The organism is Paraburkholderia sp. EB58 (assembly GCF_050436665.1).
In the GTDB taxonomy this organism is placed as follows: Bacteria; Pseudomonadota; Gammaproteobacteria; order Burkholderiales; family Burkholderiaceae; genus Paraburkholderia.
Genome location: NZ_JBNDMQ010000004.1, coordinates 342,502 through 384,125 on the forward strand (window position 1 = coordinate 342,502; position 41,624 = coordinate 384,125).

Consider the following 41,624-nt stretch of genomic DNA (forward strand, 5'->3'; position numbering starts at 1 on the left):
CCAACAGTCGATTCTGTTCCCCCGTCCTCTCAGCTCGCGCGCCGCAATTCCGGCCACGAGGCGCGGACGTCCGCAAAGATCCGGTCGATCGTTTCAGCATTCACGCCTTCCGTTTCGACGTGCGCGTCCAGTGCATCGAAGATCCGGTGCTTGATGAAATAGCGCCATTGCACCGGCACGTCGGCCAGAATGCGCGTGAGGGCGGCGTAACGTTCGCGGGTCCATTTCGCTTCGAAGGCCTCACGGTACGGCCCAAACTCGAACGGTGGCACTTCAGTATCGCCCGCCAGCGCCTGAGCCTGCTCGCGTAGCGCCGCCGTTTCGCGCGAGTCGATTTCGCCGTCGATGATCGATACCGCGTAGACCTCGCTCGCTTCCCGCTCAGTGACATAACCTCGCCGCACGTCATCGCATACCCGCTGAACATCGCGGTCGATGGGTCTGCCGTATCCCCCTGCCCCTGCCCCAACCAGGCGGATCACGTCGCCTGGATTGCAGATCACCAGGTCCGTGTTGCCCAGTTGCTCCGCGTACGGGGTATCCGGGTTTTTAGTGAAACGCGCGTTCGCGCCAGCGTGGCCGCCGCGTACGCCCCATGAGGCGAAATGCGTGCGGTCGCGATTGCGCGCCGTGACGAGTGTGTTCGGCGCGAATACTTTGAACTCCATCACCAGACCCTGGCCGCCGCGAAACTGACCCGCGCCTCCCGATCCGGGCGCCACGCCGTAGCGTGTAATGCGAATCGGCACCTCGGCCTCATTGATCTCCACCGGTGTATTGCGCAAGAACGCGTTGTTCGCGCCCGAACCGTCCTCGCCGTCGTCGAAGGACATACCGCCCGCGCCGCCGCCAATCGGCCCGATCGACGCCATCACGGTGCTGCCATGCCGGTCCATCGTTTTGACGCTGAGGATAGACAGGCCACCTGCGGGGCAAGCCGCGAGTCGTTCTGGAATCGCCTGCGAAAATGCGCCGAAGGTCAGCAGATGCAGCAGCTTGCAGGTGAGACTGCGCATACCGACCGCCGCCGGTCGCTGTGCATTGACAACCGTACCTTCGGGCAGCACGCAACGCGCCACCCGCAACATGCCGCTGTTGAGCAGGATCTCGGGGTTCAGCGTGTACAGCACGTAGACGAAGCCGACTAGCGCAAGCGCGTGCCGTTCACGTCCACCTGTGGGGATATTCAGCGACGACTGCAACTGCGGGTCGCTGCCGGTGTAGTCGAACTCAACACTGCCATCGCGGATGCGCAGCGTCAGCGCGACACGCATCGGCTTGCCGCGCACCGAGTCTTCATCCGCGTATTCCGCGAAGAAATACTCGCCGTCGGGAATGCCGCGCATGATGGTGCGTGCCTGCTCCTCCGAGTAATCGAGCAAGGCCTGCATGCCGGCCTTGAAGCCGTCGATGCCAAAACGCTCGATGATCTCCAGCACCCGCCGCTCGCCGGTATGCAGCGACGCCAGTTGCGCATGCAGATCGCCGACATTCTGATCAGGTACGCGGACATTGGCAGCCATGATGCGCAGCAGTTCTTCATCGAGCACGCCGCGCCGCACGATCTTGGTAGGAGGAAAGCGGATGCCTTCCTGCTCGATTTCGGTCAGCGTGCGCGACAGCGACGCGGGTACGGCGCCGCCCATGTCCGTGTTGTGAATGTGGCCGCCAACAAAGCAAACAATCTCACCTTCGTAAAACACCGGCTTCCACAACACGATATCCGGTGTATGCGTGGCGACGAAGCCGCTGTACGCGTCATTCGTCATGCCGATATCACCCGGCTCGTAGTGGTCGATCATGCCGATCACCGGACCGTAGTCGAGGCCGACGTACCACGTCGCACCCAGCGTCTTTGGCGAGGCAAATGTGAGTCCGTCCGGCGTCGTGATCGCGCACGAGAAGTCCTCGGTCTCTTTCACAAAGGTCGAGTGTGCGGTGCGCACCAGCGTGTACGCCATGCTTTCCGCTGCCGCGACGCAATAGTTGGCGAAGATCTGCAGCACTGCCTTGTCGAATTGCATGCCCTGCTCCGTATCAGTTCGCGCCAACATAGGTAAGAATCAGATTGCCGTAGGTATCAACGCGTCCCGAGAAACCCGGTAGCACACAGGTGGTGCAATCGTCCTGCGCAATCACGGCCGGTCCGGCAATCTGCTGGCCAGCCAACAGCTTCGCGCGATGGAATAGCGCTGCATCGCGAAATGCGCCGTCCATCCAGACCTTGATCGAGGCATCCGGAATAGGGGACTGCTCGCTCGTTTCGATGGGTCGCAACGCCGGCTTGGGCGTCACCGACGCAATCACGAGACGCAACGCCACCACCTGGATCTTCGCTTTCAGATCGCTGTGGCCATAGAGCCGTGCATGCTCGCGATGGAACGCGTCGCTCAGCGCGGCGATGTCCCGCTCCTGCAGCCATGCCAGCTCAAGAGGAGTATCGATTTCGAACGATTGGCCCTTGTAGCGCATGTCCGCCGAGACGGTGATGCGCGCTGTGCGGTCGCCGCCGGCGTGACCGGGTGCGGCGGTTTCAGCGGCCATCCATGTCCGCGCGGCCGTTTCGAGTGAGCGCACATCGTCGCGCAGCGCGTTGAGCGCTGCGGCGTCGAGGTCGTAGTAAGTGGTCTTGACGAAATCGTTCGTCGTATCGGCAATCAGCCCGCCGAGCGCGCTCAGCACGCCCGGCGTAGTGGGCACAACGACCTGCTCCATGCCGAGCGCCCGCGCGAAATAGCACGCGAGCATCGGCCCTGCACCGCCGAACGGCAGCAGCGAGAACGTGCGCGGATCGATCCCAAAGCGCGACACGATACGGCTCACACCGGCATACATGCCGGACACCGACACGTTTACGATCGCTTCCGCCGTCTTGTAGATATCCGAGCCGAGCCGCTGGGCAAGCGCATCGATCGCGCGGCAGGCGGCGTCGTGATCGACTTTCACCGAGTCATAGCCAAGGCTGGCGTTGCCGATCACGCCCATCACGGCAAAGGCATCGGTGATGGTGGCGCGCGTGCCGCCGCGGCCGTAGCACACGGGACCTGGATTTGAGCCGGCGCTCTCCGGTCCGACTTTAAGTACGCCGAAATCGTCCACCCACGCAATCGAGCCGCCGCCGTCGCCGATGGACGACACCGAGACCGACGGAATATGTATCTGGAAATCTCCGATGTATTCGCCGGTGGCGTATTGCGGTTCGCCGTCGATGATAAGCGCAACGTCCGCTGTCGTGCCGCCGATGTCGAGACTCATGCAGTGCTGCAAGCCGCAGAGTTGCGCGACATAAGCGGCGCCAATCACACCAGACGCTGTGCCTGACAAGATCATCTGCACGCAGTTAGTCTTGCCGGTTTCGGCGCTCATTACGCCACCATTGGACTTGGTGACCTTCATGTCCACTGCGATCCCCGTCTCGCGTAGCGCGCGTTGCAGCGACGACAGATAGTGCGACACCTTCGGCTGCACATACGCACCTATCACGGCCGTCGAGGTACGTTCATACTCGCGAATAATCGGCCACACATCAGATGAACATGAGACGAAAAGATCCGGCATTGCACGCTCTAGTATCGCCTTCACCTCGTGCTCATGCGCAGGATTGCGATACGAGTGCAGCAGCGACACCACGACGCCTTGGCAGCCGGCGCGTTGCAGCTTGTCGAGCGCATCTAGCACGCTCGCCTCGTCCACCGGTGTCTCCACCGTACCATCCGCGGTGAGCCGCCCCACGATGCCGAACACCCGCTCACGCGGCACCAGCGGCGCGGGTCGCTTCGACATCAGGTTATACATATCGGGGCCTTTCAGGCGCGCGATATCGAGCACATCTTCGAAATGTTGCGTCGTGATCAGGCCAAGCTTCAGGCCCTTGCGTTGCACGACCGCGTTGACGCCGACGGTGGTCCCATGCGTGAAATAGCTGACCTCGTGTGGATCGACGCCGTAGCGCTCGGCAAGACCTTCCATGCCGCGCAACACTTCGGCGCCCGGACTGTCGGGCCGGGAAAACACTTTCAGCGTTTTCAGCTCACCAGTTTCATCATTCAGTACTGCGAAATCGGCAAACGACCCGCCAATGTCCACACCGATTCTCAAGCCCATGAAGTTGTTCCTTTAGTTCGGCCCTGAACGCTGCACTTCGCAACCCGATGCACTACGCAAATCCGCTCCGTGCGTCCACCCCAAGGGTGAACGCACGGCCTCTCTGCTTACACTACCGAGCCTTCCCGCAACGCCGGGGTTTGCTGGAGAGTGGTCAAATCAAGCTCTGTGCGATGGCACAGTACCTCAGCTCCATTCGACAGTTGCCGGCGCGCAGGCGCCGTGGTGTTGCACAAGCCATCGACGCGCAATGGGCAGCGTCCGAGGAAAGTACACAGTTCCGAGTGCTCCGCACGCGCCCCGATTGGCGGCAACTCGCCATGACAGCGCACTGAGGCTTCATCGAGCCAGCCCGTGCGCAACTCTGGTGCGGACGAGATCAGCAGGTCCGCATACGGATGGAACGGCGGCGCGCACAGCGCCGCGCGATCACCGGCCTCGACGCGATGACCGGAATACAGCACGACAATGTCGTGACTGATTGCGCGCATCTTGCCGATGTCGTGGGTAATGAACAGGTACGACAGCCCGAGCTTGCGTTGCAGATCAGCAAGCAGATCGAGGATCGCTGCGCCGACCACGGTATCGAGCGCGGACGTCACCTCGTCGCACAAAATCAGATCGGGCTCGGCGGCGAGCGCACGCGCCAGGTTGATCCGCTGCTTCTGACCGCCCGACAGTTCGCCGGAGCGACGTGTTGCAAGGGCAGCGGGCAGTCGCACCAGATCGAGCAGTTCGGCGACCCGCTGGCGGGCGCGCTCTCCCTTCATACCGTGATAGAACGCGAGCGGCCGGGACAAAATCCGCTCTACCGTATGCACCGGGTTCAACGCCGTATCCGCGTTCTGGAACACGATCTGGATGCGCCGGAATTGCTCCTTGGTGCGCCGGTTCAGACGCGAGGGCATCGGCTCGCCATCGAGCAGCAACGCACCACTCGCTACCGGCATCAGACCCGCAATCACCTTCGCAAGCGTGGTCTTGCCGGATCCCGACTCGCCGATCACGCCCACGGTTTTGCCGCGGTGGATCACGAGATCCACGTCATCCAGAACGCGTGCTGCCGGAAAGCCCTTGGCATCGACCTTGCCATAACCGGCGACGAGACGCTTGACCTCCAGCAACGGAGGTTCCTCCGCTTTAGCGGCGGCGCGTGCTTCGGGACGTGCGCCGCGCGGCGTCGGCATGACCGCCGCAATCAGGGCCTGCGTATAGGCATGCGCTGGCGCATGGAGAATCTGCGCCGTGCTGCCGACCTCGCGGATCGCACCGTCGCTCAGCACTACGATGCGATCGGCCATCTGCGCGACCACCGCCAGATCATGCGACACGTACACTGCGGTCGTGCCGAGTTCCTTCACGACCCGCTTGAACGCCTGCAGCACGTCGATCTGCGTGGTGACGTCGAGCGCGGTGGTCGGCTCGTCGAGAATCACCAACTCAGGGTCCGTGATCAGCGCCATCGCCGCCAGCAGTCGCTGCAACTGGCCACCCGAAACCTGGTGCGGATAACGCTTGCCGATCTGCTCGGGCTCAGGCAACGCCAGTGCACGGAACAGTTCGATGGCTTTTGCCTGTGCAGCGTCCTTGCCCATGGTGCGATGGATCAGCGCGCTTTCGATTACCTGATCAAGAATCGTGCGTGCCGGATTAAAGGCCGCTGCGGCGCTTTGCGCGATATACGCAACCTTGCGGCCGCGTAGCGAAGCCAGCGCGTCGGGCGACAGCGCACGCACGTCGCACTCACCGACCCGGATCGAACCGCCGGCAATCCGGCAACCCGTGCGGGCATGTCCCATCAGCGAAAGCGCAATCGTCGTTTTGCCCGAGCCGGATTCGCCGATCAGTGCGAGCACTTCGCCGCGTGCGACCGTAAAGTCGATATCGTGCACGATGGTGGTTTCGGGCCGGCCTTCGCTGCTGCCGACCACTCGCAGACCGCGCACTTCAACGAGGTTGGTGGAAGTCGTATTCATCTTAGCGAGCCTCCGCGGCACGGCGCAAACGCAGGCGCTTGCCACGCCCAGGCAGCCCGTCGATCAGCAGGTTGACGCCAACCGTCAGGATCGCAATGGCGATGGCGGGCATCAGCACCACCGGTGCACCGTCGCCCAGGCCGGCGATGTTTTCCCGCACTAGCGAGCCAAGGTCGGCGTACGGCGGCTGCACACCAAGCCCGAGGAAACTCAGACTGCTCAGCAGCAACACCACGAATACAAAGCGCAAGCCGAGATCGGCGAGCATCGGATGAATCATGTTCGGCAGGATCTCCACGCAGCAGATATAGATCGCGTTCTCGCCGCGCACTTTGGCAACCTGCACGTATTCGAGCGCGCTGATGTTCACTGCGAGCGAACGCGCAATCCGATAAGCGCCTGGCGTATAGCTGATTCCTGCGGTCAGCACCAGCAAGGTCAGCGACGAGCCGAACGCCGCGACAATCATCAACGCGAACATCTTGGTGGGAATCGAGCTCACTGCGTCAAGCACGCGGCTCATGGTCTCGTCGACCGCGCGGCCCGCGACGGCAGCCAGCAAGCCAAGTCCGGTTCCGCACACGGCAGCGAACAGCGCCGCGGCCAACGCGAGCAGCACGGTGAGGCGCGTGCCATACATGATGCGGCTCAGCATGTCGCGCCCCAGGTAGTCAGAGCCGAGCGGCAGGTGGGCGCTGAACGGCGCGAACACATCCTGCGTCACGATCGCGCCCTCCGGATGCGGCGCGACCCACGGCCCAAAAATCGCCACCAGCAAGGCAAGCACGACCATGGCCGCGCCGATCCAGCCACTCAAGGACAGCGAAGGCATGCGGCGTGCAGCGCGTTTGCCCAGTGGCGGTGGGACGGAGCCACCACCGCCGGAAGGCGCAGGTGAATAAGGGGCGGGCATGTCAGGACTCCTTCTGAGCGCCGTATCGGCATGCGTCGGCACGCGGGGGTCAACAGGGGATGAATGATCGAGGTTCATGTCCGCAGCCTCGGGTTGGAAACGATCGCGCACAGATCCGCGAGCAGCACCAGAATCAGGTAACCGAGGCAGAAAATCAGTGTGCAGGCCTGCACCAGCGGCATATCGCGATTGCTGACCGCGTCCACCATCAGACGGGCCAGGCCCGGGTAGTTGTAGATCGTCTCAACGATAATCACCCCGCCCAGCAGATATGACAGGCTCAACGCAACCGCATTGGCAATCGGGCCGATCGCATTGGGCAGCGCATGCAGCAGCACCACACGTGCCGGGCGCGCACCCTTCAGGATCGCCATCTCCACATATGAAGAGCCGAGCTGTTCGATCACCGCTGCCCGCGTCATGCGTGCCATCTGCGCAATGATCACGCAGCACAGCGTAATGACCGGCATCGCATAGGCACGCATGAAGTGATCGAAACTGTCTATCTCGCCGCCATACGACAAAGCCGACAGCCAATGCAGCTTGACCGCGAACACCAGCACCGCGAATGTCGCGATCAAAAATTCCGGCGTCGCGACCAGCGCGAGCGTGCCGAGACTGATGATGCGGTCGAGCAGCGAGCCGCGCTTCACTGCGGCGAGGATACCCATCGAAATGGCAATCGGCACCGAGACAAGCGTGGTAATCGCAGCCAGCTGCAACGACTTGGGCAGGCGGTCGGCAATCATCTCGCTGACCGGTAGATTGCTCGACAGCGACAGCCCGAAATCGCCGCGCACGAGACCCGCAAGCCAGTGCAGGTAGCGCAGATAGGCAGGCTGGTCGAGGCCGAACTGCAGCCGCAATGCCGCGATCGTCTCCGGCGTCGCCGCCTGGCCGAGCGCCTGTTGCGCGGCATCGCCTGGCAACAGATTGGTAATCGTGAAGATGATCATCGACACGATCAGCAGAATCAGCAGCGTCAGTGCAATGCGCTTCACAATCAGCGCTGCAATGGTCTGGTTCATCGCACGGGCCTCCTACGAGGATTGCAGGGACCGGTGGCGGACCTTGGGGTTCGCCACCGGCAAGCCGGATAACCGGGTGACCGTTCTAGCAGATCAAAAGATGCAAACGGATCAAGCTTCCCACCACACGTTCTCGGCGAACGAGAAGCCCATCATCCCGCCGGTCGGGATCGAACCCAGACCCTTGACACGCTTGTCGTAGCCGTCGAGCAAACTGATGAACGACGGGATGCCGATGCCGCCCTGGTTGCTGACGATGGTTTGCATGTCAGCGTACATCTGCTTGCGCTTGGCGTCGTCGGTTTCCGAGCGTGCCGCGACCAGCAACTGGTCGAACTGTGGATTCTTCCAGCCAGATTCGTTCCACGGCGCGTCCGACTTGAAGAACTGCGTGAACAGCACGTCGGCACTCGGACGCGGATTGATGCTGCCGAAGCCGAGCGGATGTTTCATCCAGTGGTTCGACCAGTAGCCGTCGGGCGGTACGCGGTTCACCGTCAGGTTGACGCCGATCTTTTGCGCCGACAGTTGCATCATCTCGGCCATTTCGACCGAGCCGTTGGCGTCCGACGTTGCGTAGATCGGTGGCAGCGTCAAACCCACGGCGCCAGCTTTCTGCAGATGAAACTTGGCCTTGTCGGGGTCGTACGGGCGCTGCGGCAAGCCGGCGAAATAGTAACGATGGCCAGGAGGAATCGGCTGATCGTTGCCGATCACCGCATAGCCGCGGAACACCGCCGTACGGATCTGCTCGCGGTCGAACAGATACTTCATGCCCTGCACGAAGTCCGGGTTGCCAGTTAGCGTGTTATCGCGCCGCATGATGAGGTCAGTATAGAGACCCGACTTGGTCTCCTTGATCGCGTAGCCGGGCGTGGCCGCAATGCGTTGCGTCGCACGCGGATCGACCGCGCTGATCAGATGGACGTCGCCGGAGAGCAGCGCATTCACGCGTGCCGAATCGTCGCCGATGCCGATCAACTCCACCTCGTCGAGGTAGGGCTTACCCGGGCGCCAGTAATTGTCGTTGCGCGTGCCGACCGTGCTGACACCCGGCTTGAACGTCTTTACCTTGTATGGTCCGGTGCCCACGGCCGTCGAAAAGTCCCTGGTGCCGTCCTTGATGATGACAAGCTGCGGCGTGGCGAGAATCGCCGGCAGGTCTGCGTTAGGCGAGCTCAAGGTGATCTGCACTTCGTCCGGCCCGCTTGCCTTCACCTCATCGAACTGGTCTGCCACCGACTTCACTTTCGATGCGGTCGCCGGATTCTTGTGACGCATCAGCGAATACACGACGTCAGCCGGCGCCAGCGCCTTGCCGTCATGGAACGTCACGCCCTTGCGAAGCTTGAGCGTCCAGACCTTTGCATCGCTGGTGGTGAACGACTCGGCCAGCGCCGGCTGCGGCGTCAGGCTGGCATCGAACTGGGCGAGCCCGCTATAGAACATGAAGAAGCGGATGTAGTCGGCGCCGGTCGAACCCTTCGCCGGGTCCAGCGTGTCAGCCGTCGAACTGGATTCATAGGCAGCCCGAATCTTGCCGCCCTTCTTCGGCGTATCGGCAAAGGCGGTCGTTGCGCCTGCGAGCATACCGGTGGTCCCCATGGCAAGCATGCCGCCCGCAGCTAAAACACGCATCATGTCGCGGCGGCTGAAACCGGCTCGTTTGATTTCGTCGTCGTTCATGGAATCTACTCCTGGGACCAAGGGAAGAATGAATACGGTTTGTGTAGGCCGCTTACCCGCCAAGAGAGAAACGTCGCGGGCTGATTGAATTTAAGCACCGCAAAATTAATGGAATGTCCTGATTCGGCATCGCGCGCAAGCGAAACGAATCGTTTTGAGGGCGCTTCACAGCATGAATTGCTGTGCGCGTAATGGCATGCGGCTGTCAGGCCCGTGGGGCGGGCTTCGCAGCGGCCTCGCAGGGCGGCTGGACAGGCTACGGGGCGTCGGCGGCCCGTTTTGGGCGTGCGCCACACCGTTCAGGACGGCGGCCACCAGGCGCGCGCGCAGCTCAATTAAGCGCTTGCCGGGGTGATAGACAGCGTTTTGTGCCGCGCAAAAAAAAGCTCATCGAGTATCTCGCGATACAGGATGAGCCAATGAAAGACATCACGTCACACGCATCGCGTCACGTAATGCCGCGTGGTCGAGCAAAGAAACTTAGAACTGGTGACGCAGGGCAATCCGGACCACGGTCTGGTTCGAGGTCGACGACGGTGCGTCGGTACCGAGTACGAAGCCATCGTCCAGAACCGAGTTGGTCCTGTCGCCGGAGACGTTCTGGTAAACACCCTGGATATAGACGTCCGTACGCTTCGAGAGGTTGTAGTCAGCCATCAGGCCGACCGTCTGGATCTTCGGCTTCAGGTTGCCCGTCGACGCTTCGAAGTTCTCGATGGTGTAGACGTACTCGGCGCCCACATAGAACGTCGGCGTGATCTGGTACTTGCCGTTCACCTCAATGTTCTGGAACTTCAGGGCATTGAGCGTCGAACCCGTCACGAGGGGAGCAGTCGTGCTGATGTAGCCGTTAGCAGTAGGATTCTTGTAATTCGAGTTGCTGTACGAAAGACCCACAGTGGCGGGACCAAACGTGTAGTTGATACCAGCGCCCCACACGCGCATGCGTTCGGCGATGAAGCTTGCGTCGTTGGTGGTGATCGCACCGCCCGTGGTGCCGCCCGGATTGTCCGCTTGCATATAGGCAGCGGCCACGAGCAGGCCGCCGTTCGCGTACTGACCGCCGAAGCTATAGGCGCGGTCGTTGGCGAAGCCCGTGTCGTTGCTGAACGCATACGCACCGCCAAACTGGAAGCCGCCGATATTCGGGCTCGCGTACTTGACGGCATTGTCCAGGCGGAACGAGTTGTCGGTGTTGTCGTTATCGTACGGGTGAGCAAACAGGTAGCCCGCCCAGTTGCCGTTAGCCGTAGTTTGCGCAAAGTAGTCGACCACGGAGTCGTACTGGCGGCCTAGCGTGACCGTACCGTACGTGTTGTCCGCCAGACCGACGTAGGCCTGACGACCGAACAGACGGCCGCCTTCGGCGAGCGTGCCGCTATTTGCGTTGAAGCCGTTTTCCAACTGGAAGACCGCCTTCATGCCGCCACCCAGATCTTCCGAACCCTTGAGACCCCAACGGCTGCCCTGTGCATACCCGCTCACCATCTCGAACTCATGATTGCCACCGACGTTGCTCGTGTAGTTAATGCCTTCATCGATCACGCCATACAAGGTGACGCTGCTTTGAGCGAATACAGGGGCGGCAAATGCTGCGGATACAGCGAGTGCAATGACTTGCTTTTTCATTACGATCTCCAGGCTTTGGAATATTCAAACGACGCGCTTTTTCGAACTGCTATTGAGAGTTCAATGGCGAACTTGATTGGCAGTTACGGGTTCGGAAACACACAACGGGACGGATGCTTGCACGCCGATCACGGGTCGTCCATTGGGAGTGGGCGCGAAGTTGAAAAAGCGTTGTGAAATGCCAACCTGGAGCGATGCAATACTCAGGATTGACGCTGCGGAAAGGCCTTAAATGCAGTCATTTCTCCGCTTTGCCACCCTTGTTGAAAGCGCAACGTTTTGCACGACGGAGCGTAGTTTATCCGTTGGCGCAGTGCACAAAGTCAAACAAAACAAAAACCATGTCGATGTGAAAGATGGCTTGATTATTTGATTAGGAAAACATATCAAATACTCATTCGAATTTAAGAACTTTCACTTTTGCGATTCGCATTCGTGAATGCGACGAATCACCATCTGATAGCCGCGCTTGAGTTCGCGTTTCGTGAGTCCTTTCGTGAGTCGCTTTGTGCCTCTTTCGTGCCTCATTACGCCGCCTCAAATCCAGCCCCAAGTCCGAGCCCGGGCCGCTACCGCTTTCAATATCCCTACATGAAATACGGCGAATTTGGCCCGCTTTGCTGGACACAGCGAATTTTGACCAGATATCATCCGGGAAAACCCGAACATGCCGCCGCTCCGCAGGAGCCTTTCGCTGCGGCCGATGCGGTCATGCGCGGGTGATGTCGTTCGTCGTCGAACGGGCTTTTAGCCGGTGATCCCGGTTAAAAGCCCATTTCGGCGATCTGAAGCAGGCGGTCTTACGTCCGCCCTGTCGCAGTCGGCCACAAGCCGGTCCCGACTTACTAGCCTGGATATCATCGATCATGATTGCTGTCGCGTTTTCACGCGTCGCCGGCCGCCTATTGGTTGCGGACCCGGGACTTGTGCGCCTCCACACCGCCTTGCGCGTCACGCTTGCCTGCCTGTTGAGCGGCGTCGTTTGCGTCGCGTGGACGGCCGGTCACCACCAGCCGCTCACCCTTGCCGCCCTCGGCGTCCTGTTCAGCATGATCGCGCCACTGTTCGTGCGCGACGCACGCCGCAGCGAATGGTTCATCACCCTGTTCTACCTTTATCTGTGCGCCTGCGCGAACTTCGCCGCGGCTGCCGCGTTGAGCCGCTATCCGCTCGCGGGCGATGCTGGCTTTCTGCTCGTCATGTTCACCGGCATGCTGTGCCAGGCCTGCGGGCCGCGTGCGCTTGGCTGCGCGATGATCGGCGTGGTGACGTTTTATCTCGGGCTGTATCTGCACCCGACGGCCGTCGAGGCCGCGCAGTCCATTGCGTTGTCGGCGGTTGGTCCCTTGATGGTGGCGCTCGTCGGCCGCCTGATCGTCCCCGTGCGGGCGGCGCGGACCTTGCAACTGGCGGTCCACACAGTCACGCTGCGGGCCGAGCGTGTGCTGGCCACTACGCGAACTGCGAAGGCGCCGAGCATGGTCACTGCGGCCCGCGTCTCCGAACTGAACGAAGCAGCGCTCGCGCTCGAAGAGCAACTCGCGCTGCTGAACCCGCCTGACGCATGCGCGCTTCGCGAACGGCTCGTCGAACTGGAAGTGGCCGCTGGCCAGACCACGTTCGGCTCGGCCTTGGAAGTAGCGGGGGTGGGCCCGCTACGCCAAGCTATCGAACGGCTCAAGCAAGCTGCCAAGCCGCGGCGCGTATTGCAGACGTTGCCTGCCGCGCGCAGCAGGAAGCGCCGCGCCGCCAAGTGGTTCGCCGACATCCGCGCGAGACTCGCCTGGCTGCCGGCGGCACGCGCTACCACGGCAGCATTGCTCGCCATGGTGATCGGCCACTCGCTCTCGCCAGAGCGCTGGTTCTGGGCGGTCATCACGACCTTCGTCGTGTTTCTCGGCACCCGCTCGCGTGCCGACACCGTCTATCGAGGCGCGCAACGGCTTGCCGGAACACTCGCCGGCGCGCTTGCCAGCATGCTGCTGGCAACCTCGTTGCACGATGCGCCGCTGCTGATGATCGCAGCAATGGTGGTCTGCGTGTTCGGCTGGGCCTACTACATCCTGAATGCGTATGCGCCCGGGGTGTTCTTTATCACGGTGCTGGTCGGCCTCGTCTACGGACAACTGGGCTTTGCGATGGGGCCGCTCGTCCAGTTGCGCATCGAGGAGGTGATGGTGGGTTGCAGCGTGTCGTTTGCTGTGGCGATCCTGATGATGCCGCTTGCGGCCACGCGCCATGTCGAAGCGCGGATCGCCGCCGTGCTCGCGGCGCTCAGACAAGTGGTGCGGCTCGCCACGCAGGCCCGTGTCCAACCCGACGCCGCCACGACAAGCGCGGCGATGCGCTCGCTGGATCGAAGCTGGCATGACCTGCGCATTGCCTTGCGGCCGTTGCAAACCCAACGGGTGTTCGTGTGGAATCCGGGTGTCGAACTCGCGACCGGCTCTTTGCTGAGTTGTCTGCACTGGGCCCGCGTGCTGAGCCACCAGGATGATACTGATGCTGCGGCGAGCCTGGTGGATCACGACACCGCTTCGCAGAATGCCGGCGCCGCACATGCCGCGTCGATTCTCGCGCGGCTCGATGCCATGATTGCCCGCTACGACGGAGCCACGGCATCTTCTGTCGCCGGCCAGCGGCTTGAAAGCGCGCGCGTTGAGTCTGACGCGACCGCTTATCACCGCGATGCCCAAACACTGGCGCAACTGGACGGCGCCGTGGCGCAACTCGCCGATCGCCTCGCCCATCCGAACGCCAGCATGCAAAAGCGCCTGAACTGGGCGTTAAGAACCAGAAGCGCGTAGGACCAGGCTGACCTCAACGCGCGGGGACAAAGCCAGATCTGCAATCGAGGCCCCCGCAGCGCATCCATATCACAACAGGCACCAAACACCGCCTGCAAGCTCTCCCGAAGACCCGCCCGGCTTCAGCGTCCTGGATCTGTCACGCATTAAATCCCACTCCCTGCTACCCTTGGCGTTCTCAGGCGGCTCGGGTGATATATGCTGTTGCCGGAGCACGTTCTTTGCCACTTCTCCTTGACCTATCAGCCCTGAAAGGCCGAAGCGATGTCCGATACTCCAATCCCCGCTGCTGTCACCCACGAACCGCAAGCCGTGTCCGTGCAGGTAACGCCCAGTGCCATCTTCATTGTTGCGACCATCAACCCGGACCCTGCCAGTCGTGAAACCGTGCGCGCGTGGTGCGCCGATATCGCCGCGCTGGTGCGCGCAGTCGGCAAGCGCGTACCGGCCGGCGGCCTGTCCTGTGTATGCGGGTTCGGCTCAGAGGCATGGGACGCGCTGTTCGGCGCGCCGCGCCCCGCCGGTCTGCACCCGTTCCGCGAATTCGGCTCAGGCGAGCGGCTCGCGATGGCGACGCCTGGCGATATCCTGCTGCACATCCGCGCCAATCAGATGGACCTGTGCTTTGAACTGGCCTCGCAACTGATGGGCCGGCTCAGCGGCGCCGTGACCACGGTCGATGAAGTCCACGGCTTTCGTAACTTCGATCAGCGCGCCATGATCGGCTTCGTGGACGGCACCGAGAATCCGACCGGCAACGAGGCTGTCGTGTTCACCGTGGTCGGAGAGGAAGACCCCGAGTTTGCCGGCGGTAGCTATGTACTGACGCAGAAGTATCTGCACGACATGACTGGCTGGAATGCGCTGTCGGTGGAAACGCAGGAGCGCATTATCGGCCGCACCAAACTCGCCGATATCGAACTCGACGAGGCAGTGAAGCCCACCAACTCACACAGTTCGCTCACGACGCTCGATGAGAACGGCGAAGAGGTCAAAATCCTGCGCGACAACATGCCGTTCGGCCGGCCAGGCTTCGGCGAGTTCGGCACGTATTTCATTGGCTATGCGCGCTCGCCTGCGCCGATCGAACAGATGCTGGAAAACATGTTTGTTGGCCGACCGCCAGGCAACTACGACCGGCTCCTCGATTACAGCCGCGCGGTCACGGGCGGTCTGTTTTTTGTGCCTTCGGCGCCGCTGCTTGAAGCGCTGGCTGACCGCAACCCCTCCGCGGTTGCTAGCGAAGCCGGCGCCCCCGAATCCCTACCGTCTGCCGAGCCCGTCAGCAATGGTTCGCTGAACATCGGCTCTCTCAAAGGAGCACCTCAATATGAATAACCTGCATCGCGAACTCGCCCCCATATCCGCGGCCGCCTGGACGCAGATCGAGGAAGAAGTTGCGCGGACCTTCAAGCGTTCAGTGGCTGGCCGTCGCGTGGTGGATGTGCAAGGCCCGGGCGGCGTGAGCCTGTCTGCGGTGGGCACCGGTCATCAGTCGGCCATCGCGCCGCCGCAGGCCGGCATCAGCGCGCGCCAACGCGAGGTGAAGGCGCTAGTGGAGCTACGCGTGCCGTTTGAATTGCAACGCGAAGACATCGACGATGTGGAACGTGGAGCGGAGGATTCGGACTGGCAGCCGGCGAAAGACGCTGCACAACAACTGGCGTATGCCGAAGACCGTGCGATTTTTGATGGGTACCAGGCGGCGAATATTGTTGGTATCCGCGAAGGTTCGTCGAATCCTAAGCTGAGCTTACCGGCTGAGGTGAGTGGTTATCCGGCTGTGATTGCGAAGGCGCTTGAGCAGTTGCGGCTTGCTGGTGTCGATGGTCCGTACTCCGTGTTGTTAGGTGCCGACGCTTATACAGCAGTTAGCGAAGCGAGCGATCAGGGATACCCGGTGCTTGAGCATCTCAAGCGGCTGGTGAATGGGGAGATTATCTGGGCGCCGGCTATCGATGGGGGCAGCGTGCTGTCCACACGTGGCGGGGACTTCGATCTGCATATTGGACAGGATCTGTCCATTGGCTATCTGAGCCATACGGATCAGGTGGTTCGGTTGTATCTGCAGGAATCGCTGACATTCTTGATGCAGACTAGTGAGGCTTCGGTGGCGGTGTTGCCGGAGTAACACGGCGCGTCGTACCGGGAGAAGTTCTCCACAGAAATTGTTCGCAAGCCTGTGGATAACCTAAGGGCAAGCGCGCCAAGTCATTGATGCAGCGGGGATCTGGCGTGCTGCTTCAAGCGCGCCCCCGTCTTCAACTTTGCGAGCCGTCTCTTCATTTACCCGACACTACCAGCTTGAGCTTATTCGCCCCCGCAGTCGTCGCGGTGATCTGCGTCCTCTGGTCGCGCGCCCCCACATAGAAATGCTGACGAGCAGGCGTATTCAGATCGTGGGTCGCCGCCGGCAAGCATGATGCAATATCCGCAGCAACTGACTGCAACGCGTCCGCACTAGACCCCGCGTCATGATGCGGAGTCCACAGACACTGATAACTGTCGTGGCTCGCGTTGCACTGCGCATCGTCGCCGTACGGCTGGGCGACGCCGTTCACGTCCGCCGGACTGAGGCCGGTAAAGCCGTCCGGCGCGGCTGCCACGATTCGTTTCAGGGCAGCGCACGGGGACGGCGCGTCATCGGCATTCACGATCACAGGCGCGAAGGCGACCATCGCCGCCATGGCCATCGCAATGCGCAAAACTGACTGTGTCGAGCGTTTCATGGGTACGACTCCTGATAGGAGATCGGGTGAAAGGCTGCGGATTCCGCGCAGCCGTGCTTCCCATGTTTGTCAGCACGATTCATGCCTTACGAGTCGGGTGTGTCACTTCAAGCGTCACTCAAGCGCTCTGCATCGAAGTCCACTGACCAATTTCAATTCGACCTCCGAAATAAATATACGGACTTTCGATTAGCTGACGGGCGAGCTCAATCGCCACGTTAGGAGGATGTCACTAAAAATTAATGTTGCGACGCAGCATTTATACGCCTATGCTGAGTTCAGCGGAGCCTGGGACCTTGTTGCCCATCAGGCCCCCTAACTGCGGAGGCATAGATGACACATCCGCACTCACCTGATTTGACGCTTCACGTGTTTGAACAGGATGGTGGCTGGCATTGGGCTTTGACAATCGAACGGCAGCAGGGCACGGGCAAGAAAGTGGTTGCATACAGCGAGACCATGTTTGCCTCGCAGGCATTGGCCCGCGCTGACGGGGAATGCGCCGCAAACAACTGGCCGCATGACGCGGGGCAACGGCGGTCGGAATTCGCGTAGAAGCGACAGTAAAAGCGAGGTCCTGCCCCCATTAGCCTATCGCTCGCAGTACCTCATGAACGTGGTGCATGTGATGCACGGTTTGGCTTTGCAGATGCGCGATCGCCTGCTTCACTCGCTTCGCCTCACCTAACTGAAATGCATATTCGCGAAGCAACGCTTCGCTCGTCACCAGGTCATTCAACGTTCCGAGTTCGTCTTGCACCACGGTGAGTCGTTCAATAACAGCCTGATGACCGCCATCCAGAACCGGCGAAAAAAACTGCAGCAGGTAGCGCATTTTTTTCCCCGCGATCCGGACCTCGTGAAGCGCCGCGTAGTCTAACTCGTGCGCGGGTACTGCTCGCTTGACGCGCTTTTTAAGTGCTTTCTCGGCCGCTCGCACACGCTCTTCGGCAAAACTTGCAATGGACCAACCGGCACCGTGCAACTCGAGCTGCTGACGCGCGCTCACCAAGGCCTGCTCGAGAATCCGTTCGACACTCGCGTTGCCGATTGCCCTCAGGCTGAACGACAAGGCATCAGCTCTGTGTGCTCCGATCGCTTCAATCAGCAAGGTCAACGCGTGCTTATTCGACGGGTCCGAGGCCGCGATCAGTTCGTGCAAGACATCCCAGTCGCGAGTCCGGCCAGCAGCGTCGGCAAGCGACTTGAATTCGCGGCGCCGCAGCTTCGCGTCTTGCTTGTCGAGTAATGGCTCATACGCCCACCAGAGCGTCCGCAAGCGGCGCAGTGCCACACGAAGCTTGTGCAGATCCTCTGGAGCCGCGCTGGCGTTTAGCTTACGCACCCGATCCACCGCTTCACCGGAAATCGACGTGGCAAGCAACACAAACGCCTCGACAACCTTCATCGACGGCGTAATCAGTCCAGCGCGTGCATGGCTTGCAGTTGAGGACGGTGCAGGTGTCTCTGAGGTTTCAGCAACAACGGGACGGAAACTCATGGTTGGGTGCGCCTGTGTAACCGATTTTGTGGCCGCTGTAGTGGCCGAATCACTGCGTAATGGCGAGGGGAACGAAGGCTACCCGCAAGCGATGAGTAAAACATGCCTGCCGCATCGGGTACCCGGTCAAACATTCGACTGAGACGGTAGGGATACTGTCACGATACTCAGCTAAAGTCTAAACCATCAAAAGAACCACTCCTTCCAGCACTTCGCAATCCTGCGTGCTGCCCCGTTTTACCTGCAAGTGACGTATCCAATGACCAACCTTCTCAGTCACCACGAGATAGCCACCTTGTTCGTGTTGTACCACGCGTCGGAACGCATGGCGCTGGCCGACCTCGACGTCCTGCCGCTTCAACATGCGCATCTGGTCGAAGTCGTATCCGCCGAATCCGGTCATCCGTTTTACCGCGTGACATCAAAAGGTCATGAACTCGCGAGGCGCTTTGGCGTCGCAAAACGTAAGGAACTCTGCACAGAACCTGCAGCAAGCGTCGCGGTCGAAGCCTCGGAACGCATGCACACGTAGAGGCGCATTGGACCGCGCCTTAGCGAGCGATCCGTGCAATGCATATCGAGCATCGAAACGAGATCAACGAGGGAGTGTCCATGGCTAACCAGCTTGCCGCGATTGAGCATATTGTCGTCCTGATGTTGGAGAACCGATCGTTCGACCACATGCTGGGTTTTCTTTACACGGACCAGCAGAATCAATCGCCTTCGGGCCAGGCTTTCGACGGACTGACCGGCAATGAGTCCAACCCTGCCGCGAATGGCGAAGCCGTAAAGGTGTACGCGATTCAGCCGAGTGACAGTAACGCGTACTTTCAGCCTGGCGCCGATCCCGGCGAAGGCTACAGCGCAACGAATTCGCAGTTGTTCGGCACTATCGACGCGCCCTCGCCGCCTGTCGCCACTAACGAGGGCTTCGTGGCCGACTACGTGTACACGCTTGGCTGGGAATCGAAGGAACCCAGTTGGTCAGTTCTGCCAGGTACGGTCGCCTCGGACATCATGGGTATGTACACGCCAGCGATGCTACCGGTACTCTCAGGACTTGCGCGCGGCTATGCCGTGTGCGACCAGTGGTTCAGTTCAGTGCCTACGGAAACTCTGCCGAATCGCGCTTTCGTGTGCGCGGCAACAAGCCAGGGGCACATGGACGACAAAACCAGCACCTATACCTCGCCCAGCATCTTCGGCTTGCTGTCGCAGCACAATCAGAGCTGGGTCATCTACGGATACAACGAGCCCCCGCTCACGCGGATGAATTTCCCGGACACCACGAATGCGTCCGACGATCACTTCGGCCTCTTCACAGACTTCCAGAGCGCGGCACAAAACGGCACGCTGCCGGCCTATACGTTTCTCGAACCGAGTTGGGACTCGACCGGCAACAGCCAGCACCCCAACTATGATGTCGCTTTGGGCGAGCAGTTTATCCACGACGTGTACTACGCCTTGCGCAGCAACGAAGCGCAGTGGAACAAGACGCTGCTAATCATCACGTACGACGAGCATGGCGGCTGCTACGACCATGTTCCGCCGCCGTCGGGCGCCGTGCCGCCGGATGACTCGGCGGGTGAGTACGGCTTCGACTTCAAGCGTTTCGGTTTGCGCGTGCCTACCGTGCTGGTTTCGCCGCTCATCGCGCCGGGTACGGTGTTCCGCGTTCCAGAAGGCACCATGCCGCTCGATCACACTTCCATCCTGAAGACGGTCGAAACGCGTTGGAGTCTGCCCGCCCTCACGGCCCGCGACGCGGCCGCGCCCGACGTGGGCGACGTGCTGACGCTCACGACGCCGCGTAGCGACGATCCGCTGGCTTCCGTGACCGTGCCGCAATCGACAGGGACGAGCGCCGCAGCGGCAGAGCTACCGTCGCATCTGCAGGAGGTCCATGCGGAACTGGTATCGCGATTGCCTGTGCCCGATGCGAACGGTGGCACGTATCATCAGATGCCGGTTTTGAAGACCAATGCAGAGTACGCGGATTACATTGCATCGCGTACGAAGGCATGGCTTGCGAGCCGCAAGACGGGGGCTGCAGTAAAACCGTGGGGTTGAAAGGCGCAGAGGGCCCGACAAGCAAACCGCATTCGGTGCTGAAGCGGCAACCTGGCAACGAAACGAGCATCACGGCGCGTTGCCTAGCTCGCCCCTTTCGAATACTTGAACGTGCCTTGCGCGCTGGCGATCAGGATGCGGTCATCCACCCACGCCTCACCGCGCGAGAAGAAAATCGATCGGCCCTGACGCTCGAGAAATCCCTTTGCGGTCACGTATTCGCCGAGTCCCTTGTCGAGATAGTTCGTCGTCAATGACAACGTGAAGGCGTGCCGCGCGGCTTGCCCCGGCTGCGCGAATAGGCCAGCGTATCCGGCTGCTGCATCGAGCAGGGTTGCGATCGCACCGCCTTGCAACACGCCCTGCCGGTTGAGTTTGCTGGCGTCGATCGACATGCGGAGTTCGGCATAGCCATCGCGCCATTGCGTCAAACGCACACCGAGCGATTCGAGAAAGGGGTTGTCGATGGGATGGTCCGACATGCTGGGGGCCTTTTAAATACCTGATGCGGTTAGAGACGGTTGTGGACGCTTGAGCGGGAATCTGGCCAACCGCACCAGCATACCCTCACACCCGAAAAACCGTCGCCCAACTACCCCTGTTACCGCCCGCCACTGTCCTGCGCCAGAACCAGCGCGAGCGACGAAGAAAGAATCGATTTAGCCAACTCGTCGTCATCCACTGCGCGAGCGAGCGTAATGGCGCCGACGATAGTCGCGACAATGCCCAGCGCCCACTTCTCGTCGCCGCTCGATGTAGCCTGCGCGACATGTGCGGTGAATTCATGCAAATACCGGGTCAGCAGCGCCCGGACATCAGTGCTCGCATGCCGCGCCTCGCCCGCCAGTGCACACAGCGCGCATCCACTACCGGGATTCTTCACGTGGCGCTCGTCAAGGAACGCTTCGGCAATTGACTGCAGCGGCGTCTCAGCTCGCTTGCCGGCACCGATTTCCCGCGCCGCAATGCGCTCCCTGCTTTGACCGAGCGCGTACTCGAGCGCCTCCACGATCAGCGCGTCGCGCGAAGCGAAGTGCCCATAGAACGCCCCGTGTGTGAGACCTGCGCTACGCATGCAGTCCGCCACGCCGAGCGCCTCGATGCCGTGCTCGCGAATCTGCCGCGACGCATTCTCCAGAACCCGCTGCCGGCTCTCAGCCTTCTGTGCCTGCGAATAGCCCATTTTTTTCTCCGTGACGCTTGACAATCTGCATGATGAGCATAATACTGAAAATGTGCATGATGATCAACATACAGATTTCGAGTGTTGGTAATGCTCGTGATGGTTCGGATGCGGCGGCTGCCTGCGCCGCATAATAGGTTTTCGCAAGGCGAGCAGACGCGGCTCTGGACGCGATCTCGCCGCGCACTACACAGGAGAAGGAAAATGCGTTTTTCTGGAAAAACAGCGCTCGTGACTGGCGGCAACAGTGGCATTGGCTTTGCTGCGGCACAACTTTTGATCGCCGAAGGCGCCCGTGTTGTGATTACGGGGCGCGATCGCTCGAAGTTGGACAACGCGGTGGCCGAACTGGGTGAAAACGCCCTCGGCATCGCCGTCGATCTCGACGATCCGGCGGCGATCGATTCGATGTTCAAGCAGATCCAGGAAGCCTATGGGTCGCTCGACGTGGTGTTCGCCAACGCAGGCATCTCCGGCCCGACGCCGCTCGGCGGCACGACCGCCGCCGCGTTCGAGGCCATTCTGCGCACCAACCTCACCGCCGTTTTCCTCACCGTTCAAGGAGCGTTGCCGCTGATGGGCGCGGGTGGTTCGATCGTCCTCAACGGATCGGTCATGCGCGAGCTCGGTTCGCCGGGCTCAGCCGCTTATTCCGCCACCAAGGCGGGCGTGACCGGCATGGCAAAGGTGTTTGCATCTGAACTCGTCACGCGCGGCATCCGCGTGAACACGGTTATCCCAGGCGGCACGCGCACGCCGATCTGGACACGCGGCGCAAGAACCGGGGCAACCATCGACGCGACTGAAGGAGCGCTTGCCGCGGGTATTCCGCTCGCTCGTTTCGCCACGCCGGAAGAAGTGGCCAAAGCCGCCTTGTTCCTCGCCTCGGATGACGCTTCGGGAACTACTGCGGCGGAAATCGTGGTCGACGGCGGTACGACGGGTGCTCCGTGGGGTGCGCCGGTGTTCCGTAAGGGGTAAAGAGAAAGCGCGAGCCTGTCGGCGGCCAGGCGGTCGCAAGCGATCAGGTCAATCGCTTGCGACCAGCCCAGCTTAGAACGTGTAGGAAACCTTACCGAATGCCGTCCGGCCCAGCGAGTTGTAGCCGTACGCCGTCACATACTGCCGGTTAAAGAGGTTCGACAGGTTCGCGGACACGGTCAGATGCGAATTGACCTTGTACGCAGCACGCAATCCGACCGTTGTGTACGACGGCAGATAGATCGAGTTTGCCTGGTCGTCGAAAGTCGAGCCGCCGTAAAGCAGCGAGACCCCGGTGCTCAGCGCATGCATATGAAACTCGTCCCACGTGTGATCGACAGTCAGGCTGACGGTTTGACGCGGACGGCGATTCAGCCACGTCTGATCAGTGACGTCCTGCGGATTCAGAATGCCGACCGCGAGACTGACAGGCGTCGAATTGCCGAGCGCGCCCTTGTATGAGAGGTCGATACCTTGAATATGCGCCCGGCCGACGTTCACGGGGAGAAAGGTCTCCGAGTCATACGTGATCAGGTCGTGGGCGCGCGTGTCATACACAGCAGCCGTGAAGGTACCGAACGACGTGGCGGCGTCCAGTGCGGCTTCAACCGTATCGCTGCGCTCAGGCAACAGGTTCGGGTTCCCGTAACCTGGATAGTACAGATCATCGAAAGTTGGCAGACGGAATGCGTTGCCATACGAAAGCCGTGCCGTATAAATCGGTGTGATCGCATAGGCCACGGCGATATTGCCGGTATTGACCGACTGGCCCTCGATAATCTCGTGGCGCCCCGCAAGGAACACCGTCAAATCACCCAACGTGGCTGATTGATGCAGAGAGACGGCTGAATCGTTACGTGTCGGCACGCCCGAGGGAATGTCGATCGGCAGGAAGGCTTGCTCGCGCGAAAGGTCGTAAGTGAGTTTCGTCTCGCCCGACAGGGGCAAATTGAAAAGCTTAAGCCCGTGTTCCTGATGCGTCAGCGAGGTAGACGAGCTGATGCGCGTCGAGTCGATCTCGTCGGTCGGGATACCCGGCGCGTTCGAATACAGGAACTGACGGTCGTTCGCATAGCCAACCGACTGGTCGAACTGGGTGAAAGGCGTGATATCCAGATGGAACGCCACGCCCGTCGTCAGTTGATGATCGAGTTGCCGGTCATCGCCGCCCGCATTGTCATAAGAGAGATCTGACTTGTGGTAAAGGGCAAACGTGGAGATCGACCAGTTGTCGTGCGCATAGCCGAGGCGTGCGTCCACGTTCTGTGCATGGTACGGGTTACGGCCATCCTCGTGGCCATAGGCCCACGGCGCGGTCGCGTCGATGCCCGCCGTGTTGTAGTCATGCAGGCCCAGCGAGTAGGTTAGCCCGGACAACGCAGCCAGGGGACCGGTGGACGGAATACTGCCTGAAGTCCGGACCTGCGTATCGAAGGTCTTGTTCGAGCCGCCGCCCGCGGAAATCGTGGTCTGGTTCGGCTGATTTGAAGCGTGGTTCGTGAACAATTGCACGACGCCGCCCATGGCATCCGCACCGAATGACGCGGCCGCCGGGCCAGAAATGACTTCGACGCGGTCGAACGCGGAGGTCGGCAGATCGGCCCACTCCGCTTCGCCGGTGGTGGCGGAGCCGACCCGGATACCATCGATAAACACCGCGACCTGATTCGTCGACGAACCACGGATACTAACGCCGGCCAAAGAACCCGGGCCGCCGTTTTGCGTAATCGTCACGCCGGGCAATGTGGCGAGGGCCTGCGTGATACTAGGGTCAATCGGCGACAGTCGGTTCAGGTCCGCGCGAGTAAGAACCTGCGTCGAGGCATAGCGTTGATCGAACGATTGCGGTAGATGCTGAGTGTCGCCGGTCACGAGGATATTCGGCAGCGTGGTGGTTGCCGGAGCTTGTTGGTCCGGTTGCGGCAACGTCGAGTCGTCCGCGGCTTGCGCAATCTGGCACGCCGAGACGGTCAAGGCCGAAGTGATGATGAGACGACGGAACTTCAAAAGGGACATCCTTATTACTAGAAGATTGGATGACATGCCGCGTGCGCGAACGCGATCGTTCGATGTCCGATACAGGTCATTGCAAAGCTCTTTCCTTGTCGAAGGATGCGCAGCACTCCAAGCCGTGGTGTGGGCAAAGCAAGATCAACCCTCAAGCCGGGGGGCGTGCGGTTAGCGCGCCTTAGAGACGTGCGTGCTCGTATACCGATGCGTGCGTCGACACACACGCGCAACGGAGATTCGCAACCGGACACGAAGCTGGGCAATCTACGGGATACGGGTCTGGCTCAACGTCCAGACCGCAGACAATGTCGGCCATACGGATATCTCCTGGGGATTACGCGCCCCAAAGTCGGAAGAGGGATACGACGCCGAGGTCTGACTTCCGGTTCATGCTGAAACCGGTCACAGTGGCGCGACCGCGCTGGATTTTCACCAGCTTCCACGAGTCGTATGGGCGGCATTTTACGTGCGAACCGATGCCGGTTGAATTAATTCTGGCTCGGCGTGGGATGGATGAGACACGGCAGGACGCGTATGCGACGCGATCTACACGCCTTCCTCGCCCTAAGAATGTAAACTTGCCAGTCTGAGAAACTGGATGAGCCATGCTTAGATTCGACAATCTGTGCAAACGCTACGGCGGACGCACCATCTTTCACGGACTGCATTACAGCGCCAGTGCGGGCTGCGTCGCGCTGAACGACGAAAGCGGCAGCGGCAAGTCAACCCTGCTCGGCATTCTCGCTGGCGAGATCGAGGCCGATGCGGGCGAGGTCTGGCTGGGCGGTCATTCGCTGCGCACCGCGCCGCTTGCGGCCAAATCCGCCCTCACCTACGTGCCCGAGGACTGCCTGACGTATCCGCTCGAGACTGGGCGAGAGTTTCTCGAACGCGTAGCCGCGCAAAGACAGACAGCTCTCGAGAACCACACGCTCGAACTGGCAGACCGCTTGGGCGTCACGCCTCATCTCGAGAAGCGCTTCGAGCAGATGTCGTTCGGCACGCGCAAGAAAATCTTCCTGACGTCGGCATCGGTCGGGGCGCCGACCGTCGTCATTGCGGATGAACCGGGTGGCGGGCTCGACGCCGCTGCGCGCGCTGTCCTGGTCGATCTGTTCAAACAGCTGGGCCAGGACCGCGTGGTTTTCTTCACGAGCTACGATGCGGCCTTCACACAAGCGTGCGAAGCAAAATCGATCAGTTTTGCGGATCTCGCTACGAGGGGCTAAACGACGCTCATAACCGGGTTCGCGCATGCGAATCCGTCTTAGACCATCACGTGCATCACGGATGCAATGACAGCCCCTTGATGGCCTTGTCGACCGCCTTCTTCGGCCCGCGCAATGCGATCCCAACCAGGTCGGGCTGGTCAGTGGGTTCGGCATGGAAGGCGGCGCGATTGTCGTCGTCGTTGCCGGTGGAGAACATCGCTTTCACGTAGACCGCGATGTTCAACTCGCGTTGCTGGCCCTGCTGAAACGCGCGTAGAAGGCCAGACGCGTCGCCGCCATAAATCATCATGGGCTGCCCAAGTAACGCGGCGTACTGCCGTCCATTCGCGTCTTCGTACGGTTTGCCAATCGCCGCAGGGGCCGTTGCGGCAATGCCGGTGGCGAGAAACGCGGTGACGTTCAGCTTCTGCCATGACGCCAGGTCGTCACGCACCACGAGCGCCACTTTCGTATCGAACTCCATCCCTTCCATTCCTTTGCCGTATCACGTTGACTCATCCTTTGGAGCCTTAATGGTCGAAGAATGAGTCATTTCGGAGCCGTGCTCCGCGGACCCGCGCGGCACCAACCGCTTCAGGCCCTTCAAGGGCAAGACTAAACGTGGCTCAGCGCGGAGTCTGGAAGATTTGTGCAGCGCTTGCCGTAGTGTGCGGGCGTCAGCCCGTAGGCGCGGCGAAACCACCGCCCCAGATGACTCTGGTCGGCAAAACAGAGCGCGTGCGCGACCTCCGCCGGCGCCACCCCGCGCGCAAGCCATTGACGTGCCTTGGTCAGCCGCAACTGGATCAGATAAGCATGCGGCGCAAGCCCAAAACTGGCCTTGAACGCACGCGACAGACGAAAGCGATCGACCCCGCACGCCGCAGCCAGACCGTCGAGGCCGATGTCATCGTGCAGATGGGCATGCAGATAGTCACGCGCGCGTTGTGCGACTGGGGGGATGCGGGGATCGCCTTCATGACGCAGGCGCCAGACGAGATGGCGACTCAGGTGTTCGAGCAGGCTGTCGGTGGCTGCCTGCTGCACGACGCGGGTCTCTTCGCTACGCAACACGCGAAACAGTGTGGCGATTGAGGTGACAAGCGCGATGTCGTCGCTCAGGGTAGCGGGGAACTGCGGCTGCCCCGTTGCGGGCACTGCATCCGACCATGTTCTCAGTTCGCGCGTGAGCCAATCCGGCTGGAGGTACAGCATCGAATAGGTGAAGCCGCCCTCCGACGGCGCATGGCCGTCGTGGATATCGCCCGGCTCCAGCATCAGCACATGGCCCGGCGTGCTTTGAACACGCGCGCGACGGCAATCGAACTGCTGCACGCCTTGCTCGGTGAAACCGATGAGATACGCGTCATGCCAGTGCGGATCGTAGGCATGCCCTTCGAAATGCGCACGCAGCGTTTCTATCCCGGTGCGTTCGTGCTGGTGTAGATCAACCCAGTTGTGTGCAGACACAGGACGTCACTCCTAACGGCTCGGCCACCGGTCCTGAACATAGCGCGCCCAGCGCCGCCACGGCGGATCCGCGAACAGGATCAGCGCCCCGAGCGCGAGTAAACCGCAGAACAGGAACGTGCCCCTATAGCCGACCCCGGCGACCAGCAACCCGGATAGCACGCCCGACAGAATCGAGCCGACCCGGGCCGAGTTGAAGAACAGCGCCGTGGCCTGGCCGGGCGAGCGTGGCATCAGATCCTGCACATAGGTCATGCCGAGACACGAGGTCACCGCCACCACGAACGCGTTGAGCGCCTGCATCGGAATCAGGAACGATATGGAACCGACTGAGGCCACGCAGATGAAATACAGCATATGCACGCCAGCGCACGCAGCGAGCCAGCGCAGCTTGTTCAGCGTCGCGCCGCGGGCGCCCAGCGCCAGCATCATCGGAATTTCGAGGAAAGCGCCGAGGCCGAGCATGATCGACACGTCGATGCGGGTGCCGTGCAGACCGTGGACGACATAGAGCGGCAACACGATCATCGTCGCGTTGGCGGCGAGGCCGATCAGCGTCAGCGCCAGCACCGAGCGCCAGATCACGCGTGACGGCGCGACCGGATGAACGAAATCAGGCTTAACCGGCGTTTCGGGCTCGACCGTGGTGACTTCCAGCGACGAAGCCGGATCGCCGGGGACGTGGTCCGGCAACTCATGCAAGTCTCCACCCGGAGCTTCGTGCATGCGCCAGATGATGGCGCCGCAAGCCACAAAGCACGCCGCCGCGAACAGAAAGAGCCCGTAGAAGCCGATCCCCGCCAGCACCAGTGCACCCACCGAGGGTCCGAACACCCACGCCACCGACAGCACCGTCCGCAGCGTTGCGGTGGCAAAAGTCCGCTCAGACTCGCTCGTCACGGGCAGCGCCGCGCGGCCGAACGAGAACACCAGCGAGAGTGCCGAACCGCCTGCGCCGAGGAACGCAATCCCAATGATAAGGAGCGCGCGGTAGTCGCGCACGAAACACAACAACAGGAAACCCAACGCCGCCGCGCCGAGCGCCGCCAGCAGCAGCGTACGGTGATGACCGTGGCGATCGGACCATTTGCCGGCCCAGCCGCTCGCCGCCACCCCGCTCGCCGCGATCAGCGTCATGAACAGCCCAAGCTTGAGCGGCGTCATCCCGGCTCGCTCCACGCCGAACAGCGACAGATACGGCGCGGTGAACGACATGGCAACCCCAAGCATCAGGGTCGCGCCCGCCAGCGACATGAAGGACGGGATGCGCGTGAGACTGACGAGCCGGGAGTAGTTCATCGATGAAGTAATGCTGACTGCATACGTCATCGCGGGAATTCCGCTCGGCGCGCGCAGTCGGCTATCGGCAATGCGCGTGGACCGAAACCCCAAGAGGTAGCCGGTACGACGCACGGGTGAACCCGCAGTATGCCAAAGCTAGCTGGATCGTGTTAGCGCACCGGCACCCGACGTCAGTGCGTTTCGATCCACGCTGCGACTTCAGCCGGTCCGGTTTCGCGGCCGCCCAGCACGAAATGCGCGCCCTCCGGCGCCGGCACACGCCACGCCGTATCCCCGTAATTGAAGGCGAAACGCACGTTGCCGAGGCGGCGCAAGCGGGCGCCCTCGGGCAGCGTCACCACCTCGATGCCGGCGTCGCGCACGCAGCGTTCCAACACGGCTCGCTGCAACGCCGGATCGAAGCAGGCCGTCGTCATGCGAACCCGGCCGGCCTGCACGACAGCCGGCACGCCGTCGTCGAAAGCCGCCGTGACTTCGACACCCGCACCCGGCTCAATGTGGTCGCGCCAGCTTCGGCCCTGTCCTCTTACACCGTCGAACGTCGCGGCCGGCCGCAGCGACGGGCGTAGCGATTCGCTTTGCGACACGCGCACGTCCAGAACGGCCTGCAGCGGGCCCGGAGGCAGCGTGGCGGGAATGTTGAAGTCCGCGGTCTTCGAACCCGTCCTGGGCCCGAATAGCCAGTGTGCGTTGCCGGTCCGGATCTGCGCGATCAGTGCATCCGGCACGACCGGCAATGATGGCGCCACCACCAGCCGGTAGCCGCTCAGATCGGCAGTCGCCGGCAGCATATCCACATCCACGCCCATCTCGCGCAGGCATGAGTACCACTCGAAGACGAGGCGTTGATAATCGAAATCGACACCATGGCGCTGGATCTGCACGATCCAGTCGGCCGGGTAGTCGAACAGCAAGGCCACGGGGGCATGCTTGGCTTGACCCGCCGTGGCCTGGTCGAAACTCGCCAGTTCACGCGACACCCGGGCGATCTCATGGCCGCCTGCGGTCAGCTTGTCGTCTGGCGCATTGATGCCCGAATGCATCTGCTCCTGCGCAAAGGGCGCCTGGCGCCAGCGGAAATACGACACCAGTTCCGCGCCGTGCGCGAACGCCTCCCACGTCCAGAGACGCGCCATGCCGGCCTTCGGCACCGGGTTGTACGGCGCCCAGTTGACCGGCCCGACCTGCTGCTCCATTACCCACATGCGCCCCTTGCCGACGCCGCGGTACAGATCGTGATTGAAGGCCGGAATGTCCGGATGCCCCGTGCGTGCCCAGCGGTGCTTCTCGGCGTCGTCGAACCACAGCACTTCCGTGCGCGGCAGCGGATAGCTGTCCCACGCGGCGACGTCTAATCCGCTTTCGGCGAACTCGTAATGGTCGAAGCTCGTGAAAAAGCCCATGAAGTTGTGCAGCAGGTCGCGCCCCGGCGCATTTGCGCGGATCAGATCGCCCTGCAAGCCATGGAAGCTCGCCACCTCGCTCGACATGAAACGCCGGAAGTCGAGCCAGTGGCTGGGGTTCGCATCGGTGGGTGTGCGGTTCGGCAGGCCGATCTCGTCGAAGCTGCGGTACTCCATGCTCCAGAACACGTTGCCCCAAGCCGTGTTCAGCCGCTCCACTTCGCCGTAGCGCGCCGCAAGCCATTTACCGAAACGCTTGCGGGCGGCCTCCGTGTAGCTCGGCGAGGTGTCATGGCAAGCCAGTTCGTTGTCGGTCTGCCAGGCGATCACCGCAGGATGCGTGCCGTAGCGTTGCACCATCTGCGTCACGATGCGCGCGCAGTGCTCGCGATACACCTCGCTCGACATATCGTAATGCCGCCGCGAGCCGAAATTGAGCGTGATGCCGTCTTTGTTGATCGGCAAAATCTCGGGATGCAGATCGATCAGCCATCTGGGCGGCGTCGCCGTCGGCGTGCAGAGAATGACCTTCAGGCCGTGTTTGGCCAGCACCTCGATGGCGTGATCGAGCCACGCCCATTCATAGCGGCCCGGTTCGGGCTCCATCCGGCTCCACGCGAATTCGCCGATGCGCACGCGGCTGATGCCCAGTTCCGCCATCCGGCGCGCATCGCTGTCCCATTGATGCTGCGGCCATTGTTCGGGGTAATAGCAAACTCCTAGATGCATGGTGCTCCCGCTAGACGTTGTGATCGTGGTGAGCGCTGCGGTCGCAGCGATCGCGGCCCGCGCCGCTATCCCTTGGTCGCGCCGAACGTGAGTCCGGTCACAAAGTGCTTCTGCATGGCAAAGAACATCGCGACCGAAGGCAGCGCGGCCAGCACCGACCCCGCGGAAACGAGATTCCACGAGGTCGTCCATTGCCCTTTAAGCGCCGCGACGCCCACGGTGATAGGCGCCGCGTCATCGCCTTGTGTGAGACACAGCGCCCAGAAATAGTCGTTCCAGACGAACGTGAAGACGAGGATGCCGAGTGCGGCAAGCGCCGGCCGCACGAGCGGCAATACGATGCGCGTGTAGACCGCCCACTCGCTCGCGCCTTCTACGCGTGCCGCCTCGATCAGTTCGTACGGTAAGGCGCGGATGAAGTTACGCAGGAACAGCGTGCAGAAACCGGTCTGAAAAGCGGTGTGAAACAGCACCAGCCCTAACACGGTGTTGTACAGGCCGAGAGTCAGCGTCAGTTGCCGAACCGGAATCATCAGGATCTGCACCGGCACGAAGTTGCCCGCCACGAAGATAGCGAGCAGCAGCAGATTGCCGCGAAAGCGATAGTTCGCCAGCGCGTGTCCCGCCATCGAGGCCAGAAAGATCGACACCGCCACTGAAGGCACCGTGATAAGGATGCTGTTCCAGAAGTAATGGAGCATCGGCGTTTGCGTGAGTGCCGTGCCATAGTTTTCGGCCAGCGCGAAGTGTTCGGGCCAACCCCAGTAATTGCCGGCCGAGAGTTCGTCGCTGGAGCGTATCGACGTCACCAGCACCGCGAGCAAGGGCAACAGCCAAAGCAGCAACGCGCACGGTAGCGAGAGCTTGTAGAGCAGGCGGCTGCCGGGACGCCAGCGGGCAACAGGCATCGGATACATGTCGGCTCCTCAGGATTCGCTGCGCACGAGACGCCGCAATTGCCACACGATGAAGATCAGCATGATCATGAACAGCACAACCGCAATCGCAGCGGAATAACCCTCGCGGTAGTACTTGATCGCCTGGTCGTACATGAAATAGGCGAGCACCGTCGAACTGTCGAATGGGCCGCCTCCGCTCATCACCGAAATCAGATCGAAGCTGCGCAGCGCGCCAATCACCGTCAGCACGACGGCCATGAACGTGGCGGGCCGCAGTTGCGGCAGGATCACGTGCCATAGCAGCTTGAGGCCTTCGGCGCCCTCCATGCGGGCCGCTTCGATCACCTCGCTGTTGATGCCGGTGAGCCCCGTTAGGTAGAGAATCATGCAGAACGGAATCTGCGGCCACAGCGCGGCGAAAATGATGCCGTAGGTCACGTAGCGCGGATCGCCAAGCACCGGCACGCCGTGTCCGACGACCAGCTTCAGCAAGCCGAAGGTCGGATCGTAGAACCAGCCGAACACTAGCCCGACCACAACGCCCGGCAGCACGAACGGCGCAAAGAACAGCGATTTCACGAGCCGGATACCGCGCACGTTCTGGTTCAGATAGAGCGCGAGCGCCAGACCGCAGGGCGGCGCGAGCAGAAACAGCACAAGCCAGATGACGTTGTTCTTCAGCGCCGTGTAGAACGTGTCGGAGTGCAGCAGTTCGCGGTAGTTGTCGAGTCCCGCGAAAACCCGCGGCGTCATGCCGTCCCAGTTATAGAAGCTCAGCACGATGCTGCTGATTATTGGGTAGATCACGTAGATCGCAAACAGCAGGCCGCCCGGCAACAGGAACAGCAACGCCGCGCGATTGCGCCGACGGCTCAGCGGCGCAGGCGCCCTGCGCCGTGTGCGGCTGACGGGCACGGCTTTGTCGGACATGGTGGTGGACACGTTCAGGTTCCTCGTCCAGATGCAGATTGCCGGGTTACGGCGCATTCGCTGCTCAGACACGCTGCGCAATACGCCACAACCCGGGCATGCCTTCGCCTACTTCTTGTAGATCCGTTGGCGGAACTGTTCGAGGTGGTTCAGGATCGCATCGATCTGGTTAGGATCGCTATAGAACTGCTGCATTCCCTTCATACCCTCGTCGGCCATTTCCTTGGTCATGTCGCGGTCGTAGAACTGCGCCACACCACCGGGCGTGCTCGAGAGGATCTGGAAGCCGATCTTCGAGATCGGGTCCTGCGGCTCAGGCGCCTGGTTGTTCGACGGCAACTGCCCCCAGCCCTTCGCCAGTTCACCGTTGATCTGCGGTTGCGCCATGAAGGCAAGCAGACGGTGCGCATCCTTCTTGTTGGTGGCCTTCGCGGGAATCATCAGGATGTTGACCGGACCGTCTTCGGCCATCGGCACGGCCGAGTCGATCACCGGGAAGCGGAAGTAGCCCATCTTGTCGCGGGTTGCAGCCGGTAGGCCTGCCGAGAAGAACGTGCCCATCAGCATCATCGCGGCCTGACCGTTGACGAGCAGCGGGCTCACCGAATCGACGTCATACGAGAGCGCGTTGTCGACGAAGTACTTATCGTCGATCAGCGTCTTCCACGTCGCGTAGACCTTGCGAACGCGCGGGTCGGTGTAGGCGATGTCGCCCGCCATCAGTTGCTCGTGAAACGCGTAGCCGTTGATGCGCAGGTCCAGATAGTCGAACCAGGCCGCGAGTGTCCATGAGTCCTTGGCCGGCACGGCGATCGGTGCAATGCCCGCCGCCTTCAGCTTCTTGCAGTCGGCGAGAAACTCGTCCCATGTCTTGGGTTCGTCCGTAATGCCCGCTTTCTCGAACAGGTCCTTGCGGTAAAAGAATCCGTACGAGTCGTAGCCGAGCGGCGCGGCGTATTGCTTGCCGGCGTATGTTGACGGAGGTTTGACCGCGGCGTAGGTCTGGTTCCAGCCGTCCTTCTGCCAGTCGGCGCTCAGGTCGTCGAGCAGGCCGCGCTTGGCGAAATAAGCCATGCGCTCGCCGTTGTGCCAGCTCAGCACGTCAGGCGGATCGGTCGCGAGCCAGCCGGACATCTGCACCTTGTAGGCCTCCTCACCGACATAGGTCACTTTCAGGTCGACATCCCGATTGGCCTTCTCGAACTGATCGAACGCGCTTTGCCACACCGCGCGCTGATTGCCGCGTGCGGATACCGTGACCCTCAGCGTCGCGGCGTCGGCGTAGGTTGCGGCCGTCATCGCGAGACACGCGATACCCGCCAGCAAAAACTTCCCAGCTTTGAACTTCATGGTTGTCTCCAATATTCAATTTATGGTGGCTTGTAGTGGCTCGCGGTGGCCATTCCCGGGCCGGGGGTCGTGAAATTTAAGCGCTTAAATTTTTCGACGGCAAAATGGCTGTTTGAATTAACATGTCTTCCTCCTGTGCCTGAACATGAAATTAGCCGAGCTGTTCTGGACACGCAACCCTTACAACAGCGTCTCAATATATGGGCGAAACATTAGAAAAGCGGCCATACCCTATGGCTCACCGCTCGTTTACCCTCGCTGCGATGCGTCATTCATGGTGACACTCGCCGAAGTCGCGCAGCGCGCGCAGGTCACCGCGGCCACTGTTTCCAATGTATTACGCAATCCTCAGAAGGTGAAGCCGACCACCGTGGAACGCGTCATGGCCGCCGTGCGCGAACTCGGTTATCGCCCTAACCTCACGGCGCGGGCACTGGCCGAGGGGCGCACATCCACGCTCGCCTTGATGCTCTCGAATATCTCGAACCCGTTTTATCCTGAGTTCGTGCTGGAAGCTGAAACCGCTGCGCGGCGGCGTGGCTATTTCCTGCTGGTCTGCAACACGGACGACAACCCGGCGATTGCGCGCGCCTACCTCGACAAGATCGCCGGCACGCTCGCCGCCGGTGTGATTGTGATGAACACCGACGTCAGCGCGGGCGAACTCGCCGATATTGCGCAGCGCGGCTCGGCGCTTGTGCTGTGTATGTGGGAGAGCGCTCAGGCGACGCGCGCGCTGCCCTGCGTCACGGTCGACTACACACACGCGGGCGGTCTCGCCGCCGCGCATCTGTACGAACTTGGTCATCGCCGGATTGGCGCGCTGCTGGGGGAAGGGTCCGGTGGACCGCAATCGACGCGCCTTCGTGGCTTCGTCGAGGCGTTGGCTGCCCGAGGTGTCGCCGCGGACGCAGTGAAGGTCCACGCTTGCCGCGATTCGATCGAGGCGGGCTACGAGGCGGCCCGCGCGCTGCTCAATGAGCAGCCTAAACTGACGGCGCTGTTCGCGACCAACGACCTGATGGCGATTGGTGCGATCCAGGCGACGACGGATATCGGCAAGCGTGTGCCGCAGGATCTTTCGGTGATCGGGCTGACCAATATCCATCTCGCGCATCAGTTTCGTCCCGCGCTCACCACGGTCGGTTTTCCGACCGCCGCGATCGCGTCGATTGCGGTCGCGCTGACGATCGATCGTATCGAAGGCATCAAGCCCAAGCGCGACGCGTACAAGGTGCCGCTTTCGGAACTGGTGATTCGCGACACAACAGCGCCAGCGCCGAAGGCGCCGCGCCGCAAGTAACGACACTAGCTTAGAATGCAGAACGGCCCCTCCTGGAGGGGCCGTTCTGCATACATCTAACGCTGCTTAACGCGACATCATGTTCATGCTGACGTTATGCATGATCCACAACGAGCCAACGATCAGAATGACGGCGGTGAGCACGGTAAAGCCGAACGCCATGACGTTCCACCGTTGTGCCGACGAGGTGTTCATATGCAGGAAGAACACCAGGTGCACGATGATCTGCACAAACGCCAGGCCGGCGATTGCCAGCACCGCGCTTTGGCCGGTCAACGAACCGGTCATGATGATGCCGAATGCCGCAGCAGTCAGCAGAACGGACAGGATGAAGCCAGCCGTGTAGCTACCGAAGCTGCCGTGGCTCTCACCCGAGTGAGCGGTATGTCCGTGGTCCATTTAGATCACACTCGTAAGGTAGACAAAGGTAAAGACACCGATCCAGACGATGTCCAGAAAGTGCCAGAAGAGGCTCAGGCACGTCAGGCGCGTCAGGTCGCGCTCGCTCAGCTGAGGACTGCGGATCACCTGAACGCCCAGCACGATCATCCACAGCAAGCCGAACGTCACGTGCAAACCGTGCGTGCCGACCAGCGTGAAGAACGACGACCAGAACGCGCTGCGGTCCGGACCCGCGCCCACCGAGATCAGGTGCGCAAATTCGCGCAGTTCGAGCACGAGGAACGACGCGCCGAGCAGGAACGTCACTACGAGCCAGCCGAGCAGCATGCCCTTCTTGCCCTTGTGCGCACCGATCATGGCGAAGCCGTAGGTGATCGAGCTCAGCAGCAGTGCCGCCGTTTCCAGCGCGACGCCCGGAATCTCAAACATGTCCTTGGCGGTCGGGCCACCGGCGAACTGGTGGCTCATCACTGCAAAAACTGCAAACAGCGAAGCAAAGATGATGCAGTCGGTCATCAGGTACAGCCAGAAACCGAACACCGATTGCGACGGCACGTGATCCGCGTCGTGATGGACGTCGTGCCCTAAAGTAGTCGTCTGTGACATTAATCCACCTCTGCCAATTCAAGCGCCTTACCTGCGCTACGTCCTTCTTCGATCTGACGAACCGTCTCGGCGGGAATGTAATAGCCGTGGTCGTCGCTGAAGCTATGGACGATAACCGTACCAATCGCCCCGACGATGCCGATGATCGCGAGCCACCAGATGTGCCAGATTGCGGCGAAGCCGAGCACCAGGCTGAACGTGGCGATGATGAGGCCAGCGCTCGTGTTCGACGGCATGTGAATGTCGCGGTACACCAGCTTGGTCTTGTCGACCTTCGCGCGCTGCTTCATATCGGTGAACGCATCCAGCTCATGCACCGTCGGCACGAGCGCGAAGTTGTAGACCGGCGGCGGCGACGTGGTCGACCATTCCAGCGTACGGCCATCCCACGGATCGCCCGAGACGTCGCGGTTACCCGGCAGATTACGGTCGCGAATGCTGACGTAGATCTGCAGCAGTTGACACGCAATACCGATAGCGACCAGGACTGCACCCACTTCAGCCAGCAGCAGCCACGGATGCCATTGCGGGTTGTCGTAGTGATTCAGACGGCGCGTCATGCCCATGAAACCGAGCACGTAAAGCGGTGTGAACGCGACCCAGAAGCCAACCTGCCAGAACCAGAATGCGGCCTTGCCGAGCTTTTCGTTCAGCTTGAAACCGAACGCCTTCGGGAACCAGTAGTTGAAACCAGCCAGATAACCGAACAGCACCCCGCCGATGATCACGTTGTGGAAGTGAGCAATCAGGAACAGGCTGTTGTGCAGCACGAAGTCCGCGCCCGGAATCGCCATCATCACGCCGGTCATGCCGCCGATCGTGAAGGTGACCATGAAGCCGAGCGTCCACAGCACCGGCGTCGAGAACTCGAGGCGGCCCTTGTAGATCGTGAACAGCCAGTTGAAGACTTTCACGCCAGTCGGAATCGCAATGATCATGGTCGCGATGCCGAAGAAGGCATTCACGTCTGCGCCCGAACCCATCGTAAAGAAGTGGTGCAGCCACACGAGGAACGACAGCACCATGATCGCGCAGGTCGCATAGACCATGGTCTTGTAGCCGAACAGCGGCTTCTTCGCATACGTCGCGATGACTTCCGAGAAGATACCGAACGCCGGCAGGATCAGGATGTACACCTCCGGATGGCCCCACGCCCAGATCAGGTTCAGATACAGCATGGCGTTGCCGCCACCTTCATTCGTGAAGAAGTGCATGCCGAGGTAACGATCGAGGCCGAGCAGGGCCAGCGTGACCGTCAGAATCGGGAATGCAGCCATGATCAGCACGTTCGTGCACAGTGCCGTCCACGTGAACACCGGCATCTTCATGAACGTCATGCCAGGCGCGCGCATCTTGACGATCGTGACGAAGAAGTTGATCCCGGTCAGCAAGGTACCAATACCGGAGAGCTGCAAACTCCAGATGTAGTAATCTACTCCCACACCCGGACTGAATTTCAGCTCCGACAGCGGCGGATAAGCCAGCCAACCGGTCTGCGCAAATTCACCGATCACGAGCGAAACGTTGATCAGGATCACGCTGACTGCCGTCATCCAGAACGACAGCGAGTTCAGGAACGGGTATGCCACGTCACGTGCGCCGATCTGCAGCGGCACGATCAGGTTCATCAGGCCCACCATGAACACCATCGCCATGAAGAAAATCATGATGACGCCGTGCGCGGAGAAGATCTGATCGTAGTGATGCGGCGGCAGATAACCAGGGTTGTGATACGCGATTGCCAATTGCGTGCGCATCATGATTGCGTCGGCGAAGCCGCGCAGCAGCATGATCATCGCAACGACGATGTACATGACGCCGAGGCGCTTGTGGTCGACCGACGTCAGCCACTCGCTCCACAAGTAGCGCCACTTGCCGAGATACGTCACGGTGCCTAACACCGCCACCGCCGCGATGCCCATCATCGCAGCGGCCATCATAATAATCGGCTCGTGGTACGGAATCGAGTCGAGGGTTAATTTACCAAACATGCTTTACCCCTTGGCCTTACAGTTGCTGGCGTCTTTCAGATCCATGACGTTGCCGTTGTTATAGCGGGCGATGATGTTGTGAAAGAGCTTCGGATCGACCGACGAGAAGTAGGTGACCGGCGCTTTCTCACCCGGCTGCGACACGACGTTGTAGCGGTTCATGTCGAGGCTGTCCGACGAGGCGCGCACTTTCGCGACCCATGCGTTGAAATCTGCGGGCGACTCGGCAAGCGCACGGAACTTCATGTCCGAGAAGCCCTTGCCGCTGAAGTTGGCCGATTCGCCTGCGTAGTCGCCGGCTTCGTCAGCAATCAGATGCAGCTTCGTCTGCATGCCTGCCATCGCGTAGATCTGGCCGCCGAGCTGCGGGATGAAGAACGAGTTCATCACCGAGTCCGACGTGATATTGAAGTTCACCGGCGTGCCCACGGGAATCGCGAGCTGGTTGACCGAAGCGATGCCGAGGTCGGGGTAGATGAACAGCCACTTCCAGTCGAGTGCGACCACTTCGACGTTGATCGGCTTCACGCTCGATTCGAGCGGACGGTACGGATCGAGCTCATGCGTGCTCTTCCAGGTCAGCACACCGAGGAACAGAATGATCAGCGTGGGGATGGTCCACACCGCGATCTCAATGCCCGTGGAATGCGACCAGTTAGGACGGTACTCGGCGCTCTTGTTAGATGCGCGATAGCGCCACGCGAACAGCAGCGTCAGCGCAATGACCGGAATCACGACGATGAGCATGGCCCATGTCGAAGTGGCAATGAGGTCACGCTCCGCGACGCCCACGCTGCCTTTGGGGTCCAGGATATCCAGGTTGCTACAACCTGAGAGCAGCGTTACCAGCCCAATGGCGACGGAACTCATCGCCCCCCGTAGAGTCTTTTCTTTCATATCGATTGCCTGCTCTTTACGTCTTCAATGAACATCATCCGACCGCTCTCCATTAGTAAGCGGTCGCATGGTAAAGCGTCGTTAACTTGTTATAAAGAACTATTTTTGCAACGATCTCTTGCGAGTCGCAAATCGTGCGACACGTTGCCGCACAATTCTGTGCACATGACCGGTGCTTGCTTTACATCAAGAGATAAAACGACTGCTAACGCTACGGACCGCGAGCCTGTAACGACCGTACATCCAGAGGGCTGCGCACACTTCGGTAAAACAAAAGCGAGCGCGCCGTATCCCCTTCGGAAGACACGGCGCTGCTAAACAATCAGTGCAATCAGCCCGGTGCGTGTGTTGCGTTTACCGCAGCGCGGGCTTGCAAACGTTCGCCGTTTTCGACCGAGGCGGCCTCGACCGGTTGCGGCGTGCGGTTGGTCTGCGCGAGCAGGCTGGTCGACGACGGATTGATGGCATCCGTGAACGGCTTTGGATAGATACCAATGCCCAGCACCAATACCGCCATGGCACCCAGCAGCACGAACTCACGCTTGCTCACGTCACTTAGTTTCGCGACTCGCACATTGGCGATCGCACCGAAGATGACGCGCTTGTACATCCACAGCGTGTAGCACGCGCTCAAAATCAGCGTCAGCGCCGCGAGTGCACCGATCCAGAAGTTGAAACCGACCGCGCCCATCAGGACCATGAACTCGCCGACAAAGCCAGCGGTGCCGGGCAAGCCAACATTCGCCATCGAGAACAGCATCACGAAGACCGCGAACTTGGGCATTGTGTTGGCCACGCCGCCGTAGGCGTCGATCGAGCCGGTTTGCGTGCGATCGTGCAGCATGCCCGTGCACAATAGCAAGGCGCCGGACACCAGACCGTACGAGATCATCTGCATGATCGCGCCTTCCTGGCCCAGCGGATTGAAGATGAACAAGCCCAGCGTGACGAGGCCCATGTGCGACACGGACGAATACGCGAGCAGCCTGCGGATGTCGGTCTGCACGAGTGCCAGCAGGCTCGAATAGATCACGGCCACGAGCGACAGCGTGATCATCGCCGGCGCAAAGAAGTGGCTCGCTTGCGGGGTGATAGGCAGCGCGAAGCGCAGCAGGCCATAGCCGCCGATCTTCAGCATGCCGAGCATCACGGCTGCGCCGGTCGGTCCGTCAAGGTGGACGTCAGGCAGCCAGGTGTGCACCGGCCACATGGGCACCTTCACGGAGAAGGCGGCGAGGAAGCCGAGGAAAACCAGCATCTGCGGCACGAAACCGAGTTGGGCCGAGCGCCAGATTTCGAGGTCGAAGCTGTGAGTCTGTGCATACAGATACAGCATCGAGATCAGCATCATCAGCGAGCCGATCAGCGAGAAAAAGAAGAACTTGACCGCCGCGTACGAGCGGTTCTTGTTGCCCCACGTCCCGATCAACAGGTATAGCGGAATCAGTGTCGCTTCGAAGAACACGAAGAACAGCATGCCGTCTTGCGAGCTGAACACGCCTTGCATGAAGCCCGACAGCATCAGGAACGCGCCGAAATACTGTGCGCTGCGCAGCTTGATGGATTCCCATCCCGCCACCACGATGACGACGGTCGTCAGCGCGGTCAGGACGATCAGCCACAGTGAGATCCCGTCTACGCCAAGATGCCATGCGATGTCGAACGACGGCAACCACTTGACGTTCTCGACAAACTGCATGGCCGGCACGCCGTTCTGGAAACCCGCGACCAGCGGAATGACAGGCAGGAGTCCGGCGATTGCACCGATAAGTGCGAGCCAGCGAGCGCGGCCGGGCGAACCGGAACCCGCTCGCAGAACGATGATGCCCGCCACGATGGGGACCCAGATCAGGAGGCTTAGAAGCGGTGGGGATTGCATTTGTTCTTTAAAGGGCTGAAGCAGGAAAACGTCCGGATCAAGGCCGTCAAACTGAAAGCATTGAAATACACATTACGGTCTGATTGCGCCGATTAGGCGCATCACTCGATTCGGGGGCCAGGTCAACGCGTCCCAATGTCGCACACGCGTCAAGGGTTAACGAGGATAACCCGAAATTAAGATTTTTGCAGCGCCGCAAACAGATGTTAAGTAATTAGTGCAGTACTCGGCAGACTCTATTGCAGACTTAGGTATTGCGCACATAGGATGAGATGTGCACTTGCACAAAATTTAGCCATTTTTCATGGGAAAATGACCTGATTTGGTGCATGGCAGAGGTAGTTCAAATTGATTAACGGAGCTGAAAGCTGGCGTGGCGCGTGGCCGGCAATTTATTACAGATGGAAAGGAAATGGTCGATTGACAACCGGAAGCTTACAAAAATATTCGCTTCACCCATTACTCTATCGCGACCCTTACCAACGAATTTCGCCTGGATTCCGGAACCCAGATGTTGGACGGTTGCTGTAATAGCGTTTCCGTAAACGCAGAAACCCCACCTTTTGCGGGGTGGGGTTTCTGTTTGCTGCTGGGGAGCCTGACGATTACCTACTTTCACACGGGTAATCCGCACT

35 protein-coding genes and 1 riboswitch are annotated in these 41,624 nt (G+C 60.9%); of the genes, 10 read left to right on the forward strand and 25 right to left on the reverse strand.

Annotated features, from left to right (window positions below; all coding sequences use genetic code 11):
• Nucleotides 1-29 precede the first annotated feature (29 nt).
• The 7 genes from P3T40_RS08760 to P3T40_RS08790 form a co-directional block, all read right to left on the reverse strand.
• Entirely contained in the window at nt 30-2,024 is a 1,995-nt protein-coding gene (locus P3T40_RS08760) for a hydantoinase B/oxoprolinase family protein (protein WP_429267285.1), read from the reverse strand.
• Between the two features lie 13 nt (nt 2,025-2,037).
• Nucleotides 2,038-4,104, reverse strand: coding sequence for a hydantoinase/oxoprolinase family protein (locus tag P3T40_RS08765; RefSeq protein WP_429267286.1), 2,067 nt, complete (start codon nt 4,102-4,104; stop codon nt 2,038-2,040).
• Nucleotides 4,105-4,211: 107 nt separating this feature from the next.
• Entirely contained in the window at nt 4,212-6,080 is a 1,869-nt protein-coding gene (locus tag P3T40_RS08770; protein WP_429267287.1) for an ABC transporter ATP-binding protein, read from the reverse strand.
• A 1-nt stretch (nt 6,081) separates the two neighbouring features.
• On the reverse strand, nt 6,082-6,993 hold the full coding sequence (locus tag P3T40_RS08775) for an ABC transporter permease (protein WP_429267288.1): 912 nt from the start codon (nt 6,991-6,993) through the stop codon (nt 6,082-6,084).
• A gap of 74 nt (nt 6,994-7,067) precedes the next feature.
• Nucleotides 7,068-8,021, reverse strand: coding sequence for an ABC transporter permease (locus P3T40_RS08780; RefSeq protein ID WP_429267289.1), 954 nt, complete (start codon nt 8,019-8,021; stop codon nt 7,068-7,070).
• Between the two features lie 111 nt (nt 8,022-8,132).
• A complete protein-coding gene (locus P3T40_RS08785; protein WP_429267290.1) occupies nt 8,133-9,707 on the reverse strand; it encodes an ABC transporter substrate-binding protein in 1,575 nt (524 codons plus the stop codon).
• Between the two features lie 480 nt (nt 9,708-10,187).
• Nucleotides 10,188-11,336 carry a porin gene (locus tag P3T40_RS08790; protein ID WP_429267291.1) on the reverse strand — a complete coding sequence of 383 codons (1,149 nt, stop codon included), beginning with the start codon at nt 11,334-11,336 and terminating at the stop codon, nt 10,188-10,190.
• Nucleotides 11,337-11,568: 232 nt separating this feature from the next.
• On the opposite strand from P3T40_RS08790, the gene P3T40_RS08795 reads away from it, so the two are divergent.
• From P3T40_RS08795 to P3T40_RS08810, 4 genes are all read left to right on the forward strand, one after another.
• A complete protein-coding gene (locus tag P3T40_RS08795; RefSeq protein ID WP_429267292.1) occupies nt 11,569-11,709 on the forward strand; it encodes a hypothetical protein in 141 nt (46 codons plus the stop codon).
• A 493-nt stretch (nt 11,710-12,202) separates the two neighbouring features.
• Nucleotides 12,203-14,143: an FUSC family protein gene (locus tag P3T40_RS08800; protein WP_429267293.1), complete on the forward strand. Its 1,941-nt coding sequence runs from the start codon at nt 12,203-12,205 to the stop codon at nt 14,141-14,143.
• Between the two features lie 264 nt (nt 14,144-14,407).
• Complete coding sequence (locus tag P3T40_RS08805) at nt 14,408-15,481, forward strand: Dyp-type peroxidase (RefSeq protein ID WP_429267294.1); 1,074 nt, start codon at nt 14,408-14,410, stop codon at nt 15,479-15,481.
• Nucleotides 15,474-16,274 (forward strand): family 1 encapsulin nanocompartment shell protein, encoded by an 801-nt coding sequence (locus P3T40_RS08810; RefSeq protein ID WP_429267295.1) that lies wholly within the window; start codon nt 15,474-15,476, stop codon nt 16,272-16,274. The genes P3T40_RS08805 and P3T40_RS08810 overlap by 8 nt, the downstream gene beginning before the upstream one ends.
• A 151-nt stretch (nt 16,275-16,425) precedes the next feature.
• On the opposite strand, the gene P3T40_RS08815 is transcribed toward P3T40_RS08810, so the two are convergent.
• Entirely contained in the window at nt 16,426-16,836 is a 411-nt protein-coding gene (locus P3T40_RS08815) for a hypothetical protein (RefSeq protein ID WP_429267331.1), read from the reverse strand.
• Nucleotides 16,837-17,205: 369 nt separating this feature from the next.
• Here P3T40_RS08815 and P3T40_RS08820 point away from each other — a divergent pair, with 369 nt between their 5' ends.
• Nucleotides 17,206-17,427 carry a hypothetical protein gene (locus P3T40_RS08820; RefSeq protein WP_429267296.1) on the forward strand — a complete coding sequence of 74 codons (222 nt, stop codon included), beginning with the start codon at nt 17,206-17,208 and terminating at the stop codon, nt 17,425-17,427.
• A 31-nt stretch (nt 17,428-17,458) separates the two neighbouring features.
• Here the strand turns inward: P3T40_RS08820 and P3T40_RS08825 are convergent, their stop codons facing one another.
• Nucleotides 17,459-18,373 carry a CHAD domain-containing protein gene (locus tag P3T40_RS08825; protein WP_429267297.1) on the reverse strand — a complete coding sequence of 305 codons (915 nt, stop codon included), beginning with the start codon at nt 18,371-18,373 and terminating at the stop codon, nt 17,459-17,461.
• 259 nt (nt 18,374-18,632) lie between these two features.
• Here P3T40_RS08825 and P3T40_RS08830 point away from each other — a divergent pair, with 259 nt between their 5' ends.
• Nucleotides 18,633-18,905, forward strand: coding sequence for a hypothetical protein (locus tag P3T40_RS08830; protein ID WP_429267298.1), 273 nt, complete (start codon nt 18,633-18,635; stop codon nt 18,903-18,905).
• Nucleotides 18,906-18,985: 80 nt separating this feature from the next.
• A complete protein-coding gene (locus P3T40_RS08835) occupies nt 18,986-20,443 on the forward strand; it encodes an alkaline phosphatase family protein (RefSeq protein WP_429267299.1) in 1,458 nt (485 codons plus the stop codon).
• 83 nt (nt 20,444-20,526) lie between these two features.
• Here the strand turns inward: P3T40_RS08835 and P3T40_RS08840 are convergent, their stop codons facing one another.
• Both P3T40_RS08840 and P3T40_RS08845 read right to left on the reverse strand, forming a co-directional pair.
• Nucleotides 20,527-20,925 carry a PaaI family thioesterase gene (locus tag P3T40_RS08840; RefSeq protein WP_429267300.1) on the reverse strand — a complete coding sequence of 133 codons (399 nt, stop codon included), beginning with the start codon at nt 20,923-20,925 and terminating at the stop codon, nt 20,527-20,529.
• Nucleotides 20,926-21,044: 119 nt separating this feature from the next.
• Entirely contained in the window at nt 21,045-21,626 is a 582-nt protein-coding gene (locus P3T40_RS08845) for a TetR/AcrR family transcriptional regulator (protein WP_429267301.1), read from the reverse strand.
• 204 nt (nt 21,627-21,830) lie between these two features.
• Between P3T40_RS08845 and P3T40_RS08850 the strand changes: the two genes are divergently transcribed.
• Nucleotides 21,831-22,607 carry an SDR family NAD(P)-dependent oxidoreductase gene (locus P3T40_RS08850; protein WP_429267302.1) on the forward strand — a complete coding sequence of 259 codons (777 nt, stop codon included), beginning with the start codon at nt 21,831-21,833 and terminating at the stop codon, nt 22,605-22,607.
• Between the two features lie 72 nt (nt 22,608-22,679).
• Here P3T40_RS08850 and P3T40_RS08855 read toward each other — a convergent pair whose 3' ends face one another.
• Nucleotides 22,680-24,623 carry a TonB-dependent receptor domain-containing protein gene (locus tag P3T40_RS08855; RefSeq protein ID WP_429267303.1) on the reverse strand — a complete coding sequence of 648 codons (1,944 nt, stop codon included), beginning with the start codon at nt 24,621-24,623 and terminating at the stop codon, nt 22,680-22,682.
• A gap of 354 nt (nt 24,624-24,977) precedes the next feature.
• Nucleotides 24,978-25,069: riboswitch (adenosylcobalamin (AdoCbl) riboswitch) on the reverse strand.
• Nucleotides 25,070-25,222: 153 nt separating this feature from the next.
• Between P3T40_RS08855 and P3T40_RS08860 the strand changes: the two genes are divergently transcribed.
• A complete protein-coding gene (locus P3T40_RS08860; protein ID WP_429267304.1) occupies nt 25,223-25,846 on the forward strand; it encodes an ABC transporter ATP-binding protein in 624 nt (207 codons plus the stop codon).
• Nucleotides 25,847-25,901: 55 nt separating this feature from the next.
• On the opposite strand, the gene P3T40_RS08865 is transcribed toward P3T40_RS08860, so the two are convergent.
• The 7 genes from P3T40_RS08865 to P3T40_RS08895 form a co-directional block, all read right to left on the reverse strand.
• Entirely contained in the window at nt 25,902-26,312 is a 411-nt protein-coding gene (locus P3T40_RS08865) for a DUF2000 family protein (RefSeq protein ID WP_429267305.1), read from the reverse strand.
• A gap of 131 nt (nt 26,313-26,443) precedes the next feature.
• Nucleotides 26,444-27,298: an AraC family transcriptional regulator gene (locus P3T40_RS08870; RefSeq protein ID WP_429267306.1), complete on the reverse strand. Its 855-nt coding sequence runs from the start codon at nt 27,296-27,298 to the stop codon at nt 26,444-26,446.
• Nucleotides 27,299-27,310: 12 nt separating this feature from the next.
• Nucleotides 27,311-28,627 carry a sugar efflux transporter gene (locus tag P3T40_RS08875; RefSeq protein WP_429267307.1) on the reverse strand — a complete coding sequence of 439 codons (1,317 nt, stop codon included), beginning with the start codon at nt 28,625-28,627 and terminating at the stop codon, nt 27,311-27,313.
• A 143-nt stretch (nt 28,628-28,770) separates the two neighbouring features.
• Nucleotides 28,771-30,732, reverse strand: coding sequence for a beta-galactosidase (locus P3T40_RS08880; protein ID WP_429267308.1), 1,962 nt, complete (start codon nt 30,730-30,732; stop codon nt 28,771-28,773).
• A gap of 65 nt (nt 30,733-30,797) precedes the next feature.
• Entirely contained in the window at nt 30,798-31,649 is an 852-nt protein-coding gene (locus P3T40_RS08885) for a carbohydrate ABC transporter permease (protein ID WP_429267309.1), read from the reverse strand.
• Nucleotides 31,650-31,658: 9 nt separating this feature from the next.
• Entirely contained in the window at nt 31,659-32,561 is a 903-nt protein-coding gene (locus tag P3T40_RS08890; RefSeq protein WP_429267332.1) for a carbohydrate ABC transporter permease, read from the reverse strand.
• A gap of 108 nt (nt 32,562-32,669) precedes the next feature.
• A complete protein-coding gene (locus tag P3T40_RS08895; RefSeq protein ID WP_429267310.1) occupies nt 32,670-33,911 on the reverse strand; it encodes an ABC transporter substrate-binding protein in 1,242 nt (413 codons plus the stop codon).
• A gap of 274 nt (nt 33,912-34,185) precedes the next feature.
• On the opposite strand from P3T40_RS08895, the gene P3T40_RS08900 reads away from it, so the two are divergent.
• Complete coding sequence (locus tag P3T40_RS08900) at nt 34,186-35,214, forward strand: LacI family DNA-binding transcriptional regulator (protein WP_429267311.1); 1,029 nt, start codon at nt 34,186-34,188, stop codon at nt 35,212-35,214.
• Between the two features lie 66 nt (nt 35,215-35,280).
• On the opposite strand, the gene cyoD is transcribed toward P3T40_RS08900, so the two are convergent.
• From cyoD to P3T40_RS08930, 6 genes are all read right to left on the reverse strand, one after another.
• Complete coding sequence (gene cyoD / locus P3T40_RS08905; protein ID WP_429267312.1) at nt 35,281-35,613, reverse strand: cytochrome o ubiquinol oxidase subunit IV; 333 nt, start codon at nt 35,611-35,613, stop codon at nt 35,281-35,283.
• The gene (gene cyoC / locus P3T40_RS08910; RefSeq protein ID WP_429267313.1) at nt 35,614-36,222 is read right to left on the reverse strand and encodes a cytochrome o ubiquinol oxidase subunit III; all 609 of its coding nucleotides are present in this window, start codon (nt 36,220-36,222) and stop codon (nt 35,614-35,616) included.
• On the reverse strand, nt 36,222-38,213 hold the full coding sequence (cyoB, locus tag P3T40_RS08915) for a cytochrome o ubiquinol oxidase subunit I (RefSeq protein ID WP_429267314.1): 1,992 nt from the start codon (nt 38,211-38,213) through the stop codon (nt 36,222-36,224). Before cyoB ends, cyoC begins: the two co-directional genes overlap by 1 nt.
• Before the next feature lie 3 nt (nt 38,214-38,216).
• A complete protein-coding gene (gene cyoA / locus P3T40_RS08920) occupies nt 38,217-39,110 on the reverse strand; it encodes a ubiquinol oxidase subunit II (protein ID WP_429267315.1) in 894 nt (297 codons plus the stop codon).
• Between the two features lie 331 nt (nt 39,111-39,441).
• Nucleotides 39,442-40,989, reverse strand: a complete 1,548-nt coding sequence (locus P3T40_RS08925) for a complex I subunit 4 family protein (RefSeq protein WP_429267316.1) — start codon at nt 40,987-40,989, stop codon at nt 39,442-39,444.
• A 352-nt stretch (nt 40,990-41,341) separates the two neighbouring features.
• The coding region (locus tag P3T40_RS08930) for a hypothetical protein (protein WP_429267317.1) at nt 41,342-41,624 on the reverse strand (283 nt) is incomplete at its 5' end.

Excerpts from the sequence above, each read along its gene's own strand:
- P3T40_RS08790 (WP_429267291.1), bottom strand. The coding sequence starts at position 11,336 with ATGAAAAAGCAAGTCATTGCACTCGCTGTATCCGCAGCATTTGCCGCC.
- P3T40_RS08900 (WP_429267311.1), top strand. The coding sequence starts at position 34,186 with ATGGTGACACTCGCCGAAGTCGCGCAGCGCGCGCAGGTCACCGCGGCC.
- cyoA (WP_429267315.1), bottom strand. The coding sequence starts at position 39,110 with ATGAAAGAAAAGACTCTACGGGGGGCGATGAGTTCCGTCGCCATTGGG.
- P3T40_RS08785 (WP_429267290.1), bottom strand. The coding sequence starts at position 9,707 with ATGAACGACGACGAAATCAAACGAGCCGGTTTCAGCCGCCGCGACATG.
- P3T40_RS08800 (WP_429267293.1), top strand. The coding sequence starts at position 12,203 with ATGATTGCTGTCGCGTTTTCACGCGTCGCCGGCCGCCTATTGGTTGCG.
- P3T40_RS08890 (WP_429267332.1), bottom strand. The coding sequence starts at position 32,561 with ATGTCCGACAAAGCCGTGCCCGTCAGCCGCACACGGCGCAGGGCGCCT.
- P3T40_RS08760 (WP_429267285.1), bottom strand. The coding sequence starts at position 2,024 with ATGCAATTCGACAAGGCAGTGCTGCAGATCTTCGCCAACTATTGCGTC.
- P3T40_RS08860 (WP_429267304.1), top strand. The coding sequence starts at position 25,223 with ATGCTTAGATTCGACAATCTGTGCAAACGCTACGGCGGACGCACCATC.
- P3T40_RS08820 (WP_429267296.1), top strand. The coding sequence starts at position 17,206 with ATGACACATCCGCACTCACCTGATTTGACGCTTCACGTGTTTGAACAG.
- P3T40_RS08835 (WP_429267299.1), top strand. The coding sequence starts at position 18,986 with ATGGCTAACCAGCTTGCCGCGATTGAGCATATTGTCGTCCTGATGTTG.
- P3T40_RS08865 (WP_429267305.1), bottom strand. The coding sequence starts at position 26,312 with ATGGAGTTCGATACGAAAGTGGCGCTCGTGGTGCGTGACGACCTGGCG.
- P3T40_RS08815 (WP_429267331.1), bottom strand. The coding sequence starts at position 16,836 with ATGGCCATGGCGGCGATGGTCGCCTTCGCGCCTGTGATCGTGAATGCC.
- P3T40_RS08840 (WP_429267300.1), bottom strand. The coding sequence starts at position 20,925 with ATGTCGGACCATCCCATCGACAACCCCTTTCTCGAATCGCTCGGTGTG.
- P3T40_RS08925 (WP_429267316.1), bottom strand. The coding sequence starts at position 40,989 with ATGCAATCCCCACCGCTTCTAAGCCTCCTGATCTGGGTCCCCATCGTG.
- P3T40_RS08825 (WP_429267297.1), bottom strand. The coding sequence starts at position 18,373 with ATGAGTTTCCGTCCCGTTGTTGCTGAAACCTCAGAGACACCTGCACCG.
- P3T40_RS08810 (WP_429267295.1), top strand. The coding sequence starts at position 15,474 with ATGAATAACCTGCATCGCGAACTCGCCCCCATATCCGCGGCCGCCTGG.
- P3T40_RS08895 (WP_429267310.1), bottom strand. The coding sequence starts at position 33,911 with ATGAAGTTCAAAGCTGGGAAGTTTTTGCTGGCGGGTATCGCGTGTCTC.
- P3T40_RS08765 (WP_429267286.1), bottom strand. The coding sequence starts at position 4,104 with ATGGGCTTGAGAATCGGTGTGGACATTGGCGGGTCGTTTGCCGATTTC.
- P3T40_RS08805 (WP_429267294.1), top strand. The coding sequence starts at position 14,408 with ATGTCCGATACTCCAATCCCCGCTGCTGTCACCCACGAACCGCAAGCC.
- P3T40_RS08850 (WP_429267302.1), top strand. The coding sequence starts at position 21,831 with ATGCGTTTTTCTGGAAAAACAGCGCTCGTGACTGGCGGCAACAGTGGC.
- P3T40_RS08845 (WP_429267301.1), bottom strand. The coding sequence starts at position 21,626 with ATGGGCTATTCGCAGGCACAGAAGGCTGAGAGCCGGCAGCGGGTTCTG.
- P3T40_RS08780 (WP_429267289.1), bottom strand. The coding sequence starts at position 8,021 with ATGAACCAGACCATTGCAGCGCTGATTGTGAAGCGCATTGCACTGACG.
- P3T40_RS08770 (WP_429267287.1), bottom strand. The coding sequence starts at position 6,080 with ATGAATACGACTTCCACCAACCTCGTTGAAGTGCGCGGTCTGCGAGTG.
- P3T40_RS08795 (WP_429267292.1), top strand. The coding sequence starts at position 11,569 with ATGCAGTCATTTCTCCGCTTTGCCACCCTTGTTGAAAGCGCAACGTTT.
- P3T40_RS08880 (WP_429267308.1), bottom strand. The coding sequence starts at position 30,732 with ATGCATCTAGGAGTTTGCTATTACCCCGAACAATGGCCGCAGCATCAA.
- P3T40_RS08885 (WP_429267309.1), bottom strand. The coding sequence starts at position 31,649 with ATGTATCCGATGCCTGTTGCCCGCTGGCGTCCCGGCAGCCGCCTGCTC.
- P3T40_RS08830 (WP_429267298.1), top strand. The coding sequence starts at position 18,633 with ATGACCAACCTTCTCAGTCACCACGAGATAGCCACCTTGTTCGTGTTG.
- cyoC (WP_429267313.1), bottom strand. The coding sequence starts at position 36,222 with ATGTCACAGACGACTACTTTAGGGCACGACGTCCATCACGACGCGGAT.
- P3T40_RS08875 (WP_429267307.1), bottom strand. The coding sequence starts at position 28,627 with ATGACGTATGCAGTCAGCATTACTTCATCGATGAACTACTCCCGGCTC.
- P3T40_RS08775 (WP_429267288.1), bottom strand. The coding sequence starts at position 6,993 with ATGCCCGCCCCTTATTCACCTGCGCCTTCCGGCGGTGGTGGCTCCGTC.
- cyoB (WP_429267314.1), bottom strand. The coding sequence starts at position 38,213 with ATGTTTGGTAAATTAACCCTCGACTCGATTCCGTACCACGAGCCGATT.
- cyoD (WP_429267312.1), bottom strand. The coding sequence starts at position 35,613 with ATGGACCACGGACATACCGCTCACTCGGGTGAGAGCCACGGCAGCTTC.
- P3T40_RS08855 (WP_429267303.1), bottom strand. The coding sequence starts at position 24,623 with ATGTCCCTTTTGAAGTTCCGTCGTCTCATCATCACTTCGGCCTTGACC.